Here is a 57,671-nt window from a genome sequence, read left to right as displayed (position 1 = left end):
CCCTCGGCGGCGCGGTCACCGGCCTCGGCATCGAGTCGAGCAGCTTCCGGGACGGCCTGCCGCACGAGTCGGTCGAGGAACTGGAGATCCTCACCGGCGACGGGCGGATTCTGGTGGCCCGGGCCGACAACGAGCACGCGGACCTGTTCCGGGCCTTCCCCAACTCCTACGGCACGCTCGGCTACGCCCTGCGCATCCGCATCAAGCTGGCCCGGGTGAAGCCGTACGTCAAGCTGACCCACATCCGCTTCAACGACGCCGACAAGTGCATGCTCGCCATGCAGGAGATCTGCGAGAGCCGGGAGCACGACGGCGAGCCGATCGACTTCGTCGACGGCACGTTCTTCAGTCCCGACGAGCTGTACGTCACCGTCGGGTCGTTCTCCGACCGGGCGCCCTACACCTCCGACTACACCGGCATGCGGATCTACTACCAGTCGATCCGCAGCCGCGCCCGCGACTGGCTCACCGTCCGCGACTACCTGTGGCGCTGGGACACCGACTGGTTCTGGTGCTCGCGCGCCTTCGGGGTGCAGCAGCCGCTGGTCCGCTCGCTCCTGCCGCGCCGGTGGATGCGCTCGGACGTCTACCGCAGGCTCGTCGGCCTCGACCAGAGGTACGGCCTGACGGCCAGGATCGACCGCTGGCGGAACAACCCCGTGCACGAGTCGGTGATCCAGGACGTCGAGGTCCCGGTCGAGCGGGGCGCGGAGTTCCTGGAGGTCTTCCACCGCGAGGTCGGCATGACCCCGGTGTGGATGTGCCCGCTCAAGGCGACCGGCGAGTGGTCGCTCTATCCCCTCGAACCCGGCCGCCTGTACGTGAACTTCGGCTTCTGGGGGATGGTGCCGCTGCCGCGGGGCCAGTACGACGGGTATCACAACCGGCTGATCGAGCGCGCCGTGCACGCGCTCGACGGCCACAAGTCGCTGTACTCCACCTCCTTCTACGGTCGTGAGGAGTTCTGGCGGCTCTACAACGGAGACGCCTACTGGCCGGTCAAGAGCGCCTACGACCCGGGCGGCCGGCTGCTGGACCTGTACGACAAGTGCGTCAGGGCCAGGTAGGTGGGCGTCGATACGTCGGGAGAGGTGTAATGGCTCTTGCGGAGATCTTCGAGAAGATCGTCGGTCCTGACGCGGGCGTCGAGTTCGTCGCCTACGACGGCAGCAAGGCGGGATCCCCGGGTGCGGACATCCGCATCGAGGTGAAGACGCCGGCGGCGGTGGCCTACCTCGCGCAGGCGCCGGGGGAGCTCGGTCTCGCCCGCGCGTACATCGCGGGGCACATGGACGTGCACGGTGACATGTACACCCTGCTCGACCGGATGTGGTCGCTGACGCTCAACGACCTGCCGCTCGGCGAGAAGATCGCGGCGGCCCGCTCGCTCGGGCTCAAGCCGCTGCTGATGCGCGTGCCGCCGCCGCCGCAGGAGGCGCGGCAGAGCACGCTGGCGAAGCTGGGCAGCCGGCACGCCAAGCAGCGCGACGCCGAGGTGATCCACCACCACTACGACGTCTCCAACCGGTTCTACGAGTGGGTGCTCGGCCCCTCCATGGCGTACACCTGCGCGGTCTTCCCCCGGCCGGACGCGACGCTGGAGGAGGCGCAGCACACCAAGTTCGACCTGGTCGCCAAGAAGCTGGACCTCAAGCCCGGCATGCGGCTGCTCGACGTCGGCTGCGGCTGGGGCGGCATGGTCATGCACGCGGCCAAGGAGTACGGCGTGAAGGGCCTCGGCGTCACGCTGTCGCGCCAGCAGGCCGAGTACGCGCAGAAGGCCATCGCCGAGGCCGGGCTGTCGGAGCTCGCCGAGGTCCGTTTCATGGACTACCGCGACGTCGCCGAGACCGGGTTCGACCGGGTCAGCTCGATCGGCCTGACCGAGCACATCGGCAAGGACAACCTGCCGTCGTACTTCTCCTTCCTCTACGGCAAGCTCAAGCCGGGCGGGCGCCTCCTCAACCACTGCATCACCCGCCCGACCAGCACGGAGAAGACCCTGAACAAGGGTGGCTTCATCAACCGCTACGTCTTCCCCGACGGCGAGCTCGAGTCGGTCGGCCACCTGATCCGTCAGATGGAGGACATCGGCTACGAGGTCCGGCACGAGGAGAACCTGCGCGAGCACTACGCGCTGACCCTGCGCGAGTGGTGCAAGAACCTCGACGAGCACTGGGACGAGGCCGTGGAGGAGGTCGGACAGGGCACCGCCCGGGTCTGGCGGCTCTACATGGCCGGGTGCGTGGTCGGGTTCGAGCGCAACAAGGTGCAGCTCCACCAGGTGCTCGGCGTCCGGCTCGACGAGGGAAAGTCGCACGTGCCGCTGCGCCCGTCCCTCGACTGGCCGTGACGGTTCCTACCGAAGCTCGCGCTTGAGGATCTTGCCGGTGGCGGTCATCGGCAGGGACTCGCGGAACTCCACGATCCGCGGGTACTTGTAGGCCGCCATCGTCTCCCGGCCCCACGCCACCAGTTCCTCCTCGGTGGTCGTGTCGCCGGGCGTGCGGATGACGTACGCCTTGACCTCCTCGCCGTGCGACTCGTGGGGGACCCCGACGACCGCGGCGAGCGAGACCGCCGGGTGGGTCATGAGGACCTCCTCGATCTCCCGGGGATAGACGTTGAACCCACCCCTGATGATCATGTCCTTGGCCCGGTCGACGATGAAGTAGTAACCGTCCTCGTCGCGCCGGGCCATGTCGCCGGTGCGGAACCAGCCGTCCCGCATGACCTCCGCGGTCGCCTCGGGCCGGTTGTGGTAGCCCTTCATCACGTTGTGGCCGCGGACGGCGATCTCGCCGATGCCGCCGGGGTCGCCGACCGTGTTCCACTCGGCGTCCACCAGCTTCATCTCGACGCCCCAGATCGGGGTGCCGATCGAGCCGGCCTTGGCGGGACGGCCCGGCTGGTTGAACGAGGTCACCGGCGAGGTCTCCGACAGGCCGTAGCCCTCCAGGATGTCCACCCCGAACGTCGCGCTGAAGTCCTTGAGCACCTCGACCGGCAGCGCGGACCCTCCGGAGGCGGCGGTGACCAGCGAGGACGGCACCGCGGCGGTCCCGGCGCGCACCGCGGTGAGCATCGCCCAGTACATCGTCGGCACTCCGGCGAACAGCGTGACCTTCTCCCGCTCCATCAGGGCGAGCGCCTCGGCCGGCTCGAAGCGCGGCATCAGCACGAGCGTGGCGCGGCGCCGGAACCCGGCGTTCATCAGTACGGTCTGGCCGAAGGAGTGGAACAGCGGCAGCGCCACGAGGTAGGTGCTCCGGTCCTGGCGCGGGAACATCTCGTCGCTGACGACGGCGTTCATCACCATGTTCTGGTGGGTCAGTTCGGCGCCCTTGGGCTGCCCGGTGGTGCCGCTCGTGTAGAGGATGACCGCCGTGTCCCCGGGGGAGGTCTGCACGGTCTCGAACTCGCCCGGCACCCCGTCGAGCGCCGCCCACAGCGTCTCACCGTACGCCGACTCGGTGGCGAACGGCGTGGCCGGCAGCACGATGAAGTGCTCGGCCCGCCCGGCCTCGGCGAACCCGGCCCGGCCGCGCTCGCCCAGCGGCAGTTCCGGCGTGCCCTCGAAGCAGAAGAACGCCTTGGCGCCGGAGTCGTCCAGGTGATAGGCGATCTCCCTGGCCTGCAGCAGCACGTTCAGCGGGACCACGGTCGCGCCCGCCTTGAGGATCCCGTAGTACACGAACGGGAAGTAGGGCAGGTTCGGGCAGGCGAGGGCGACCTTGTCGCCCCTGCCCACGCCGCGGGCGGCGAGCAGGTTGGCGACCTGACCGGCGATGGTGTTCACGAGCGAGTACGGCAGGCGGAGGTCTCCGAAGACGACCGCGGTGGCGTCGGGCTCGTCACGTGCGCTGTCCTCCAGCACGACGGCCAGGTTGAGCATCTGCCGCTCCCTCTTTCTGTCGGACGCATGGTCCATACCAACCGGTAGGTACCTCAGCGTAACGGCTGATCCGTCCGATTTTGAGTGCCCGGTCAGCAGCGTGGTCAGCAGCGTGTTCAGCAGTGGGCGTACTCGTCGCGCCGGTGGAGCATGGCCGCCAGCATCAGCGGGAACATCGCGACGTGCGCCAGGATCATCACGGTCATCCCGTCGATCAGGCCCAGCCACAGGAGAGGGAACAACGGCACGACCGGGACGAACATGGCGGCGCACATCTCCAGCGTCCCGGCCCAGGCGTGGCCGCGCGCACGCATCCATACGGCCATGCCCGCCGACATGTCGAACGCCATCAGGAGGTAGGCGAGCTCGGGGTCGCGGGTGTGGGAGAACCCGATCCCCAGGGCGGACCACAGCAGGCCGAGCGCGAACATCCCGGCGAACATCGCCACGACCATTTCGAGGTAGTGCAGGGCGAAGCGTCTCCATCGCCGGGGGCCGGACGGAGAGCCGGACGGGGAGCCGGTGTGCCCGGCGGGCGTCGTCTGTGTCATGGCTCGACTGTCCCGGCGGCCGGGGGCTCCGCGAAGTACGGGACCGGCGACAGGTCCGGAAACTTGGGATACCGGTCCCTGTGACGTACAGTCCCGGTGTGATCTCGCGGCGGGTGGTCGTGGTCGGGTACCACGCGGCGGAACTGCTGGACATCGCGTGCGTGACGTCGAGCCTCGTCATGGCGAACGTCCAGGGCGCCGCGCCTCCGTACGACGTGTGCCTGGTGACCCCCTCCGGGCTGCCCGTCACCTGTGGCAGCGGGCTGACGCTGCAGGCGCAGCAGGCCCTCGAACGCGTCACCGGGCCGCTGGACACGCTCGTGCTGTCCGGGGGCATCGGGCACGAACTGGCCGCCGCCAACCGGGTGATCGTCGGGCACGTCCGCCGTCTGGCCCGGGAGAGCCGCCGCGTCGCCTCGGTGTGCACGGGCGCGGCGGTGCTGGCCGCCGCCGGGCTGCTCGACGGCCGGCGCGTCACCACGCACTGGGGGTACGCCGCCACGCTCGCCTCGCGCCACCCCGAGATCACCGTGGACGCCGCCCCGATCTTCATCCGGGACGGCAACGTCACCACGGCCGCCGGCGTCACCAGCGCGCTGGACCTGACCCTCGCCTTCATCGAGGAGGACAACGGCTCCGCCCTGGCCCGGGAGGTGGCCCGCCACCTGGTGACCTATCTGCAGCGTCCCGGCAATCAGGCGCAGATGAGCATGTTCACCGAAGGCCCGCCCCCCGGCGACGACCTGGTCAGGCGCGTCGTCGACCACGTCACCGGCCACCTCGGCGCCGATCTGGGCACCGCCGCGCTGGCGGCCGGGGCGGGGGTGAGCGAGCGTCACCTGACCCGGCTGTTCCTCCGGCACCTCGGTCAGACGCCGGGCCGGTTCGTCCGCCGGGCGCGGGCCGAGGCCGCCGCCCATCTGCTGGCCACCACCTCGCTGCCGGTGGCCGCCGTCGCGGCCCGGTGCGGCTTCGGCACGGCCGAGACCCTCCGCCAGGCCTTCGTCGACCTCTACGGCATCCCGCCCTCGCGCTACCGGCAGGCGCATTCCACCGCACTGCCGCGGTCCTCCGCGCCTGATCCCGGTGCTGTGGCAGACTGACCACCGAATGTCGTTCTGGTCTTCGTCGAAGGGCGGGTCCATGACCACGCGGTCCACCGGGCGGGCGCCCATCACCTCCGTGCCGGACATCGACCTGTCGAGCTGGGACTTCTGGGCCCGGCCGGACGAGGAGCGGGAGCACGCCTTCCGGCTGCTGCGCGACTTGGACACGCCGGTCTTCTTCGCCGAGCCCGAGATCAACTTCGCCGGGACGCGCGGCCCCGGCTACCACGCGCTCGTGCGGCACGCCGACATCCTGGAGGCCAGCCGCACACCCGAGATCTTCTGCTCCGGCGACGGCGGGGCGACCAACATCCCCGACCTGCCCGCGGAGTTCACCGAGTACTTCGGCTCCATGATCAACATGGACGACCCACGGCACGCCCGCCTGCGGCGCATCGTCTCCCGGGCGTTCACCCCCCGCATGATCAGGCAGTTCGAGGCCGACGTCGAGGCGGCGGCCGCCCGCATCGTGGACGACCTGCTGGAGACCGGGCCGGGCTGCGACTTCGTGACCGAGGTGGCCGCCCGGCTGCCCCTGAAGATCATCTGCGACATGGCGGGCATTCCGGAGAAGGACTACGGCTTCGTCTTCGACCGGTCGAACGTCATCCTCGGCGCCACCGACCCCGAGTACGGCGGCGACCCGCAGGGCATCGCGCACGCGCTGCTCACCGCCGCGATGGAGCTGCAGCAACTGGTGCAGGATCTCGCCGTCCACCGGGCCGAGCGGCCCACCGGCGAACTGATCTCGTCGCTGGTCAACGCCAACATCGACGGGGAACGGCTGACCACGCAGGAGCTCGCCTCGTTCTTCATCCTGCTCGTCGTGGCGGGCAACGAGACGACCCGCAACGCCATCTCCTCCGGGATGCGCCTGCTCACCCTCAACCCCGATCAGCGGCGCCTCTGGACGGAGGACTTCGAGGGCCGCGCCCCGCGCGCCGTGGAGGAGATCGTCCGGCTGGCGGCACCGGTCAACTTCATGCGCCGGAAGGTCACCCGGGACCACGAGATGAACGGCACGCGCTACCGCGCGGGCGAGAAGGTGCTGCTGTTCTACTGGGCGGCCAACCGGGACGAGCGGGTGTTCGACGACCCGCTGCGGTTCGACATCCTGCGCGACCCCAACCCGCACGTCGGATTCGGCGGGCCCGGCCCCCACTTCTGCCTCGGCGCCCACCTGGCCCGCCGCGAGATCACCGTGATGTTCCGCGAACTGCTGCGCCGGGTCCCCCGCATCGAGGCGGGCGAGCCGGAGCGCCTGCTGTCCAGCTTCATCAACGGCATCAAGCACATGCCCTGCACGTTCTGACGGCGGGGCGAGGTCTCAGCGGATCGGCTTGATCGACCGGACGACCGTGTTGATGTCGGGCAGCAGGTCGTTCTTCAGCTCCGGCACCGCCATGTAGACGATCGTGGGAAGGTCGGCGCCGGTGTCGACGGCGGCGATCACGACCGTGGTGGAGCCGCCGTCGGCGGTCACCTTGTAGGCGGCCAGCAGACCGGTCAGGCCGCCCCGCGACAGGCGCTGCTGGGCGGTCTTGGTGACCTTGTTGTCCTTGGGGAACTGCGTCTGCCGCGCGCGGTACATCACCGCGCTGAGGACGGGGCCCAGCTTGTCGGGCGCGGTGTACTTCACCGCGAGCGACTGCGCCAGCGGCCCCGACATCACCACGGCGAACTCCCGCTTGCCCTTGGTGGTCATGCCGGCCGGCACGTACTGCCGGGTGGTGAAGCCGTACGTCGCCTTGGTCTGGGCGGGGTCGGCGTCCGCCTGCCAGGGGCCGCCGAGCCTCGGCAGCGTGATCCGGCCGGCGGTGTCGGTGAGCACGCCGTTCACCGGGGAGGCGGTGCCCTTGTAGACGGGCAGCTGCGGCACCTGTGCCTGTGGCCGGGCACTGGAGCGGGAAGCGGGGGTGGAGGCCGAGGGCTTGGGCGGGGTCGCCGCCTCGGCCGACCTGCCCGAGCTGAGCGGCCCGGCGCCGAACGCCCAGACGAGCACCGCCACGAGCGCGGCCACGACGGAGGCCACCAGCGCGTACAGCCAGACGGGGCGGCCGGGCCCGTCGTCCTCGTACTCGTCGATCGCCCGGTAGTTCTCCCCGAACACCGTGTTCCACAGCTCCTGCTGCCGGTGCGCCGGTGGCGTCTTGGGCCCGCTGATCTGCCCCGCCGTCACGAACGGCCGGTACGGGTCGTCCGGCTGGGGAGGCGGCGGCGGAGCCGTGGACGCGTGCGGAGAGGCGGGCCGGGAGGGCGGGGGGAGGGGCGGGGAGGTCTCGGCGTACGAACGGACCGAGGGGGTGAACGGGGCGGCCGGGGTGAACGGGGTGGCCGGACCGGCCGGCGCGGCGGGGCCCGCGGGGGACCGCGGCGGCGGGCCGGGCTCGCCGAAGGCGGGGGTGGGCATGTGCGGAGCCGTGCCGGGCACGGGGCCCGCCATGGTCGCCGCGTCCGCGTCCCGCGGCGCCCCCTCGACGAAGGAGCGCACCGTGGGTGTGAAGGAGGCCGGCGGAGGGATCTCGGGCCAGGCCGGGGGGACCTCCGGCCAGGCCGGCGCCCGCTGGGGCTCACTGCGGTCCGAGGGCACGCTACCTCCCGAGATCATGCCCGAATTGGGGGTGCCTGGCATGATCTCATGGGAGCCGGGGGCTGCCGCAGTGAAATCGGAGAATGCCCCACGGAACTGCTCACCGGTGGGGTCGGTGGGCGGGTCCTGCATCGGCAGGTCCGGAGGCGGGAAAGTGTTGGCCACGGAAGCACAGTAAAGGAGCGGACATAAGAGGTCACAACGGAACTATCACCATCGGGTATCGCACTCTGACACGCGAGGTCAGCCCCGGATGATCGAAACCGCGGCCATATGGGCGACTGCGCTACGCTTGACACGCGTGCCGCCACCCTGCACTGCGCCACAACACAGCGCCACCCCGCACCGGGGCATCCGTCTCACAGCTCGGCGCGTGAGAGCGCGCAGGCGAGGGCTGCCCCGATCGTACGACAGGGGTTGCCCGGGCGGGCGTCATCAACCCTGATTCTGCCGCCGGGCGAGGAGTGGAAGTGGACGAGCCGGTGTACGACCCGCAGGCGCTGCAGGCCAAGTGGCTGCCGCGGTGGGAGGAGTCGAACCCCTTCGCGGCGGTCGAGGACCCCGCGGACACCAGGCCGCGCAAGTACATGCTCGACATGTTCCCCTACCCCTCCGGCGACCTCCACATGGGACACGGCGAGGTCTTCGCGATCGGCGACGTCGTCGCGCGGTACTGGTTCCAGAAGGGCTACAACGTCCTGCACCCCATCGGGTGGGACTCCTTCGGCCTGCCCGCCGAGAACGCCGCGATCAAGCGCAACGCCCACCCGGCCGAGTGGACGTACGCGAACATCGAGACGCAGGCGAACTCGTTCAAGCGGTACGCGATCTCCTTCGACTGGTCGCGCCGCCTGCACACCAGCGACCCGGAGTACTACCACTGGAACCAGTGGCTGTTCACCCGCTTCTACGAGCGGGGCCTGGCCTACCGCAAGGGCGGCCTGGTCAACTGGTGCCCGCAGGACCAGACCGTGCTGGCGAACGAGCAGGTCGTGGGGGGCAAGTGCGAGCGCTGCGGAGCCGACGTCGTCCGCCGTGAACTGACGCAGTGGTACTTCAAGATCACTGAGTACGCCGACCGGCTGCTCGACGACATGGCGCGGATCGAGGACGGCTGGCCCGAGCGCATCCTCACGATGCAGCGCAACTGGATCGGCCGCTCCACCGGCGCCGACGTCCGGTTCGAGATCGAGGGCCGCGACGAGCCGGTCACCGTCTACACCACCCGCCCCGACACGCTGTACGGCGCGACGTTCTTCGTCGTCGCGGCGGACGCCCCGCTGGCCGAGGAGATCGTCGCCCCCGAGCAGGCCGAGGCGCTGGCCGCCTACCGCGCCGAGGTCGCCAAGCTCTCCGACATCGAGCGGCTGTCCACCGACAAGGAGAAGACCGGCGTCTTCCTGGGCACCTACGCGGTCAACCCGGTCAGCGGGGAGCGCATCCCCGTCTGGGCCGCCGACTACGTGCTGTCCGACTACGGCCACGGCGCGATCATGGCGGTGCCCGCCCACGACCAGCGCGACCTCGACTTCGCGCGGAAGTTCGGCCTGCCGGTGAAGGTCGTCGTGCACACCGGCCTGGCCGACCCGGGTGAGACCGGTGTCGCCACTCCCGGCGAGGGCACGCTGGTCAACTCCGGCCCGCTCGACGGGCTGACGAAGGCCGAGGCGATCCAGAAGATCATCGAGGTCTTGGAGGAGCGCGGCACCGGCAGGGCAACGGTCAACTACCGCCTGCGCGACTGGCTGCTGTCGCGGCAGCGGTTCTGGGGCACGCCGATCCCGATCATCCACTGCATGGACTGCGGCGAGGTCCCGGTGCCGGACGACCAGCTGCCGGTCACGCTGCCCGACCTGCGCGGCGCGGACCTCCAGCCGAAGGGCGTCTCGCCGCTGGCCGCCGCCACGGACTGGGTCAACGTCTCCTGCCCCAAGTGCGGGGGTCCCGCCCAGCGGGACACCGACACGATGGACACCTTCGTCGACTCGTCGTGGTACTTCCTGCGCTACTGCGACCCGGGTTACACCGACGGCCCGTTCGACGTGGAGAGGGTCCGCAAGTGGGGCCCGATCGACCAGTACGTCGGCGGCGTCGAGCACGCCGTGCTCCACCTGCTGTACGCGCGGTTCTTCACCAAGGTCCTGCACGACATGGGCCTGGTCGGCTTCACCGAGCCCTTCGAGCGCCTGCTCAACCAGGGCCAGGTGATCAACCAGGGCAAGGCGATGTCCAAGACGCTGGGCAACGGCGTGGACCTCGGCCAGCAGATCGACAACTACGGCGTGGACGCCGTCCGGCTGACGATGATCTTCGCCGGGCCGCCGGAGGACGACATCGACTGGGCCGACGTCTCGCCGGCCGCGTCGCAGAAGTTCCTGGCCCGCGCGTTCCGCGTGATGACGGAGGCCGGGGCGGCGTCCGCACCGGGGGCGGGCTTCTCCGGCGGCGACGTCGAACTGCGCAAGGTCACCCACCGGACCATCGACGAGGTCACCCGGCTCGTCGAGAGCCACCGGTTCAACGTCGCGGTGGCCCGCATGATGGAGCTGACCTCCGCCGCGCGCAAGGCGATCGACGCCGGTCCCGGCGCCGCCGACCCCGCCGTCCGCGAGGCCGCCGAGACCCTGGCGGTCATGCTGTCGCTGGTCGCGCCGTACGTCGCGGAGGAGGGCTGGGAGCGGCTCGGTCACGCGCCGTCGGTCGCGAAGGCGGGCTGGCCGCAGGCCGACCCGGCGCTGCTGGTGCAGGAGTCGGTCACGGCCGTGGTCCAGGTGGCGGGCAAGGTCCGCGACCGGCTGGAGGTGTCCCCGGACATCTCCGAGGCCGACCTGGAGGCGCTGGCCCTGGCGTCGGAGAAGGTCAGGCCGTACCTGGACGGCGCGCCGCGCAAGGTCATCGTGCGGGCGCCGAAGCTCGTCAACATCGTCCCGTGATCGGGCGTTGACGATCGGGCAGCTGTCCGGACAAAATTACGCCCGAGCCACAAAACCACTCATACAGATGAGGCGTGCGGTCAGGGCATGCCGCGACCACCACCGCTCCGGCGGTGGTCTGGGGTGCGCGCCTGACCGTACGGCTCACCGGTGGCGTGCGCCCCGCGTGGGAGGCACGTCTTGTACAGACGCATTCTCGGCGGGCTGGCGACCGCCGTCGCGATGGCGGCGACCGTGCTCGTCGCCACCGGTTCACCGGCGAACGCGGCCGGCACGGGCACCGGCTACCTGCACACCAGCGGAAACAAGATCGTCGACAGCACCGGCGCCACCGTCCGGCTGACCGGCATCAACTGGTTCGGCATGGAGACCGACAACAAGACCTTCCACGGGCTGTGGGCCAGCAACCCGTGGAGGAGCCAGCTCGACCTCATGGCGAACCTGGGCTACAACACGATCCGGGTGCCGTTCTCCGACGACGCGCTGAAGCCGGGCGCGCAGGCGACGAGCGTCAACACCGCATCCAACCCCGATCTCATCGGCCTGTCGCCGCTGCAGATCCTCGACAAGGTCGTGGACTACGCGGGCCAGAAGGGCATGCGGATCATCCTCGACCGGCACCGGCCGACCAGCGCGGGTCAGACGGCGCTGTGGTACACCTCGACCGTGCCGGAGTCCACCTGGATCGCCGACTGGAAGTCGCTGGCCCAGCACTACGCCGGCAACACCACGGTCATCGGGGCCGACCTGCACAACGAGCCGCACGCCGACGGCACCAACCCGAACGCGACCGGCTCCTGCTGGGGCTGCGGCGACCAGGCGCGCGACTGGCGGCTCGCGGCCGAGCGGGCGGGCAACGCGATCCTGTCCGTGCAGCCCAACTGGCTGATCTTCGTGGAGGGCGTGAGCTGCCCGAGCGGCGGCCTGTCCAACGTCTGGGACAACGACACCAGCAACGACGAGGACTGCGGCTGGTGGGGCGGCAACCTCACCAAGGCCGGGCAGTTCCCCGTCCGGCTGAACGTGGCGAACCGGCTCGTCTACTCGCCGCACGAGTACGCCACGTCGGTCTACCACCAGCCGTGGTTCGACGACCCGACGTACCCGGCGAACATGCCGGCCATCTGGGACAAGTACTTCGGCTACATCTACAAGCAGAACATCGCGCCGATCATGGTGGGCGAGTTCGGCACCACGCTGGCCAGCAACACCGACAAGATCTGGCTCCAGGAGCTCATGAAGTACCTGGGCACCGGGGTGAACGGCATGTCGTTCACCTACTGGTCGTGGAACCCCAACTCGGGTGACACGGGCGGCATCCTGAAGGACGACTGGGCCACGGTCGACCAGGCCAAGCAGAGCATCATCTCGCCGTACCTGATCCCGCCGGTGGGCGGCAGGCCGCAGTCGCCTTCGGCCTCGCCCTCGGCGTCCCCGTCCTCCTCGCCCTCGACCTCTCCCTCGGTGTCCCCGTCGGTGTCCCCGTCGGCCTCGCCGTCCGCGTCTCCCAGCGGGAACGGAGGCAAGTCCTGCACCGCCACCTACAAGGTCGTCAACCAGTACAGCGGCGGCTTCCAGGGTGAGGTCACGGTGAAGGCGGGCAGCTCCGCCATCTCCGGCTGGACCGTGAAGTGGGCCTTCCCGAACGGGCAGACCATCAGCCAGCTCTGGAACGGCTCGCTCAGCGCCAGCGGGTCCAACGTCACGGTGACGAACATGTCCTACAACGGGGCGCTCGGCGCCGGGGCGTCCACGGCGTTCGGGTTCAACGCGAGCTGGTCCGGCACCAACGGCGTGCCGTCGCAGGTCACCTGCGCGGCGAGCTGAACGGGCGGATCACTTCAGCGCGGCGGCGATCCTGGCCAGGATCTCCTCCAGGATCGGCGCCGACGTCGCGAAGTTGAGGCGGGCGAACGTGTCCCCGCCTCCGTAGTTGGGGCCCGGGTTGAGCTTGACCCGGGCCTCCCGCTCGACGAAGGAGGCGGCGTCGGGGATGCCGAAGTCGAGCCACGCGAGATAGGTGGCCTCGGGCATGCGGTACCCCACCCCGGACGGGAGCCGCTCGGCGATGAGCCGGCGGTTGCGGTCCAGGATCGCCAGCACCTCCTCCAGCCACGCGTGGCCGTGCCGCCACGCGGCCACCGTGGCCTCCACGCCGAGGACGCTCGGCGCGCCGTAGATGTGGGCGGGCTGGCGGCCGATCGCGTCCCTGACGTCCCTGGCGCCCAGATGGGCCACCGAGCAGTGCAGCCCGCCCATGTTGAACGCCTTGCTGGCGGAGGTCAGCGTGACCGTACGCTCCGGGAGGATCGTGGCGAACGGGATGTGCCGGGCCGGGGCGTACGTCAGGTCGGCGTGGATCTCGTCGGCGATCACCAGCGTGCCGTGCCGGTCGGCGTACGCGGCGACCGCCTCCAGCTCCTCCCGGGTGAACGACCGGCCCGACGGGTTCTGCGGGTTCACCAGCAGGAGCACCCGTACGGGCTCGCCGGGGACCTCGAACCGGCCCTCGGCCGTCAGCGGCATCGGCACCAGGCGGCGGCCCATCCCGGTGATGGTGACGAGGAAGGGGTCGTAGGCCGGGACGTGCAGCGCCACGGCGTCGCCGGGCTCGGTCATGAGGTGCAGCAGCACCTGGAGGGCCTGGTTGAGGTCGGTGTAGGACCGCACGTGCCCGGGATCGGCGCGCCAGCCGTACCTCGCCTCCATCCGCTCGGCGAACGCCTCCGCCAGCGGCCCGGCGGCCGGCTGGTCCAGCCACTCGGGATAGCCCAGATCGGTGGCCGCTCGTCGCGCGACGGCCTCCCGGACCGCGTCGGGCACCGGGAAGTCCATGTCGGCGACCCAGGCGGGGATGACGTCGGGCGCGGCCAGGGCCCACTTGATCCCGTCACGGGCGCGGGCGGCCTCCAGGGAGAGCGAGTCGAGTTTCACGGGACTCACCCTAATCGCCGGATATCGGTCATCCGGGAAGCAGTCATACCGGCGTCCCAAGGCGGGACGCCGGCACGGGCGTGACTACAGCTTGCGCAGGACGGCCGTGACCTTGCCGAGCACGGTGGCCTCGTCACCGGGGATCGGCTCGTAGTTCGGGTTGTGCGGCACCAGCCACACGTGCCCGTCCTTGCGCTTGAACGTCTTCACGGTGGCCTCGCCGTCGATCATCGCCGCGACGATGTCGCCGTTGTCGGCGACCGGCTGCTGCCGCACCACGACCCAGTCGCCGTCGGCGATGGCGGCCTCGATCATCGAGTCGCCGGAGACCTGGAGCAGGAACAGCGTGCCCTCGCCGACAAGCTGCTTGGGGAGCGCGAACACGTCCTCGATGCTCTGCTCGGCGAGGATGGGGCCACCGGCGGCGATGCGGCCGACCAGTGGCACGTACGCCGCGGTGGGCCGGTTGAAGCCGCTCTCCTCCTCGGCGGCGTCCGGGTCCACCCAAAGGACCGGCTCACCGGGGAGCCTGACCTCCAGCGCCCGGGGGCGGTGCGGGTCCCGGCGGAGGTAGCCCTTACGCTGGAGCGCCGTGAGCTGGTGCGACACGCTGGAGGTGCTGGTCAGCTGGACAGCCTCCCCGATCTCCCGCATGGACGGCGGATAGCCGCGCTGCTGGACCGAGTCGCGGATCACCTCGAGGATCTTCCGCTGCCTGGGGGTGAGGCCAAGCGAGTCACGCCGACGAACCGCGAGGTCGCCGACGCCATTCGCCTGCTCACTTCGGTCACTCACGATGCCACCTCTCAATCCGTGTTCCTCATGTCGCACAGAGCGACCGTACCGCGATTCAAGATCAGCGTCAAACAATTGTTCGATATCCAGCGAAATCGCCGATCTCGCCGTTCTCCTCATCGTACGGGAGTTCGATCGATCCCGTGTTCGATTTACCCGATCTTCTCGGCTGGTCGTACGCCCAGCTCAGAAGGAATGGGGAAATCGGGGCGCGAAAATGCCGCACGGCCTATTCCTTCGTGCCCGGGGCAGGGGAGGCGGGTGGGACGGATGAGGCGACACGCCCGCCGAGCAGGAACTTCCCCCGCCACGCCCGGTTCGACTTGCGTTCAAGGACGGGCACTTCTACCGTTGGACCCCAACATCTAGTAGTCACAGCGGTGTAAGTTCACTACACCTTGTGTTCGGGATGGGCGTTCAGGGAGGCGATGAAGTGCACTGTCCGTTCTGTCGCCACCCGGACACACGGGTCGTGGACAGCCGCGCAGCCGAGGACGGCGCGGCCATCCGCCGCCGCCGCACCTGCCCCGAATGCGGGCGCAGGTTCACCACGCAGGAGACCGTCCTGCTGATGGTGAGCAAACGCAGCGGGGTCACCGAGCCGTTCTCCCGGGAGAAGGTCGTCGCGGGCGTACGGCGCGCCTGTCAGGGACGTCCGGTCGGCGAGGACTCCCTCGCCCAGCTCGGGCAGCGTGTGGAGGAGACCATCCGGGCCACCGGCGCCGCGGAGATCGCCTCGCACGAGGTGGGGCTGGCCATCCTGGGCCCGCTCCGCGACCTGGACGAGGTGGCGTACCTGCGGTTCGCGTCGGTCTACCGGAGCTTCGAGACGCTGGCGGACTTCGAAGCGGAGATCGAGCGGCTGAGGGCGGCCCACGGCGGCGGGGAGTAGCCGCCGGCGCCGGCGGGCGGGGCGAGGAGCGAGCCGTGCGGCGCGACGATGAGGGTGTAACGAGCGTGGTCGGAAAAAGGGGCTCCATCGGGCCCCGGGAGGGGGAAGTCATGACGGAGACCGTGAGCGGCACAGCGGCGGGTGCGGGAGGCCGGGGAGCGAAGCGTCCGCGCAAGGGCCTGAAGATGAAGCGCATCTTCACCACCCCGGGCGTCCACCCGTACGACGAGGTCCGCTGGGAGCGGCGCGACGTCGTCATGACCAACTGGCGCGACGGCTCGGTCAACTTCGAGCAGCACGGCGTGGAGTTCCCCGCCTCCTGGTCGGTCAACGCGGCCAACATCGTGACCACCAAGTACTTCCGGGGCGCGGTGGGCACCCCGCAGCGCGAGTCGAGCCTGCGGCAGCTCGTCGACCGGGTGGTGGGCGTCTACACCAGGACCGGCGTCGAGAACGGCTACTTCGCCTCCGACGAGGACGCGGAGATCTTCGACCACGAGCTCAAGCACGCCCTGATCCACCAGGTCTTCAGCTTCAACTCCCCGGTCTGGTTCAACGTCGGCACCCGCTCCCCCCAGCAGGTGAGCGCGTGTTTCATCCTCGCCGTGGACGACACGATGGAGTCGATCCTCGACTGGTACAAGGAAGAGGGCGTGATCTTCAAGGGCGGCTCGGGCTCGGGGGTCAACCTCTCCCGGATCCGCTCGTCCAAGGAGCTCCTGTCCAGCGGCGGCACGGCCAGCGGCCCGGTCTCCTTCATGCGCGGCGCCGACGCGTCCGCCGGGACCATCAAGTCGGGCGGCGCCACCCGCAGGGCGGCGAAGATGGTCGTCCTCGACGTGGACCACCCCGACATCGAGGAGTTCATCGAGACCAAGGCGCGCGAGGAGGACAAGGTCCGCGCGCTGCGCGACGCCGGGTTCGACATGGACCTCGGCGGCAAGGACATCGTGTCCGTCCAGTACCAGAACGCCAACAACTCGGTCCGCGTCTCGGACGAGTTCATGCACGCCGTGGAGGCCGGGTCGAACTTCGGCCTGCGGGCCCGGCTGACGGGCGAGGTCATCGAGGAGGTGGAGTCCCGGTCGCTGTTCCGCAAGATGGCGCAGGCCGCCTGGGAGTGCGCCGACCCGGGCGTGCAGTACGACGACACGATCAACGACTGGCACACCTGCCCGGAGACCGGGCGCATCACGGCGAGCAACCCCTGCTCGGAGTACGTCCACCTGGACAACTCCTCGTGCAACCTCGCCTCGATCAACCTGCTGAAGTTCCTGCGCGACGACGACAGCTTCGACGTCGCGAACTTCGTCAAGATCACCGAGCTGATCATCACGGCGATGGACATCTCCATCACCTTCGCCGACTTCCCGACGCGGAAGATCGCCGAGACCACCCGGGCGTACCGGCAGCTCGGCATCGGCTACGCCAACCTGGGCGCGCTGCTGATGGCGACCGGCCACGCGTACGACTCCGACGGGGGCCGGGCGATCGCCGCGGGCATCACCTCGCTGATGACCGCCGTCTCCTACCGCCGCTCGGCCGAGCTCGCCGGGATCGTCGGCCCGTACGACGGCTACCAGCGCAACGCGGAGCCGCACAAGCGGGTCATGCGCAAGCATGCCGCGGCCAACGACAACCTGCGCACCCTCGACGACATGGACAAGAACCTGCACGCCGAGGCCACCCGGCAGTGGCAGGAATGCCTTCGCACCGGTGAGAAGAACGGATACCGGAACGCGCAGGCCTCGCTGCTGGCGCCCACGGGAACCATCGGGCTCATGATGGACTGCGACACCACCGGCATCGAGCCCGACCTGGCGCTGGTCAAGTTCAAGAAGCTCGTCGGCGGCGGCTCCATGCAGATCGTCAACCAGACGATCCCGCGTGCGCTGCGCCGGCTGGGCTACCTGGAGGAGCAGGTCGAGGCGATCGTCGAGTACATCGCCGAGCACGGTCACGTCGTGGACGCCCCCGGCCTGCGGCCGGAGCACTACGAGGTGTTCGACTGCGCGATGGGGGAGCGGGCCATCGCCCCGATGGGCCACGTCCGGATGATGGCGGCGGTCCAGCCGTTCCTGTCCGGCGCGATCTCCAAGACCGTGAACCTGCCCGAGTCGGCCACGGTCGACGACATCGAGCAGGTCTACCTGGAGGGCTGGCGGCTCGGCCTCAAGGCGCTGGCCGTCTACCGCGACAACTGCAAGGTCGGCCAGCCGCTGTCGATCGCGAAGAAGACCTCCGAGGACGCTTCCGAGGAAGCGGCTCCGGAGACGAAGGAGCCGGTCGTCCAGGTCGTGGAGGTCGCGCGGCCGACCCGGCGGCGGATGCCGAACCAGCGGCCCAGCACCACCACGCGCTTCACGGTGGGCGGTGCCAAGGGCTACATGACCGCCTCGTCCTACCCTGACGACGGCCTGGGCGAGGTCTTCCTCAAGATGTCCAAGCAGGGCAGCACGCTCGCGGGGGTCATGGACGCCTTCTCGGTGGCCATCTCGATCGGCCTCCAGTACGGCGTGCCGCTGGACACGTACGTGCAGAAGTTCGTCAACATGCGGTTCGAGCCCGCCGGCATGACCGACGACCCGGACGTCCGGATGGCGCAGTCCGTGATGGACTACATCTTCCGGCGGCTCGCGCTCGACTACCTGCCGTACGAGGACAGGGCGGCTCTGGGCATCTTCTCCGCCTCCGAGCGGGCCGCGCAGCAGCGCGGGGAGGACCCGGCCGCGATCCAGGACGTCGACACCGCCGCACTGGCCCAGTCGGCGCCCATCGAGAAGCGTGCCGACGCGCCGGCCGAGAACCACGCGCAGCCGGTGGCGGCGCCCGAGCCGCGCCGGGCCGGGGCCTCGCTGGAGAGCCACCAGGGCCGTACGGCGGACGCGCCGCTGTGCATGACCTGCGGCACGAAGATGCGCCCGGCCGGAAGCTGCTACGTCTGCGAGGGCTGCGGCAGCACCAGCGGCTGCAGCTGACCCACGGTTCGAACCCCGTGAGCGAAGGGGGCCGGCGGACTCGCCGGTCCCCTTCGCGCGTGCCGGAGAGGACCGGACGCCCTCCGGCCGGGAATGACACCGGTGGTTGCCGTGTTGCCGCAGCCATGGTCATCGGATTCATCGGCAGCGGGAAGATCGGCGGCACCCTGGCGAAGCTGGCGGTCGACGCCGGCCACTCAGTGGTGCTGAGCAACTCCCGCGGGCCCCAGACGCTCACCGAACTCGTGGCCCGGCTCGGCCCGGACGCGCGCGCCGCCACCCCGGCCGAGGCCGCGGAGGCGGGCGACATCGTCGTCGTCACCATCCCCTTCGGGCGGTACCGGGAGGTCCCGGCCGAGCCGCTGAAGGGCAAGACGGTGATCGACACGAACAACTACTACTTCGAGCGGGACGGCCGTTTCCCCGAGATCGACTCGGACGAGACAAGTGACAGCGAGGTGCTCGCCGCGCACCTGCCGGAGGCCCGCGTTGTGAAGGCCTTCAACTCCATCGCCCATGTTCACCTGGCCGAGCAGGGTCTGCCCGCCGGCGCGGAGAACCGGCGGGCGCTGCCCATCGCGGGTGACGACGCCGAGGCCAAGCGGCAGGTCGCCGAGCTCATCGACTCCTTCGGCTTCGACGTGGTCGACGCGGGCCCGCTCGCGGAGGGACGCCGCTTCCAGCGGGACAAGCCCGCCTACGGCCCCCGTCTCACCGTCGCCGAGCTGCGTGACGCCCTCGCACGAGGCTGACGGAGGATCTGGGGCCTTAGGTCAGGGGGCGACCGTCTGGCGGGTGCCGGTCTCCGCGGAGCCGCGGATCGCGTCGAGCAGGCCGTGCAGGCGCAGGCCGTGCGCGAAGTCCGGCACCCTCCCTCCGCCGGTGCGGAGGTCGGCGGCGAGAGCGGCGTAGAGCCCGGCGACGTTGCGCGCGTCCCCCGCCGCCTCGGGCACCGGGACGTACTCCTCGGGAACGGGCAGCTCCTTCCACGCGCCCCCCGCCGTCCCGTGCAGGCGCAGCTCGCCGATCTGCACGCCGTACGGGCTGCCGGGGCCGGTGGACACGAGCGCGAGGTCGCCCTCGGTGCCGGAGATCTCGATTCGCGTGCCCGGCTCGGTGACCTTGCCGCTGTGGAGGTGCAGGGAGACCACGGCGCCGCTCGTCATGGTCGCCGAGAGCAGGAGCTGGTCGGGGGTGTCGGCCTCGATCGTCTCGCCGCTCTCCTCGATCGTGTACTGCGGGCGCTGGACGGAGAGGGTGGCGGACAGGGAGGCGACGCCGCCCAGAAGGTGCTCCACGACGTCGAGCGTGTGCCCGCCCACGACCTCCAGCAGGCCGGCCGCGCCGGCGCGGGTGACGGTGTACGCCGACCAGGACGGCAGCCTGCCGTTCGCGCCCTTGCCGACCGCCGAGTGGACGTTCACCGAGGTGACCCGGCCCACCGCGCCGTCCCGGAGCCGGTCGCGGGCGTACGTCACGGCGGGGGCGAACCGGCCCTGCAGCCCGAGCGCGTGCCGTACGCCGGCCGCGCGTGCCTGGTCGAGCAGGTCGCGCGCCTCGGTGGTCGTCCGCGCCAGCGGCCACTCGCACAGCACGTGGGTGCCGGCCTCCAGGGCGGCGCCGACGAGCTCCGCGTGCCGGGGGACCCTGACCGTGACGACGACGAGGTCCACCTCGGGGTGCGCGGCCAGGGCCCGGGGGTCGGTGAACGCGTGCGCGGCGCCGAACCTGCGCGCGGCCTCCCGGGCGCTGTCCTCCCGGCTGGTCGCCACGGCCGTGATCTCGTAGGCCGGCAGCGTCCGCAGCGCCGGGACGTGCGCGCGCACCGCCCAGCCGCGCTCGGGGTTGGCGCCGACGATGCCCACACGGATACTGCTCATTTCCCGCCTCCACCCAATAAGCGGACTTCTGTCGTCCGGTTACGACCAAGCATAACCGGACGCGCTGAGTCCGGTTGGTAGGCTGCGGTCATGAGCAGTCGGGACGGAGCGGTCGGCGCCCTGCTGGCGGCGGAGCAGGGGCGGACGCCACGTGCCGACGCGCGGCGCAACATGGAGCGGCTCGTGGAGGCCGCCCGGGCGGCGGTGGCCGAGACAGGAGTCGAGGTCACGGCGCACGAGATCGCCCGCAGGGCCGGTGTGGGCATCGGCACCTTCTACCGGCGCGTGTCCTCCCGCGAGGCGCTGCTGGAGGCGGTCCTCGACGAGGTGTTCGCGGAGATGGCCGACCTGGCCGCGAGCGCCGGAGCCGACCCCGATCCCTGGCACGGATTCGAGACCTTCGCCGTTTCGTACGTGCGGCTGCGTGCGGAGAGCTGCGGCATCCGCGAGGCGGTAGGCGGCGCGTGCGGGCCGAACCTCGACCCGGTCCTCGGCCGGATCCAGGAAAGCGTGCGGCTTCTGGTGGAGCGCGCGCAGGAGGCGGGGGTGATGCGGAGCGACGTGGCCTGGCAGGACGTGCCGTTCCTGCTGGCGGCGGTGGCGACCGGCCCGCGCACACTCAGGCTCCGGGCCGGGGACGAGCAGTGGGGCCGTAACCTGCGCGTCGTGCTCGACGGGCTCCGTGCGCCGCGGTCGCAGGGGTTGCCGGGGACGCCGCCGGCCTGAGGAACCGGCCTGGTCCGGCCCGCCTGATCGAGCCTGCCGGGTCAGTCGGTCTCGAAGGCGATCCGGTCGGTGAGCCAGCGGTAGAACTTGATCGAGAACCTGACCCAGTGGGCGATCACCGTGCTCAGGTGCTCCCTGGTCACTCCGGCGCCGATGTAGAGCTGGGAGTCTCCGACCAGCCGGAGGGCGCCGTTGTCCTGGGTGAAGGTGTAGACCTTCGGCCACATGGTGTCGGCGTTCCACTCGTTGAGCGCGGTGAGCAGCATCGGCTTGTCGTCCACCGAGTACGGCCTGTCGTAGAAGGTGCGGACCGTGAACAGGTCTCCCTCCTTGCCGAACAGGAAGAAGATGGTGAGGTGGGCGGTGGAGATCGCCAGGTCGCCCTCTGCGTCTGTGGTGTGCTCGATGTCCAGCTCGTCCAGGATCTCTTCGACGAGTTCCCGGTCCGGCTGGACGACCGCTGGGGAAGGCGTCACGGGTTCCATCCTGCCGCATCGTGCGGACGGCACGGGGGCGGTCGTGACAGCGGAGCCGGCAGAGAAACGAGGTGACCACCGATCCGGCGGGCGGGTGGGCGGTCACCCCGGCGCGGGGGCGTCCTGCCGTAGGCGGCCGGTCTCCGTCCGCGCGTCGACCTTCCCCGTCACACCGCGTACGGTGACGTCGCCGTGATCGCTGCGGATCGTGACCTCGATGTCCCGGGGCACCACGAACGCGTAGTCGGTGTGGCTCTCCGCCGTGTCCCTGATCGGGCCGCAGATCGAACCCGTGTCGTCGCACACCAGTCCGACCGTCAGCGAGCCGTCGCCCCACGACTCCACCCGGGGGCCCGCCCCCCGCGCGCGACGGGTCACCCGTACATCGGTCACGTCGGCGCCCACGACCTCGACGTCTCCGTGGTCCGTACGCACGTCGAGGGTCCGGACGCCGTCGAAGGAGGAGGGCGAGCCGAGCATCGTGTCCGTCGTCGACACGACGAGCACCACCAGCAGCGCGACGAGCAGCGGTACCGCCGTCGCCGCCCACACGAGGGTGCGGCCCGTCCGCCGATCGCCCGTCAACATGTACAGGTCCATGGCGTATTCGTACGGCGTGCCGCCTGCGCGGAGGTTGCAGCCCGCTTACCGGGCAGGTCTCACCGCCACGCCTGGCGCGCGGCCCACCGCTCCACCGTCGTCGCCCCCCGGTGGAGCCGCCCCTCCGGGATCGGCGGCGGCGCGGCCGCCGCGGCCGGGGCGTAGAACCCGGCGATCCCCTCGGCCGCCTCGCGGCCTACAACCGGCGTGATGAGCCGGGCGTAGTCGGCGGGCTCGACCCGCAGGTAGCGCACCGGCCTTCCTGCGGCGGAGGCCACGGCGGCGGCGATCCGGTCACCGGTGATCTCCTCCGGGCCCGTCACGACGAGCCGCGCGGGCGGCTCGGCCACCGCCAGCGCCGCGCCGACGGCCTCCGCCAGGTCGTCGAGCGCCGACCACGGCACGGGTGCCTCCGCCGGGAGCGGATAGACGAGCTCGCCGTGCTCGCGGACGCGCCGGGCCGACCAGGGCTGCGCCAGGTTCTCCAGGTACGGCCCCGCGGGGCCGATCACGGACGCAGCCACCCGTACGGGCAGGTCCCGGGCGAGCAGGACCCGGGCGTCGACGAACGGGACGCCCACCGGGGCCGGCGGCAGCGGCATCCCCGGATTGAACACCACCCGCGGCACGGCGGCCTCGCAGAGAGCGGCGAGCACCGACGCCGCGTGCCGCAGGGCGATCTCGCCGAACACCTGCGGAAGCTGCACGACGACCGCGTCGGCGCCCTTGTACGCCGCGGCGAGGGAGGCGGCGTCGGCCAGATCGGCGGAGGCGGAGTTCAGCGGCCGGACCTGGTGCCCGAGCGCGCGTAGCCTCCGTACGACGGGAGAGCCCTGGGTTCCGGTCGCTCCGTGCACGGCAACGATCATCTTCGTCATGCGGCCGACGGTAAGGCCAATTTTTCATCTTTTGAAGTAGGCACTTTTCCTGTAGTAACTACAGTCATGGAAACAGACCAGGCACCGCGGCCGATCACGCCCGAAGAATGCGTCGTCACCCGGACGCTGACCTTCGTCGGCAGCAGGTGGACGCCGCTGGTCATCTGGCACCTGCTCGACGGCGTCAAGCGGTACGGCGAGCTTCGGCAGGCGCTGCCCGGGATCAGCCCCAAGACGCTGGCCGACCGTCTGCAGGCCCTGGAGGAGCGCGGACTGGTCACGCGCACGGTGCATCCGGAGAAGCCGCCACGCGTGGAGTACGCCTTGACGCCCCGCGGCTTCGCGCTCGGGAGGATCCTCGACGACGTCGCGCGGTGGGGCGAGGAGTGGGAGGACGCGGACTGACGACAGCGAGAAGCGGTCCGCGGCGACTTCCCGCGTGCTCGCTCACCCGAGCCCGCGGCAGGCGCGGTTGCCGCCTGCTGGGTGACGGTGACCGCTGGGACGCTGCGGCAGCGGGGTAGGGGCCCGCCGTGACCGTCAGCGGGGCAGGCGGGTGAGGATGTGCGGGGGGACGGGGTGGTGGGCGGCCCGGGGGTCGGTCACGGGAGGCTGCCACGACGTGGCGAGCGGCAGGATTCCGGCCCACACGTCGTGCGGGTCGTCGGCGTCGTCCGGGTGGCCCTCCCGCACCTTCACCGACGCCTCGTCCAGCGGGACCGCCAGGATCGTGGTCGCGGCGAGTTCCTTGCGGTCCGGCCGCCGGGCGTAGTCCCACTGGCCTGGGGCCACGTGCTCGGTCAGGCAGCGCAGGGCGGCGAGCTTCTCGTCGCCCTCCAGTACGCGCGGCACGCCGTAGATCATCGCGCTGCGGTAGTCGACCCCGTGCTCGAAGACCGAGCGGGCCAGCACGAGGCCGTCCACATGGGTGACCGTCACGCAGACCGTCGCGCCCCGGGTGAGGCTCCGGCTGGCCACCGAGCCGTGGACGTAGAGGTGGCCGGCGTCGAAGCCGTAGACGGTGGGCACGACCATCGGGACGTCGTCCACGACCACCCCCAGGTGGCAGACGAACCCGGCCCGGAGCACCTCGAACAGCGCCTCCCGGCCGGTGCGGCCCTGCTCGCGCAGACGGCGGTGCCGGGTCCGCTCCGTGCCGGACAAAGGGGCGGACGAAGAGGCGGACGGATCACTCATAAGGGGACATTCAACCAGTCGTCGGCGTGAAACGCGCGGCCCGCCCGGCGGGCACGCCGGGCGGGCCGCGCGCCGCGTGTCACGCAGGTTCGGGCCGCGAGGCGGGACCCGACGTCCGTGGAAAACGGATGACGTTCCCGCCCGTGTAGGCCTTGAGGTCGACGATCTTCCTCTCCTGCTTGGGCCTACGGCGCAGTGCGGACCTGATGTCCCTGACCTTGGCGAGCGACGGCACCACCGTGACCATGTTGCATCCCCCCGACCGTGATGGTTCCGTTACCTTTCCGAATAGATACAGGAGGACGGGTAAAGCGGGCGTAAAGCTTCAGCCGTCACAGGAGTCTCAGTAGGGCAGGCGTCGTCCGGAGGGGGTGCGCAGGTCGAGATCGGCGGCGGGACGGCGGATACGGCGAGGCCGGTGGATCCTGGTACGTCTCATGACCCTTGTCCTTCCGTGACATCTGCAGACTATTCGCCCCGCCCGCCGCCGTCCTCCCGTTTTCCCGCGACCGGCCGTTCTCCCGGTCCGGCCAGGTCAGACCCCCGAGCCGGGGACCGTACGGCTGATGACGCAGATCCGGTTCCAGGCGTTGATCTGCGCGACGGCCACGACCAGCGAGGCCAGTTCCTCCTGGGAGTAGTGCAGTGCGGCCTCCGCCCAGACCTCGTCCGGCACCGGGTCGGGCCGGTCGGCGAGCCGGGTCCCGGCCTCGGCCAGCGCGAGCGCGGCCCGCTCGGCGTCCGTGTAGTACGGCGCCTCCCGCCAGGCGGCCACCGACCACAGCCGCTCGTCGCTCTCCCCGGCCTTCTTCGCGTCCCGGACGTGCATGTCCAGGCAGAACGCGCAGCCGTTGATCTGGCTGGCCCGGATCTTCACGAGCTCCAGGGTGGCGTGCGGCAGGCCGCACCCGTGCAGGAACCGCTCCACCCCCCGCATCGCCTCGATCGCCCCCGGGGCCAGCTCACGCACACTGATTCTCGCGGTCATCGTCGGTTCCTCGTCTCGTCGGCCCGCGTCAGGCGGGCGAGTTTCTCCGGGTTCAGGACCATGTCGACGGCGGTGATCCGGCCGCCCGCGACGGTGAGTCCGATCACGGTCACCAGCCGGCCCTCTCGGTAGCGCAGCAGACCGGGCCGGCCGTTCACCGAGGCGGGCGCCAGTTCGAATCGGCCGAACCTACGCAGGCCCGTCAGCAGCCGGGCGACCTTCGCGGCGCCCAGGACCGGCCGCCGCGCCGCGCGCACCACTCCGCCGCCGTCGCTGCGCAGCACGACCTCCGGATCGAGCAGCGCGAGCAGGGCGCCGATGTCGTCGCCGAGGCAGGCGCGGGCGAAGGCGTCCACCACCCGCCGGTGCGCGGAGGGGTCCACGTCGAACCGGGGAGCGCGGGACGCGACGTGCGTCCGCGCCCGGGCGGCGAGCTGCCGGCAGGCGGCCGGGCTGCGCCCGACCGCCTCGCCCACCTCGGCGAACGTCAGGCCGAACACGTCGTGCAGCACGAAGGCGGTCCGCTCGGCCGGGCTCAGCGACTCCAGCACGACGAGCATGGCCATGCTGATCGACTCGTCCAGCGTCACCCGTTCGGCCGGCCCGGGCCCACCGGCCACGGGACCGGTGAGAACAGGCTCGGGCAGCCACGGCCCCACGTACTCCTCCCGGCGGTGCCGGGCCGAGCGCAGCACGTCGAGGGCGAGCCGGGAGACGGTGACCACCAGCCACCCGACCACGTCGCCGATCTCCGCGCCGCCCTCCTCCCGGTGGCGGCGCAGCCGCAGCCAGGCGTCCTGCACGACGTCCTCGGCCTCGTCGAGGCTTCCGAGCAGCCCGTACGCGACGCCGAGCAGCCGGGGCCGCAGCGCCTCGAACCCGGCGCCCCCGCCGATCCCGCCGTCGTCATGGTCGTCCACGTGCTGAGGACGAGACAGCCCCTCCATGTGTGACATCCCCCGCCGCCCGAGGTCAGGCGGAGTCGCGTACGACCAGCGTCGTGGGGAGGATGACCGGCTCGACGCGGTCGGCGCCGTCGACCAGTTCGAGCAGCAGGCGTACGGTCTCCTCGGCCACCTGGGCGAGCGGCTGCCGGATCGTGGTCAGCGGCGGGTGCGTGGAGACGGCGATCGACGAGTCGTCGAAGCCGCCCACCGCCACGTCGTCGGGCACCCGCCGGCCCGCGGCCCGCAGCGTCGCCAGGGCCCCGGCCGCCATCAGGTCGGAGGCCACGAACACCGCGTCGAGGTCGGGCGCGCGCTCCAGCAGCCGCGCCATCGCGCTCTCGCCGCTGAGCTGAGTCCAGTCGCCGTGCTCGATGAGCCGCCTGGACGCCTTGCGGCCGAGCACGTCGGCGAAGCCCTCCAGCCGCTGGACGCCGCCTGGGGTGTCCATCGGGCCGGTGATGGTGGCGATCCTCCTGCGCCCCTGCTCGACCAGGTAACGAGCCATCTGCCGGGCGCCCTCGCGGTCGTCGGCGGCGGCGTACGGGATCGCGTTCTCCCGCCCGACCACCGCGCCCTGCGCGACCGCCGGCACCCTGGTCTTCACCAGGGCGTCCGCCAGCGTGTCGCCGGCGTGGGTGGACACCAGGAACACCCCGTCGGCGTGGCCGCCGCGCACGTAGCGGAGCACCCGCTCGCGGTCCCCGTCGTCGCCGGCCAGCATGACGACCAGGGAGACGTCGCGCTCGGCCAGGCGTCGGATCGCGGTGCGGATCAGCACCCCGTAGTTGGGGTCCTCGAAGACCTTCTCGTGCGGTTCGGACAGCACCATGACCACCGACCCCGTCCGCTGCGTGACCAGGCTGCGGGCGTTGCGGTTGACGATGTAGCCGGTCTCGGTGATCGCCCGGCGGACGGCGGCGTGGGCGGCCGGGCTCACGTACCGGTCGTCGTTGAGCACGCGGGAGACCGTGCCGCGCGAGACGCCGGCCGCCGCGGCGACGTCGTGGATGGTCGGGCGCTTCGCCATGGTCGTATTGTCCCCCCGCCGATCAGCGCGTTCTCCCCCGCTCAGCTCAGCTTTTCACGGCTCCGCCGGACAGGTCGGCCCGCCAGTGGCGCTGCATGGTGAGGAACAGCGCGACGAGCGGAACGAGCGACAGCAGCGTCCCCGTGATGATCAGGTTGTAGAGCGAGGGCTGGTTCGCCCCGGCGGCGAGCAGGGTGTACAGGCCGACCGTCAGCGGGAACCGGTGGTCGTCGCCCAGCATGATGAACGGCAGCAGGAAGTTGTTCCAGATCGCGACGAACTGGAACAGGAAGATCGTCACCATGGCCGGGGTGAGCATCGGCAGCGCCACCCGGTGGAACAGCCGCCACTCGCCCGCGCCGTCCAGCCGGCCGGCCTCCAGCAGCGAGGCCGGGACCGCGGCCCGCGCGTAGATCCTGGCCAGGTAGACGCTGTACGGGCTGAGGACCTGGGGCAGCAGCACCGACCAGTAGGTGCCGGCCAGGCCCGCCTCGGAGAACAGCAGATACTGCGGGATCGCCAGCACGACGGGCGGCACCAGGATCCCGCCGACGAGCAGGTTGAAGATCAGGCCGCGGCCGGGGAAGGCGTACGTGGCGAGGGCGTAACCCGAGACGGTGGCCACCGCGGTCGCCAGGACCGCGCCGCCCCCGGCGTACAGGGCCGTGTTGAGCAGCCACAGCCAGAAGACGCCGTCGCGGTAGGCGAACAGATCGGCCAGGTTGGACAGCAGGCCGGTGCCGGGCGCGAAGGTCGGCGTGGAGAACAGCTCGGCCTTGGACTTGGTGGCCGCGACCACCACCCAGCTCACCGGGAACAGGGTGTAGACCGCGCCCAGCACGAGCACCCCCGTGGGGACGATCCCGGCCGGCCGGCGTGTCCCGGCCCGCGTGGCGGCGGCCATCAGCCCTCCCCGAACGCGTGGTTCTTCACGATCCGCAGGAAACCGAACGACACCACGACGGAGATCACCGCGATCACCATGGACGTCGCGGCGGCCGAGTGGAGGTCGCCGGTGACGAACGCGTCGCGGTACACCTTCATCAACGGGCTCCAGGTCGAGCTGATCGTGTTGGTCAGCGGCCGCAGCGTGGTCGGCTCGGTGAACACCTGGATGGTCGCGACGACGGAGAACACGGTGGTCAGGATGATCGCCGGGACGAGGATCGGGATCTTGATCCGCAGTGTGATCCCCAGTTCGCCCGCGCCGTCGATCCTGGCCGCCTCGTAGTACTCGCGCGGCACGGCCCGCAGGTTCGTGTACAGCACCAGCATGTTGAAGCCGGTGCCGCCCCACACCGCCACGTTGGCCATCGAGAACGTGACCACGCCGGCGCCCAGGAACGCGTGGTCGCCGAACGGGCTGAGGCCCGGCAGGTAGAGGAACCCCCACATCAGCGTCGCGGCCACCCCCGGCACGGCGTAAGGCAGGTAGATCGAGATCCGGGTGAGCCGGGCCAGCCGCACGTGCGCCGCGTCGAGCATCAGCGCGAACACCAGGGCGAGCCCCAGCATCAGCGCGAGCACGAGCGCGCCGTAGCCGAGGACGCGCAGCCATCCGGCCCACAGCTCGCCGTCACCGACGGCCGCGGCGTAGTTGCCGAGCCCGGCGAAGACCTCCGTACGGGCGCCTCGGCCGAGGCCGAGACCGGAGACCTTGGTGCGGCGCAGGCTCAGGTAGCCGGTGTAGCCGATGGGCAGGGCCATGAACAGCGTGAACAACACCATGGCCGGGGCGAGGAACAGGTAGGGCACGGCGCCCGCGCGACGCGTCGGGGCCCCCTTTCCCGGACGCCTCACTGGGCGAGGGTGAAGCCGGTCTTGCGCATGTCCGCGACGGTGGTGTCCTGCATCGTCCGGACGGCGGCGGTGAAGTCCGACCTGGCCGCGACGGCCTTGTCGAACGCGTCGCGGTAGGCGTTGTACGTCACGTTCACGTCCGGGCCGAAGGTGAAGCCGCGGGCGGTGGCGCCGATGGCGGCGGCCTGCTTCCAGAAGTCGGGCTGGTTGGAGAAGTAACCGGGGGCCTCGGTCATCAGCGCGGCGCCCTTCGCGGAGGCCGGGTAGACCGCGCCCTCCTCGATCAGCAGCCCGAGCGCCTGCGGGTCGGTGTTCAGCCAGGTGGCGAACGTCGCGGCCGCGGCCCTGCTGGGCGACTTGGCGGCGACGGCGGTGGAGGAGCCGCCCCAGAAGCCGCTGTGGTTCTCGCCGGCGTTCCACTGGGGGAGCGGCGCGACGGCCCACTTACCCTTGCCCTTCGGCGCGTTGCTGGACAGCACGCCCGGGCCCCACACCGCCGACGGCCAGGTGAGCAGCCTGCCGTCGTTGAGCGCCTTGTTCCACTCCGGGGTGAAGTAGGGCATGTCGTCGATGACGCCCTCCTTCACCAGTCCGCCCCAGTAGGAGGCGACCTTCCTGGTGGGCTCGTCGTCGACCGCGACCTTCCAGGCGTCGCCGTCGATCGACCACCACTGGGCGCCCGCCTGCTGGGAGAGCCCGGCGAACCAGCCCGGGTCCTTGCTGGAGAACGTGCCGAGGAAGACCTTCGGGTCCTTCCCGCGTACGACGCGGGCGGCCTCGGCGTACTCGTCCCAGGTCTTCGGCACCTCGATGCCGTACTTGTCGAACAGGTCCCGCCGGTAGTACAGCATCATCGGCCCGCTGTCCTGGGGGACCGCGTAGACGGCGTCGGTGCCGAGCGTCACCAGCCCCCAGACGCCCTCGCCGAACTCGCCCTTCGCCTGCGCGGTCTCCGCTTTGATGTCGGCCACGGCGTCGGCGGCGACGAAGGAGGGCAGCATCTGGTACTCGGCCTGGACCAGGTCGGGTGGGTTGCCCGCCCTGGCGGCGGTGAGGAACTTGGCCGCCGCGTCGTCCCCGCCCGCCTGCTTGCTCACCGTGACCTGGATGTCGGGATGAGCCTGGTTCCACACGCTGACGATCTTGTCCATGTTCGGGACCCAGGTCCAGTACGTGAGCTTGACCGGGCCGCCGGAGGCGCCGCCTCCGGCGGTGGCGGAGGGCTCGCCGGAGCCGCCGGAGCAGGCCGCGCAGAGCGTGGCGACGAGGATCGCGGCCGTGGCCAGCCGGTACACGCGCATGTGTTCCTCCAGGCGGGTGGAGAATGTCTGGGAGCGTTCACAGACTGAAGAGTCGCTCCTGCGCTGTCAATGGCCGTTACGCGGTTGTTAACGGTCCCCCCTTATCTGGGTGAATCGTTCCGTGCCTTCTCGGGGTCGCGTTTGTGGGTTACTGTGCACGTTCACAGAGGAAGAACTGAGGGGGAGTCGTGCCCGGTTATCCCGTCCTGCCCGAGGGCCTCGCCTACGGTGGCGACTACAACCCCGAGCAGTGGCCGGAGGAGGTGTGGCGGGAGGACGTCCGGCTGATGCGGGAGGCCGGGGTGAACCTGGTCACCGTGGGCGTCTTCAACTGGGGGCTGATCGAGCCGCGGGAGGGCGAGTTCGACTTCGCCCGGCTCGACCGGATCCTCGACCTGCTCTACTCGGAGGGGGTGTACGCCGGCCTCGCCACCCCCACCTCCTCGCCGCCCACGTGGTTCCGGCACCGATACCCCGGCAGCCGCCTCGTCGACGAGGAGGGCCGCGTGCTCGGCGGGGGCTCCCGGCACAGCTTCTGCCCCAGCTCGCCCGACTACGCCGCCGCCTCGGAGCGGGTCGTCGCCGCCCTGGCCGCCCGATACTCCGGGCACCCCGCCGTGGCCATGTGGCACGTGCACAACGAGTACGGCTGGGCCAACGCGCACTGCTACTGCCCGGTCTCGGCCGAGGCGTTCCGCGCCTGGCTGCGGGAGAGGTACGGCGAGGTGGGCGCGCTCAACGCCGCCTGGGGCACCGTCTTCTGGGGGCTGACCTACGGCTCCTTCGACGAGGTCGAGCCGCCCGTCGCCGCGCCGCCCGGCCTCCTCACCGGGCTCCGGCTCGACTTCATGCGCTTCTCCGTCGACGCCCACATCGCCTGCTTCCGCCGGGAGCGCGAGACGATCCGCCGCTTCGGCGACCTGCCGGTCACGACCAACTTCATGATCCCCAACTGCAAGCCGATGGACTACTGGCGCTGGGCGGAGGAGGTCGACGTCGTGGCCAACGACCACTACCTCGTCGCGGCGCGCGCCGACTCGCACATCGAACTGGCCCTGGCCGCCGATCTCACCCGGTCGGTCGCCGGAGGCCGTCCCTGGATGCTCATGGAGCACTCGACCGGCGCGGTGAACTGGCAGCCGCGCAACGTCGCCAAGCGGCCGGGGGAGATGCGCCGCAACACGCTCGCCCATGTGGCGCGGGGCTCGGACTCGGCGATGTTCTTCCAGTGGCGCGCCTCCCGCCACGGCGCGGAGAAGTTCCACTCGGCGATGGTGCCGCACGCCGGTGCGGACTCCGAGGTCTGGCGTGACGTGGTCGCGCTCGGCGCGGACCTCCGCCGTCTCGGCGGGGTGCGGGGGGGGCGGGTGACGGCCGAGGTCGCGCTCGTGTGGGACTGGGAGTCCTACTGGGCCGTCGAGTTCGAGTGGCGGCCCTCGGCCGACCTGCGCTTCCGGGACCGGGTGGAGGCCTTCTACGAGGCGTTGTGGCGTGAGCACGTCACCGCCGACTTCGTCCACCCGTCGGCCGACCTGTCGCCGTACCGGCTGGTCGTCCTGCCCAGCTCCTACCTGCTCGGCGAGGGACCGGCCAAGAACCTGCACCGCTACGTGGAGGCGGGCGGTCACCTGCTGGTCTCCTGCTTCTCCGGGATCGTCGACGAGAACGACACCATCCACGCGGGGCCGTACCCGGGGGCGCTGCGCGAGGTGCTCGGCCTGACGGTCGAGGAGTTCCACCCGCTCCGCGAGCACGAGACGGTGCCGCTGCGGCGAGCACAGGAGCCGGAAGGCCAGGGCCCGGTGGGCCGGATCTGGTCCGAGCGCGTACGGCTCGCGGGGGCGCGGGCCGTGCACGAGTTCGCCGGCGGCCCCGACGCCGGGCATCCCGCCGTCACCCGGCACGACCTGGGCGGGGGAACGGCGTGGTACGTCGCCACCGCCCTCGACCCGGCGCCCGGCGACGGCGCGCACGAGGCCGACCTGCGCGGGCTGGTCGCCCGGGTTCTCGACCACGCGGGCGTGTCCCGGCCGCGCGGCCTGCCCGACACCCTGGAGGTCGTCCGGCGGGGCGACCACCTCTTCCTCCTCAACCACGCGGACGCCGAGGTGACGGTCGGCGGGGTGACCGGAACGGGCGTGCTGGACGGCGCCGCCTACTCGGGGTCGGCGACGGTGCCCGCCGGAGGCGTCGTCGTGGTCCGCACCTGACCGCCCCCGGCAGTGCTCGCCTGAAAGTGTGTGAAAGCACCTGAAATCAGCTGAAAGCTCCCTCGGTACTGCCGGGGGCGGGGGATCCTTTCGGGGGAATCCGTCACATCCTCTCCTGACCGGAGGACACATGAGAAAGATCCTGGCGGCGCTCGTCGCCTGCGCCGCCGCGGCTCTGGCCGCCGGGCCCCCGGCGCTCGCCGCGGCCCCGCTGACCATGCTCGGCGCGGACGTCTCCTCCGTACAACGCGCCCTGGACCTGGGCGCGAGGTACTACGACGCGGCCGGCAACCAGAGGGACCCGCTGGACATCCTCAAGGGCGTCGGCGTCAACTACGTCCGCCTGCGGATCTGGAACAACCCCGCCAGCGGCTACAACAACAAGGCCAAGGTGCTGCAGTACGCCAGGACGGTGAAGGCCAAGGGCCTGAAGCTGCTGATCGACTTCCACTACTCGGACACCTGGGCGGACCCGGGCAAGCAGTACAAGCCCGCCGCGTGGGCCGGTCACGGCATCGGCCAGTTGCAGAGCGACGTCTACAACTACACCTACGACGTGTGCTCCAGCCTCAAGGCGCAGGGCACGACTCCCGACAGCGTGCAGATCGGCAACGAGATCAACGTCGGCATGCTGTGGAACGACGGCAAGGTCGTCAACAACGACTTCACCAACCTGAGCCTGCTGCTCAAGGCGGGCTACAACGCGACGAAGGCGTGCAACGGCGGGACCCAGGTGATCATCCACACCGCGGACGCCGACAGCGACGCCAACGCCCGCTGGTTCTACGACGGCATCAGGGCCAAGGGCGTCGCGTGGGACATCACCGGCTTGTCGTACTACTGCATGTGGCACGGCACGCTGTCCAACCTCTCCTGGGTGATCTCGGACATGCGGTCCCGCTACGGGAAGCCGGTCGTCATCGCGGAGACGGCGTACCCGTTCACCCCCGACAACGCCGACTCCACGGGCAACTCGGTCACGTCGGGGTGTTCCGGGTACGGCCTCACCTGGCAGGGGCAGGGCGCGGAGTTCACGGCGGTGCAGAACACGGCCCGCGACGCGGGCGCCGTGGGCGTCTTCTACTGGGAGCCGACCTGGTACGCCGTGCCCGGCAACGGCTGGGACCCGGCCAACATCAACGGCAGCGGCGACGGCTGGGACAACATGGCCGTGTTCAACTGGACCGGCCACATCAACCCGAACGTCAGGTGGACCCCCTAGAGCCTGTCCGACCCCGCTGCCGGACGCGCGAGGGCGGCCACCCCGGCCGCCCTCACCCATCCGGGGACGACACGGACCCCGATGACCGGCGCGGGCCGCACGCCTTGCGGTACACCTGTGAGGTGAGCCGGACGGGGCTGGGGGCCGTTATGGAGAGCATGAGAACTTCGCGTGTCACGCTGCTGTCGCTGGCGGTTCTTTGCACGGCGCTCCTGACGGGCCCGGCCGAGGCGACGACGGCGCCGAGGAAGTCGCTGGTCGAACTGCGCGAGCAGGGCGGATTCGCGGGGCTGGACGACCGCGTGCGCGTCTACACCGATGGCTGCGCCCTGCTGAGCCGCCGTACGGGGCCGGTCGTGCGCAGGTGCCTGACGGCGTCCGAGTGGCGCGGACTGCGCGGGGCGTTGAAGAACCTGCGGCTCGGCCGGTCCGAGGCCCCGCCGCAGGGGGCCGACTTCCTCGCGTACGGCCTGACGTACCAGGGGCGCCGGGTCACCCGCTACACCCTGCCGCCGTCCTGGCGGCCGGTGGTGGACCGGCTGCAGCGGGTCCTGGCGAAGTACCAGGCGCCCCGGTAGCCGAGAAGGTCAGGGCTCGGGGACGGCCTCCCACTCGCGGCAGGGGCTGAGCGCGTAGTGGTGGTAGATCATGCCGACGGCCGGCCGCGACCAGCCGGGCATGGCGTCGTCGTCGGGGGGAGAGGCCGGCTCGCCGATGTCGGCGGCGGTGACGGACTGCCCGCCGGGACCGCAGACGCAGCCGGGGCTGCCCTCGTGGTCGATCACGTCGTCCAGCGGCATCACGTGTACGAACCTGTCCATCCACATCACCTGCCCTTGACCGAGGATTGCGGACACATTACCTGAAACTGTCATATACGGGAATAACCTGCGCAAACTCCGCTACGGACGGCCCATTGATTTTTGTTGGGATGGACGGCAAACTAACTCCACAATCGCCGGATGAGCTTGATGGAGTGCCGCAATGCCGTACCGCCCCCCGTTGGTCGCGCGCGAGTTCTTCGTGGCCGATCCTCCCGAGCTACCGGTGCGTGAGCCGGGTGAGACGGGCCTGTCCGCGCTGACCGGCGCGGAGGTGGTGGCCTCCGACGGGCGGGGAGTGACGCTGAAGGGCTCCACCTCGGCGGAGGAGACGCTCGTCGTGCAGATCTCGGCCGCGGGTGAGGGGGTGATCCGGGTGCGGCTGGCGGAGGATCCCGACGCCCGCACCCGGTCCGCCCGCGCGATCGCCATGGTCACCCCCGGCGAGTACGCCGGGGCCGTCGTGGAGGCGAACCACAGCCGCGTCGTCGTCGACGCCGGGTCGCTGCGCGCCGAGGTGCGGCTGAACCCGTGGAACCTGCGCTTCACCGACCGGGCCGGCCGGACGCTGGTGGAGCAGGACCCGGGCCACCCCGACATCAGCGGCCGCCTCCGCACGCTGCCCTTCGGCCGCTCCACCGTCGACGGCGCCCCCGTCGCCTACCACGACACGTTCCTCGCCCCGGCCGACGAGGCGTTCGGCGGCTTCGGCGAGTCGTTCACGCCGCTCGACAAGCGCGGCCAGCGCCCGCTCATGTGGAACTTCGACGCGTTCGGCGCCGAGTCGCAGCGCGCGTACAAGAACGTGCCCTTCTACCTGTCCAGCAGGGGATACGGCATCTGCGTCGACAGCGGCACGCCGGTCGAGTTCGACATGTGCCAGTCCACCCACAGCGCCGTGCAGATCGTCGTGCCCGACGACCTCATCGACTACTACGTGATCGCGGGACCCACCCCGGCCGAGGTGCTGGACCGGTTCGACGGGCTGACCGGCCGGCCGGAACTGCCGCCGAAGTGGGCGTTCGGCACCTGGATCTCCTCGGGCTTCTTCAGGGACAGCCAGGAGCGGGTGCTGGAGCGCGCCAGGAAGATCAGGGAGCGCGGCATCCCCTGCGACGTGCTGCACCTCGACTGCTACTGGCAGGCGGACGGGCACTGGTCCGACCTCCAGTGGGACCCGGAGACGTTCCCCGATCCGGCGGGCATGCTCGCCGCTCTCAAGGAGCAGGGCTTCAAGGTCTGCCTCTGGATGAACTCCTACATCTCGCACCTCAGCCCGGCCTTCGCCGAGGCCGCCGCGAAGGGCTACTTCCTCAGGCGGCCCGACGGCGAGACGTACGTCGCCGACACCTGGCACGGCTCCTATCCCGCCTGCGGCATCGTCGACTTCACCAACCCCGAGGCCGCGGAGTGGTTCAGGGGCCTGCTGCGCGACCGGCTGCGCGAGGGCGTCGCGGCGTTCAAGACCGACTTCGCCGAGGGCGTGCCGGCCGACGCCGTGGCCTTCAACGGCATGACCGGCACCGACCTGCACAACGTCTACACGCTGCTGTTCAACGACCTCGTCGCCGAGGTGACCCGCGAGGTCAACGGGCACGGCCTGGTCTGGGCGCGCTCGTCCTACCTCGGCGGCCAGCGCCACTCGGCCCAGTGGAGCGGCGACGTCGACACGACCTACCCCGCGATGGGCAGCACGATCAGGGGCGGCCTGTCGCACGGCCTGTCCGGCGTCCCGTTCTGGAGCCACGACGCGGGCGGTTTCACCGGCACGCCCACCCCGGACCTCTACATCCGCTGGTCGCAGTTCGCCGCGCTGTCCCCGCTCGTACGGTTCCACGGCACGACCACCCGGGAGCCCTGGGAGTTCCCGCCGCACGCCGAGCAGGCGGCGATCGAGGCCCTGCGGCTGCGGTACCGGCTCATGCCGTACATCTACTCGGCGGCCGTCACCGCGGCCGAGACGGGCGCGCCGATGCTGCGCGCGCTCTGCGTCGACCACCCGGACGATCCGGTGGCCTGGCAGGCGGATCTGGAGTACCTTCTCGGCACCGACCTGCTCGTCGCCCCGATGACCTCGGCCGACGGCACCAGGAAGGTCTACCTGCCCTCGGGGGTGTGGGTGGACTACTGGACCGGCGAGACGCTGGACGGCGGGCGCTACGTCACGGTGTCGCCGCCGCTCGACCGGATCCCCCTGTTCGGACGGCACGGGTCGCTGGTCCCGGTCACCGAACCGGGTGACACCGTGGCCGACGACCCGCGGGTCTCCCTGCTCGTCTTCGGCCTGCCGGAGCGCGAGAGCCGTACGACGATCAGGGACCTGGACGGGGACACGAGGGTCAGGGCGGTGTGGGACGGCGACCGGCTGACCGTCACCGCCGAGGGCCCCAAGCGGATCGGCGGCGTCGAGTTCGCCGGCCCCGGCGCCCCGGTCGTCATCAACTGAAGCGATACCCCCTGGAGAACAACCATGGTCAGATTAGGCAGGAGCGCGGCGGTGGCGGCACTGGCCGCGGCCGTCCTGGCGCTCGGCGCGTGCGGCGGAAACGACGGCAAGTCCGATGGCGGCGGCGCCGCCGGCGGTGGCTCCGCGGAGGCCAAGACCCTCACCCTCTGGCACTACGAGACGGGCAACAGCGCCATGGGCACCGCCTGGGCCGAGGCGATGAAGGAGTTCGAGGCGAGCCACCCCGGCGTCAAGGTGAAGTTCGAGGAGAAGGGCTTCGAGCAGATCCAGAAGACCGCCGGCATGGTCCTCAACTCCGACGAGGCCCCGGACATCATGGAGTACAACAAGGGCAACGCGACGGCCGGTCTGCTGTCGAAGCAGGGCCTGCTGACCGACCTGACGGAGGAGGCGACCAAGCGCGGCTGGGACAAGCTGCTCAGCCCGTCGCTGCAGACCACCGCGAAGTACGACGAGCGGGGCATCATGGGCTCGGGCAAGTGGTTCGGCGTGCCGAACTACGGCGAGTACGTGATGGTCTACTACAACAAGGACATGTTCGATAAGGCGGGCGTGAAGGTGCCCACCACCTTCGACGAGTTCACCGCGGCGCTCGACACGTTCACGAAGAAGGGCACCACGCCGATCGCGATGGCGGGCGCGGAGTACCCCGCCCAGCAGCTGTTCTACCTGCTCGCCCTGAACAAGGCCAACCGCGCCTGGATCGACTCCTTCGAGCTCTACAAGGGCAAGGTCGACTTCCACGGCCCCGAGTTCACGTACGCCGCGCAGACCTTCTCCGACTGGGTGAAGAAGGGCTACATCGCCAAGAACTCGGCCGGCATGAAGGCCGAGGACATGGGCGTGGCGTTCATCGGCGGCAAGTTCCCGATCATGGTGTCGGGCAGCTGGTGGTTCGGCCGGATGCAGGAGGAGATCAAGGACTTCAAGTGGGGCTCCTTCCTGTGGCCGGGTCAGTTCGCCCCGGGCTCCAGCGGCAACATCTGGGTCGTGCCGGAGAAGTCCAAGAACAAGGACCTCGCCTATGACTTCATCGACATCACGATGAAGAAGGAGGTCCAGAACCTGCTGGGCAACTCCGGCGGCATCCCGGTCGCGGCCGACCCCGCCGCGATCACCGACGCCCAGAACAAGGAGCTCATCGAGAACTTCAACAAGCTCTCGACGCAGGACGGCCTGGCCTTCTACCCCGACTGGCCCGCCCCCGGCTACTACGACGTGCTCGTCTCGGGCGTGCAGGAACTGATCAACGGCGACAAGAAGCCGGAGGAGGTCCTGGACGAGATCGCCCAGCCCTACAACGACAACCTCGCCGACATCGGCAACTAGCAGGGAACCCGCCTCTCCCAGATCCCGGCGGCGGGATCACCTCACCGGTCTCCGCCGCCGGACCCACCCCGAAAGGTCCGCACATGGCACCACCCGACGCGGGCGCCGCCCGCCCGCGCGGGAGGGGCGGCTACTGGCTCTATCTCCTGCCGAGCCTGGTGCTGTTCCTCGCGATCATCGTCGTGCCGTTCCTGATGAACGTCGCGACGAGCTTCACCCGCTGGTCCGGCGTCGGCACCCCCACCTGGATCGGGCTCGACAACTACACGAAGCTCTTCGCGGACGAGCGGTTCTGGGCGTCCTTCCAGCACAACGTCGCGCTGATCGTCGCGATGGCGGTGGTGCCGACGGTCGTCGGCCTGGTGCTGGCCGCCGCGTTGTTCGACTACATCGCCCGGCGGTTCGGCGCCCGTACGGCCTCGGCCCTGCGCGCGGCGTTCTACCTGCCGCAGGTGCTGCCCGTCGCGGTGGCCGGCGTGGTCTGGGGCTGGATGCTGCACCCGTCGTACGGCGCGGTGAACCAGATCTTCGGGCTGAAGGTCAACTGGCTGGGCGATCCCGACCTCGCGCTGGCCACGGTGATGGCGATCATGGTGTGGTTCCAGCTCGGGTACCCGGTCGTCATCTTCATGGCCGGGCTCCAGCGGGTGGACCCCTCGCTGTACGAGGCGGCCGAGATCGACGGCGCCTCCTGGTGGCGCAGGTTCTGGCACATCACGATCCCGCAGATCCGGCCGGAGATCTTCGTGGTCCTGCTGACCTGCACGATCGCGGCGCTCAAGGTGTTCGGCCCGATCTTCGTGCTCACCCGGGGCGGCCCGGGCTCGGCGACGATGGTGCCGTCCTACTTCTCCTACCTGAACTTCTTCCAGAAGGTGAACGTCGGATACGGCTCGGCGATCGCCACCGTGCTCGCCCTGATCATCGTCGTGGTGACCTTCCTCTTCCTGCGTGTCCAGGACCGTGACCAGGAGCGTGACTCGTGACCTCCGATCGCCAGTTCGGCCAGCCGGGGCGCTGGGCGGTCCTCGCGGCGCTGGTCCTGCTCGCGGCCGTGATGCTCGTCCCCTTCGCGATCGTCACGCTCAACGCGTTCAAGTCCCCGGCCGAGTACTCCTCCGGCGGCCCGCTCAGCCTGCCGCACGGGCTGTACCTCGACGGGATCGTCGCCTTCTGGCAGCGCGTCGACTTCGGCCTGAAGCTCTGGAACAGCCTCCTGATCAGCGGCGTCGTCGCGGTCGCCGCGGTGCTGCTGTCGGTGCTCAACGCGTACGCGCTGGGAATCGGCCGGGTCCGCGGCCGGCTGTGGCTGCTCGTGCTCTTCCTGGTCGCCAACACGCTGCCGCAGGAGGCGCTCGTCTACCCGCTGTACTACCTGGCGAAGCAGGCCGGGCTGTACGACTCGAGGCTCGCGGTCATACTGATCTTCACGGTGATCCAGGGGGCGTTCGGCACCTACCTGCTCTCGTCGGTGCTCGGGCGGTTCCCCCGGGGGATCCTGGAGGCGGCCGAACTCGACGGGGCGAGCAGGTGGCGGATCCTGTGGGGCATCGTCGTGCCCATCAGCCGCCCGACCCTCATGGTGCTGCTCATCTTCTTCTTCATCTGGACGTGGAACGAGTTCTTCCTGCCGATGGTGTTCCTCATCTCCAACGACAACCAGACCGTGCCGGTCGCCCTCGGCGTCCTGCAGGGCGAGAAGATGATGGACGCCACCATGTCCAGCGCGTCCGCGCTGCTCGGCATCGTGCCGGCCGTGGCCTTCTTCCTGATCTTCCAGCGCACGCTGACCCGCGGCATCACGGTCGGCGCGATCAAGTAACACCCTTCAATCAACGCGTCACTACCTGACCTGGAGGCGCAATGTCCCATCGCCGTTCGGCGATGCTGTCCGCGTCGGCCGCCCTGGCTCTGGCTCTGAGCCTGGGCGCCGGCCCCGTGCGGGCGGCCGACGATTATCCGTTCCGAGACCCCTCGCTACCGCTCGCGCAGCGAGTCGACGACCTTCTCGGCCGGCTCACGCCGGACGAGAAGGTGTCGATGCTGCACCAGTACGCCCCGGCGATCGACCGCCTCGGCGTCGGCCTGTTCAAGAGCGGCACCGAGGCGCTGCACGGCGTGGCCTGGTCGACCGACATCGACAACAACGGCGCCGTGGTGACCGCCACGGGCACCGTCTTCCCCCAGGCGCTCGGCCTCGCCAGCACCTGGGACCCCGCCCTGATCAAGCGGGTCGGCTCGGCCGTCGGCGACGAGGCCCGCGGCTTCCACGCGCAGAACCCGCGCGTGTGGGGGCTCAACCTGTGGGCGCCCGTCGTCAACCTGCTGCGCGACCCGCGCTGGGGCCGCAACGAGGAGGGCTACTCCGAGGACCCCCTGCTCACCGGCGCCATCTCCACGGCGTACGGATCGGGCATGGAGGGCGACGACCCCGACCACCTCAAGTCGGCGCCCACGCTCAAGCACTACCTGGCCAACAACAACGAGGTCAGCCGGGACGTCACCTCGTCGGAACTGCCGCCGCGGGTCAAGCACGAGTACGACGAGGCGGCGTTCAAACCGGCCATCTCCGCGGACGCGGCGACCGGCGTGATGGCGTCCTACAACCTCGTCAACGGCCGGCCCAACACGGTCAGCCCGGACCTGAACGACGTGGTCCGCTCCTGGACCGGGCGGACCCTGTTCAACGTCTCCGACGCCTGGGCGCCGAACAACCTCGTGCAGAGCGAGAAGTACTACGCCACCCAGGCCGAGGCCGACGCCGCGCTGATCAAGGCGGGCCTCGACAGCATGACCGTCGACGACACCAACGGCGGCCCGACGGTCGCGGCGGTCAAGGAGGCGCTGTCGAAGGGGCTGCTCACCCAGGCGGACGTGGACAACGCCGTCCGGCACCAGCTCAGCATCCGGTTCCGGCTCGGTGAGTTCGACCCCGACGGCGGGCCGTACGGGAAGATCACCAAGGACGTCGTCAACAGCCCGGCGAACCAGAAGCTGAACCGCGAGACCGCGGCCAAGGCCATGGTGCTGCTGAAGAACTCCGGCGGCGCGCTGCCGCTGAAGCCCGGCAAGAAGGTCGCCGTCGTCGGCCCGCTGGCCGACGTCCTCTACACCGACTGGTACTCCGGCGCCCTGCCGTACAAGGTGACCCCGCTCGCCGGGATCAAGGAGCGCGCGAAGGCGGTGGCCTCCTCCGAGGGTGTCGACCGGATCGCCCTGAAGGACGTCGCCACCGGGAAGTACATCAGCGCGCCCGCCGCCGGGGGAGACCTGAAGGAGAGCGCCTCCACGGCCGGCGCGACCGAGCAGTTCGACGCGTTCGACTGGGGCCAGGGCGTGCTGACGCTGCGCAGCGCGGCCAACGGCAAGTACGTCAGCCGGGCCAACTGGGCGACGCTCGCCAACACCGCCGACCAGCCGTCCGGCTGGTTCGTGCAGGAGCAGTTCAAGCTGGAGCAGCAGTCCGACGGCACCTACCTGCTGCGGTACGCCGGCTACGAGACGAGCGAGAGCTGGTTCGGCCCGAACGCGTACGTCAAGGCCGAGGCCGACGGCACGCTCAGCCTGACCACCGCCGACCAGGCCACGCACTACGCCAAGGAGGTCGTCTCCCGCGGCGTGGACGACGCGGTCGCCAAGGCGAAGGCCGCCGACGTGGCGGTCGTCGTGGTCGGCAGCATGCCGTTCATCAACGGCCGCGAGGCGCACGACCGCACCGACATGAACCTCGCCGAGGGCCAGGAGGCCCTGGTCAAGGCGGTGAAGAAGGCCAACCCCAACACGGTCGTGGTGCTGCAGAACAGCTACCCGACGACGATCAACTGGGAGCAGGACAACGTCCCGGCCATCCTGTGGACCACCCACGCGGGCGCCGAGACCGGCCACGCTCTCGCCGACGTGCTGTACGGCGACGTCAACCCGGCGGGACGGCTGACGCAGACGTGGTACCGGTCGGCCGACGAGCTGCCGGGCATCCTCGACTACGACATCGTCAAGAAGGACCGCACCTACCTGTACTACCAGGGCCGGCCCCTCTACCCGTTCGGGTACGGCCTGTCGTACACGTCGTTCGCCTACCAGGGCCTCAAGGCGGTGCCGAAGGGCGACGCGTACGAGGTCTCGGTGAAGGTGACCAACACCGGCTCCCGGGCCGGCGACGAGGTCGTGCAGCTCTACACCCACCAGCACCGGTCGCGGGTGAAGCAGCCGGTCAAGCAGCTGCGCGCGTTCGAGCGGGTGTCGCTGGCGCCCGGGCAGACGAAGACGGTCACGATGACCGTGAATAAGGCCGACCTCGCCCTGTGGGACGTCACGCGGAACAAGTGGACGGTCGAGAACGCGACCCACGACGTCCTCGTGGGATCGTCGTCGGCGGCCATCCGCCAGCGCTCGACGATCAACGTCAGGGGCGAGGACATCCCGCACCGTGACCTGTCGAAGACCACCCGGGCGATCGACTTCGACGACTACTCGGGTGTCCACCTGGTGGACGAGACCAAGGTCCGCGGTGACGCCGTCGCGGGCGCGGACGGCGGCTGGATCGCGTTCAAGGACGTCCAGCTCCGCAAGCCGGCGAAGGTGACCGTGGGTGTGGCCTCCGCGACCGGCGGGAAGATCGAGGTGCGCCTCGGCTCCCCGGACGGCGCCAGAGTGGCGACGATCCCGGTCGCCGCGACCGGCGGCGTCTACCAGTGGGCCGCCGCCACCGCTCCGGTCTCCGGCGCGAACGGGGTGAAGGACGTGTACCTGGTCTTCACCGGGGACGTCCGGGTCAAGGACCTCACCCTGAGCTGAGTCCCACGCGGCAGGACCGGACCGTGAATCGAGGACGCCTCGCGGGTGAGCACCGCCCACCCGCGGGGCGTCCCGTCGTGCGGTGGCCGGCCGCCGTCACCACGGCCGTCGTCGCCGCCGTCACCGCCGCCGTCACCACCGGCCGGAGCGGGACACCCACGCGTTCTGGTTGAACCAGCAGCGGCCGCCCCGCCGCCTGCAGACGTTGCCCTGGGAGTTGCCGTTGCCGTTCACGCCGATCGTGGCCTGCTGCAGGCCGTTCGCGTTCTTGAGGCTGCCGACCACCATGTAGTTTCCGTGGACTCTGCCGTTGCCCACGGTGATGCGGGATCCGTTGGCGTTGTTGTCGGGTCCCACGAAGCCTCCGCCTCCGTGTCCGCCGCGGGACATCGGCACGGACATCGGCACGGACATCGGCACGGACATCGCCACGGCGTACGCGGCGGACGTGAGACCGGACAGGGAGCCGATCGCGAGGCCCGCGCTGAGGACCGCCGCGACCGCGACGCACCGGCGCCAGGCCGACCGGGTGAGCGCGTCGCGCGCAGCATGCACCTTCATCTCCGCCGGCTCCGCTCCCTCTGGTGGATGTGCGAACGTGTCGCCTCCTGCGACCGCATTCGCGACATACCCCGATACGCGGGGTCGCTCCCGGTCCACGTCGAGCCCCGACGCAGTGGATACCGTTCCTTTCCCGGCAGGGAGCGGCTTACGGGCATTCGTCCCATTCGTGCGACGCCGGTCAGGCCGGTGTCAGCACGTCCAGCGCCTTGTGGTCCTCGCCCACCCCCGGGAGGAGCACGGCGTCCCCGGAGGAGTTCCTCGTACGCAGGGGCAGGATCTCCTGGTAGGCGGGCGACCGGTACCAGGCCCTCGCCGTGTCGAGGTCGGGGAACTCGATGACGATGAGGGTCTGCGGCCAGCTGCCCTCGAGAAGCTCGGCCTCGCCGCCGTGGATGACGAAACGGCCGCCGAACGGCTCCAGCGTGGCGTCGATGCGCCGCAGGTACTCGACGATGTCCGCGCCGACGGTGACGTCGCGGAGCTGGGCGATGGCGTAGGCGGGCATGGTTCCTCCTGTGGTCCGGCGGCGGTGCCGGGGACGCTCGTCCCCTCCTGGTCCCGAGCATGTCCCAGGCGGGTCGCGGAGGCGATGACCCGTGAGGTAATGCCCGGGCGGCGGGGTCGTCCGCGTCTCGCCCGTCGGACGGGACCGGCGATAAGGAGGGCGATCGATCACGCTTTCGCTATTCTCCCCGTTATGGCCGAATCGCTGGGGGAGCCACTGGCCTCGCGATACCACCTGCTGCGCCCGCTGGGCTCCGGCGGCATGGGCCGGGTATGGCTGGCCAGGGACCCGGTGCTGGACCGCGAGGTGGCGGTCAAGGAACTGCGCCTCCCGGACGGCCTCGGCGACCGCGAGCGGGCCGAGCTCGTCGCCAGGGTCATGCGTGAGGCCGAGGTCACCGCGCGGGTGCGGCACCCCGGGATCGTCGCGCTGCACGACGTGCTCGTCCAGGACGGCAGGCCGTGGATCGTCATGGAACTGCTCCGCGGCCGGGATCTCGCCGCGCAGGTCGCCTCGTACGGGCCCCTGCCGTACCGGCAGGTGGCCGATCTCGGCGCGCGGCTCCTGGACGCGCTGTCGGCCGCGCACGCGCAGGGCGTGCAGCACCGGGACGTCAAGCCGGGCAACGTCTTCCTGTCCGCCGACGGCCGGGTGGTCCTCACGGACTTCGGCATCGCCCGGCCCGCCGGCCAGGCGTCGATCACCGAGGCGGGGCTGCTCGTCGGCTCGCCGGGGTTCATCGCGCCGGAACGGCTCGCGGGGGACCGCGGAGGCCCGGCCGCCGACCTGTGGTCGCTCGCGGCCACGCTCTACACGGCGGTCGAGGGCGTCCCGCCACACCAGGGCACCCAGGCCGAGGTGATCGCGGCGACGCTCACCCGGGACCCCCGGCCGCCGGTGCTCGCGGGGCCGCTCGGCCCGGTGCTGACCCGGATGCTGGCGCGCGACCCCGCGCACCGCCCGGACACGGGCGCGGCGCTCGCCACGCTGCGCCGGATCGCCGACGGCGGCACGCCCGGCCCGGAGGCCGGCGCCGGCGCCCCCGCCGGGCCCGTACGCCGCCGCCGGTGGTGGATCGCGGCCGTGGCCCTCGCCGTGGCGGCCGCCGCGGTGCCCCTGACGGCGTACGCGCTGCGGGACGGCGAGCCCGGCACGCCCCCGCCGCGGGTCTCGCCGGTCTTCACCCGTGCCGTGGACCTGTGCCGGGCGCTGTCCGGCGCGCAGGTGCGCCGGTTCCTGGGCGCCCCGGCGGACCCGCACCCGGAGAAGGCGGGCTGCCAGTGGGCCGTCACGGGTGCGGGCGTCGAACTGGGCGCCGAGACCGACTCCGACACCCCGGAACCCTGGGCGCTGGACCTGGCCTCCGCGCGGACGCTCATGCAGGGGCTCCGCCGCCAGTACGCCTCGGGGCCGCGCGACGGCGACCTCATCTGGTACGAGGTCGGGCTCAACCAGAAGACCCAGGTCATCGAGTCGGCCGCGCGGGACGTGCCGGGGCTGGCCGACGAGGCCTTCGCCGTGGACGTCACCACGCCGGAGGGCACGGCGAAGGCCGCCTGGGTGTACTTCCGGCTCGGCGACCTCGTGGCCGTGCTGCGGTACGCCCACCTGGACGTGACGTCCCCGGCCGGACTGCGGGACGAGGCGGTCGCGACGGCCCGGTCGGCCGCGGGCGGCCTGAGCGGGCTGGCGTAGCCGTGGAGGTGCTCGCCGGGCGGTACCGCCTCACCGAACGGCTCGGTGAGGGCGGCGGCGGCACGGTCTGGCGCGCCCACGACGAGCTGCTGCGCCGCGAGGTGGCGATCAAGCAGCTCCGCGTCCCGCCGGACCTGGACGACCGGCGGCTCGCCGAGTTCCTCGGGCGGGCCGTCGACGAGGCCCGGGCGGCGGGGCGGCTCAGCCACCCCTCGATCGTGACGATCCACGACGTCGTCGGGCACGCCGGCCGGCCGTGGATCGTCATGGACCTGGTGCCCGGCCGCTCCCTCGACAAGATCATTCGAGAGTACGGGCCGCTGCCCTCCGAGCGGGTCGCGGAGATCGGGCTGGCCGTGCTCGACGCGCTGGAGGCGGCCCACTCGCGGGGCGTCCTGCACCGGGACGTGAAGCCGGCCAACGTGCTGATCGGACCGGACGGCCGGGCCCTGCTCACCGACTTCGGCATCGCCGCGCCGATGGGCGAGGGCGGCGCCTCCTGGCGCAGCTCGGCCGGGTCGCCCGCCTACATGGCGCCGGAGCGGTTCCGGGACGAGCCCGACGGGCCCGCCTCGGACCTGTGGTCACTCGGGGCCACGCTCTACACGGCGGCCGAGGGCGAGACTCCCTTCCACCGTCCCACGGCCGCCGCGCTCGTCGCCGCCGTCCTGCTCCACGAGCCCCCGCCGATGGCGCGGGCGTCCCGGGTGCTGGCCTGGATCGTGCACGCCCTGCTCGACAAGGACCCGGCGCGGCGCCCGCCGCCCGAGGTCGTACGGCAGGCCCTGCGCGCCGCCGCCGCGCCGCCCGCCCCCGCCGTACGGTCCGCCCGGTCGTGGCGTCTGGCCGTCGTGGCGGCCCTGGTGATCGTGACCGGCCTGGCGGCGGGACTCGGCGCCTGGCTCCTGACGTCGGGACGGGACGAGGGCGGCGGGCGCTTCGCCGCCGTCCCCGACGCCTGCCGCAGCCTCACCGACGCGCAGATCCGCGACCTCCTCGGCGCGGCGCCCCGCCCGGAGCCCGCGCGGGGCCAGGGGAGCGAGGGCGGGGGAGGCGGGCGGCAGGGCGGAGACGGCGGGGACGGCGCGAGCGGTTGCACGTGGACCGAGCGCGTCAGCGGGCACGCGGGGACGATCACCGTCGGCTTCCGGCTTCCCGGCGACGGCGCGGGCGAGGCGGCCGCCGCCCGCGACCTCGCCTCGGAGCGCGCGGCCCGGGGCGCCGCGGCGCGCGACCGCCCGGGGATCGCCGACGAGGCGTTCGCCTGCGACACGGCCGACCCCGGAGCCGGGACCACAGGCGCCACGGTCTGGTTCCGCCTCAGCAACCTCGTCGTCGAGGTGGCCTACCGGCGCACCGGCGACCCGGCGGTCACCCAGGCCGACCGGGGCACCGCCGAGCGCGCCGCCGAACTCGTCGGCATCGGGCTCGGCTGAAGTCGCCCCCATTCGACCCTCCCGTCCGCACCCCCTGTAGGAGACGAGATGACCAGCGGTGACGACAGGCCCGTCGGCCCCGGCGGAATCCCGCCCGAGGACCGGCCCTCGCGAGGCGGGCCGCCGTACCCGCCGCCCTACGGCGCCGCCCAGTCCGGCCCTCCACAGGGTCCGCCGCCGGGCGGGCAGCCGGGCTCTTACCCCGGTGGGCAGCCCGGCCAGCACCAAGGTCCACCGCAGGGGCCGTCGCAGGGTCCGCCGGGTGGTTATCCGGGTTCGCCGCAGGGTCCGCCGCCGGGTGGGCAGCCCGGCCAGCACCAAGGCCCTCCGCAAGGGCCGCCGCAGGGTCCGCCGCAGGGTCCGCCGGGTGGTTATCCGGGTTCGCCTCAGGGCCCGCCGCCGGGCGGGCAGCCCGGGCCCTATCCCGGTCCGCGGCCGGACGCCTCACCCCCAGGGCCGCCCCCGCCGCCGCAGTACCCCCAGCCGTACCCCGGGCAGTACCCGCAGCAGTCCGGCCCGCCCTCGCAGCAGTACGGGCAGGCGCCGTACCAGTCCGGGCAGCAGCAGTACGGGCAGTACGGCCAGTACGGGCAGGGGTGGCAGGCGGTGACGCCGCCTCCGCCGGAGTTGTGGCAGATGCCGACGCAGCCGTCGGCCCCGCCGCGGCGGGGATGGGTGCTGCCCGTGGTGGCGGTCGGAGCCGTGCTGCTGGTGGCCGGAGGCACCTTCACCTTCATGACCGTGCGGCAGGGCTCGACCCCCTCCCGGCCGGTGGCGACCCCGGCCCGGCCGGTCGCCTCGTCCGCCACGGCCCCGCCACAGGCGGCGGCCGCGGACGTGTGCGCGATGCTCGACCCCGCCGAGGCAGAGCGCCTCGTGCCACGTGCCGAGATCAACTCGTCGAGCAACGACAACCGCGGCGGCACCCTCGTCAGCTACGTCCGGTGGACCTGCGAATGGGTGAACCGGAACATCTCCTACAAGGACGTCACCCGCAGGCGCGAGATCACGGTGAACGTGTCCAGGTTCGACGCGCTCGGGACGACCACCGCCGAAGAGGCGGCGCGCGTCCAGTACAACGGGGAGCTCAGCCAGTACAAGTACGGCGCGACCCACTCCGACAAGGAGCACTACTACTCGAAGCCCAGGGAGTTCCGGGAGATAGGGAACGGAGCCGTCGCCCGCTACCAGTGGACGCGGGAGGGCAAGGAGTACTGGTACTCGTTCGGCGAGGGGGCCGGCCGCGTCGGCGACGTGTACTTCCAGGTGAAGTTCGAGGCGAGCCAGAAGAAGAAGGAGGCGGACTTCCTCTCGGCCGAGTCCACCCAGTCGATCACCGAGGAGAACGCCCTGCGCGAGGTGAAGGGACTGCTCGCCCAGGTCGCGAAGTCGGTGACGGCCTGGCGGGCGGGGCAGCCGCTGCCCTACCACGCGCGTCCCAAGCCGAGTCCCTCGCCGTCGCCCTCGCCGACCCGCATCCCCTTGCCGAAGGCCTGCGTGAACCTCAAGTCGCTGGCCGCGGGCCTGGTGCCGGCGACCGAGGGCGCGGCGGCGCGGAGCAAGGAGGGCAACTCGATCGTCACGCAGTGTCAGTGGTGGAACGACGCGCTTCCGCTCGGCGGCGGCAAGGTCCGGTGGCGCAACCTGCGCATCGCCGTGCACACCTTCTGGGACGCCGAGTCCGCCCGCTACTACCTCGTCGACGAACGCTCGAAGACCAAGTTCACGGAGAGCAGCCGGATCGGCGGCATCCGGTGGGGCAAGGTGGAGAAGCTGAGCGGCTTCGGGCAGGACGCCTTCGGCCAGGCGATCCGGCAGCGTACGGACACGGCCCAGTCCAACCGATACGAGATCTACGCGCTCGACGGCAAGACCGTCGTGTGGGTTTTGTTCGGCGGCAGCGACCGTCCGGAGAAGACGCCGATCAACGCGGCCGGTTCCGAGCTCATGGACCCGAAGGAGGCAGCCGCCGGGGCCAGGTCGGTGGCGAAGGCCCTGCTCGACGCCCTGTGACGTGATGCCCTGGCGACGTCATGCCCTGTGACGTGGTGGCCAGGTGACCTGGGATGGCGGTGTTCGTCCGGGAATGCGCGGGTATCTCCCCCCTCGACCGCGAGTCGACGGGGGGACGACCATGGCTACGTGTGAGGTATGCGGCAACGACTACGACATGGCCTTCGAGGTGCACACCCAGGGGGTGGTGCACGTCTTCGACAGTTTCGAGTGCGCCATCAGCCGGATGGCTCCCGTGTGCGAGCACTGCGGGTGCCGGATCGTGGGCCACGGCGCGGAGTACGACGGCCGCTGGTTCTGCTGCGCGCACTGCGCCCGGCAGGAGGGCGCGACCAGGATCGTCGACAGGGAGGTCACCGGGGCCGGCATGCGCTGACCGGTGGTCACGGTTCGAAGGCGACGAGGCGGATGACGAGGAATCCCTCGCCTTCGGGCTTGGGAGGCAGTGTCGCACCGGGCACGGCCTCGAACACCTCCGGGTGCTCGTCCCGGGTCACCACCCCGAACAGGTCGTCCGGCGAGGCGACGCCGAGCCTCAGCGCGCGCCTCGCGACGGCGTGGACACCACCGCCCGCCTCCAGTTCGGCGGCGACCGCCTCCGCCGCCGACCGGCTGGACACGCGCAGGCGCGCCACCCGCGCCCGCTCCGGAGGGGCCGACCTGGCACGGAGATAGTCTTCGATCTCCCACACGAGTAGTTCGCCGAGATAGTGCGACTTATCCCTCTTCACGAGGACCAGGGTCGCCTGTCGCGTTTGCTTCTCGTTTGCACTCCGGTTGCCCCACCGGCCGCCGGCACCAGTCCGACACCGGGCCGACACCGGGGCGGCATCGGACCCCCCGCCGGGCCCGCGCCAGACCATATAGTCCGCTCCGTCCCGCACACGTGCGGTGGCGGTACGGCCCCTGGATTCACGTGCCGCCTCACGGTAGGCTTTAGTTAGTTCCATAGCCAAACAAATAGCGCAAACAAATGCGGAGGAGCGGGTGCCACCAGGGTACCGGGGAGGCGCTGGGACCGGTGGCCGGCGCCGAGCCGCGCGTCACGGAGCCGGAGTGGCCGTCCGTACCGTCCATGTCATGTCGGATTGCGCGCAATTGCGGCATGATGAGCCCAAGCGGGAACGAGGCGGACAGTGATCACTTCGCACAACGGGCCACAGCCGGCCGACTTCACGGACGTACGGGCGACCAACCTCGCCGTCGTGCTGCGGTTCGTCCGTGAGAACGCCCCCTGCTCCCGCGCCGACATCGCCGCCTCGACGGGACTCAACAAGGCCACCGTGTCCAGCCTCGTCGCCGACCTCATCGACCGGCGCCTGCTGCGCGAGACCGGCCTGACCGAGCACCGGGTCGGCCGCCCCGCCACCATGCTCGTCCTGGACGGCTCGCCGTACGCCGCGATCGGGATCGAGATCAACGTCGACTACATCACGGCGGTCGCCGTGGACCTCAAGGGCGAGGAACTGCTCAACTGGCGGCGCTCCTTCCCCGGGGGGACCTCGGGACCGGGGCAGGCCGTCGTCGCGATGGCGGCGCTGGCCCGCCGGGTCGTCAGCCGGATGACCAAGGAGGCCCGTCAGGTGCTCGGCCTGACGGTGGCCGTCCCCGGCCTCGTGGACGTCGACGGCATCGTGCGGGTCGCCCCCAACCTGGGCTGGCGTGACGCCGACCTGGCCGGCGACCTCACCAAGGCGCTGCGCGACCCCGGCTTCCCCGTGCTGGTCGACAACGACGCCAATCTCGCCGCGCTGGCCGAGCACCGGTTCGGGCCCCACCGCAACGCCGCCAACCTCGTGTACGTCACCGGCGAAATGGGCGTGGGCGCGGGCATCGTGCTGGACGGCCGCCTCAGGCGGGGCGGGCAGGGGTACAGCGGCGAGATCGGGCACCTCGAACTCGACCCCGCCGGGCCCGTCTGCCGCTGCGGCCGCCGCGGCTGTCTGGAGGCCGTCGCCGGAGTCGGCGCGATCCTCGCCCACACGGCTCCCGACGCCTCGCCGTCCGATCTCGAACTCGAGATCGACGAGGTCGTACGGCGGGCGCGGAACGACGACCGGGAGGTCCTCGCGCTGCTGGAGAACCTCGGACGCCACCTCGGCCGGGGAATGGCGGCCGTGGCCAACCTGCTCAACCCGGAGGTCGTGATCCTCGGCGGCTACTACGTGCCGCTCGCCCCCTGGCTTGTCGGGTGCGCCGAGGAGGAGATGTACGGAAGGGTGCTCGCCCCCGGCGGGGGCGGCTGCCGCCTGGAGGTCTCCACCCTCGGATACGGCGCCGCCGCGCTCGGGGCGGCCGCGCGGGTGCTGGACTCGGTCGACTCCGGCCGCCTGCCCGCCCAGCGCTGACCCGCGCTCGGCCGACGCCCCCTGCCGACGCCCCTGCCCCTTCCGCCTGCTCTGCCGTCTGCCCTGCCGGAGCGGCGTCGGCCGGAGCGGAAGCCGCTCCGATGTCGCGGGGCGGCGAACCAAGCGGGTGCGTGAGGCGTCGAATGAGGTCACACCGAGGAATTGGAAAATGATGAACACTCGCCTGCTCTCCGCCGCCGTGCTCGCCGCCGCGCTGGTCGTTCCCGCGGCCGCCGCCGCTCCGGCCGGGGCCGCCGCCGCGCCGAAGCCCCTCACCGGGGTCGCCGTCTACATGTCCCCGAGCGGCTCGATCAGCCGGTACGAGCCGGGCAGGGGCTTCGCGAAGACGGGCGCCAGGCCGCCGATCGGCCAGTTCTCCGCCTCCCCCGACGGCCGGAAGGTCGCCTACATCGGCGAGGGCGGGAAGGTCCAGGTACAGATCGGCCGCACGGTGAAGACGGTGGCCAAGGGCGCCCGGTATCTGGGGCCGTGCCTCACCCCCGCCTGGTCGCCCGACTCGGCACAGGTCGCGTTCGTGACCGAGGGGCGGGGCGAGGACGGACGGGTCGTCGTCGTCAACGCGGACGGCACCCACCGCCGCACCGCCGGCAGCACGCGCGGTGTCTGTCACCTGACGTGGTCCGCCAACGGCCGCTACCTCGCCGGGTACGCCGGGACGACCGAAGGCGTCTATCGGTTCGACCTCAAAACCGGCAGATCGATCAAGGCCAGGGGCATCGGCCTCGCCAACCACGTGCAGAGCCTGTCGCCCGACGGGATGAAGGTCGTCGTGGCGCCGCTGTCGCGGAACGCGCCCGCGGGCGACGGCTCCTGGCCGGAGTACTTCTCCCCGTCGGTCGTCGACATCGTCACCGGGAAGAAGGTCCCCATCCCGGTGAAGGGCTCGCTGATCGGCGCCTTCTACCTGCGGGACGGCCGCCTGGCCGTCCGGGTCGCCGGACGCACCGCCAACACCCTTGTCGTGCTGGACGCCGGCGGCAGGCAGGTGCAGCGCCTGGCCGAACCGACGGCCGCCAAGCGGCAGGCGCTGCTGCAGATCGTCCGCTGACCGGCCTCCCCAGGCGGCCGCGGAGCCGCTGACGCGAAACCCTCACCCGGAAATCCTCACGCGGGGCAGGTCGGCCCGGCGGCGTCGTCCACCAGCGCGTACGCCGCGGCGAGCAGGCCGGGCGACGCGAGCGCCGCGTCACCGAATCCACGGGCGCTGAACAGACGGGCGACCCTTCTTCCTGTGATCCGTCTCGCCGCGCACGCACGCCGCAGGGCCCCGCGTACGGGACTGAAATCGCGGTGAAACAGGCGAGACGCGGGTCTTGACCTGAGGCGAGGGAAAGGGCAATCTTCCGGATAAGCCCGTATTTACACACCGGAAACGTCCGGTAGCCCTTTCGAAGCGCTTCGACAGGCGGCGCTTCCCAACCGAACAGCGGATCCTCGCGACGCCCTCGTGGGCACCTCTTTCGGCAGGTCATCGAAGCGCTTCGACGCGAAGGGGAAGTCTCCAGATGAACGAACCGGCTCAGGACCCGGCATTCAGGAACCCCGCGCTTCCTCCCGCCGACCGGGTGGCGGACCTGCTCGCCAGGCTCACGCTAGACGAGAAGATCGGCCTGCTGCACCAGTACCAGGCGCCCGTCGAGCGTCTCGGCCTGCGGCCCTTCCGCACCGGCACGGAGGCCCTGCACGGCCTGGCCTGGCACGGGCCGGCCACCGTGTTCCCCCAGGCCCTCGGGCTGGCCTGCACCTGGAACCCCGACCTGGTCCGCCAGGTGGGGGAGGCGGCGGGCGACGAGGTCATGGCCTTCCACCACAAGGACCCGCAGAGCGTGGGCCGCAACGTCTGGGCGCCGGTCGTCAACCCGCTGCGCGACCCCCGCTGGGGCCGCAACGAGGAGGGCTACTCGGAGGATCCCTGGCTCACCGGCGTGATGGGCACGGCGTACGCGCAGGGCCTGCGCGGGAGCCACGAGGTGCTCAAGACGGCGCCGACGCTGAAGCACTTCCTGGGCTACAACAACGAGACCGACCGGTGCGTCACCTCCAGCGGCCTGCCGCCCCGGGTGTTGCACGAGTACGAACTGAAGGCGTTCCGCCCCGCGCTCGAAGCGGGGGCCGCGGTGGCGGTCATGCCGTCGTACAACCTCGTCAACGGCCGCCCGGCCCACCTGTCGCCGCTGATCGGCAGCCACCTGCGGGAGTGGGCGCCCGACGACATCCTGGTGGTCAGCGACGCCTACGCCCCGGGTAACCTCACCGCGCCGCAGGGCTACCACAAGGACCTCCCCGAGGCGTACGCGCACGCGATCAGGGCCGGGCTCGACAGCTTCACGCAGGACGACGCCGACGGAGCCGCGACCCTGGCCCACATCAGGACGGCACTCGACCGCGGCCTGCTGACCGAGGCCGACCTCGACGCCGCCGTACGGCACACCCTGTCGATCCGAGTGCGGCTGGGGGAGTTCGACCCCGCCACGCCGTACGACGAGATCACCCACGAGGTGGTCAACAGCCCCGAGCACCGGCGGCTCGCGCGGGAGGCGGCCCGCCAGTCGATCACGCTGCTCAAGAACGACGGGCTGCTGCCGCTGTCGGCGCCGCGCACCGTCGCGGTCGTCGGCCCGCTGGCCGGCGCCCTGTTCGAGGACTGGTACAGCGGCACCCTGCCGTACCAGGTGACGGCGCTGACGGGGCTCACGGAGCGGTGCGAGACGGTCTACCACGAGGGCGTGGACCGGGTGGCGCTGCGCGCCGAGGGCGGTTACGTCGGAGCGTCGCCGGACCCCGCCGGCGGGCCGCTGTACGTCGGGAGCGAGCGGTCCTGCTTCGACGTGTTCGACTGGGGCGGCGGCGCCTTCGCCTTCCGGGCGTGCGCAAACGGACGGCACGTGCAGGCCGGCGAGGACGGCGTGCTCGTCAACGACCAGCCCGGCCCGAGCGGCTGGGAGGTGCGCCAGACGTTCCGCATCGAGGAGCGGCCGAGGGGCGTCGTGCTGCGCAACATCTCCTCCGGCCGGTACGTCACCGTGGCCGGCGGCGTCGTGCGCACGACCGACGACCCCGACGCCGCGTCCGTGCTGTCCGTCGAACTGGTCGAGAGCGGCCAGGCCCGCGCCGCGGAGGCGGCGGCCCGCGCCGACGTCGCGGTCGTCGTGCTCGGCGACCACCCCCTGGTGAACGGCCGGGAGACCGAGGACCGGACGACGCTGGCGCTGCCCGAGCGGCAGGAGGCGCTGCTGAAGGCCGTCCACGCGGCAAACCCGGCCACCGTGCTGGTGATCTCCAGCGGCTACCCGTTCGCGGTCACCTGGGCGCAGGAGCACGTGCCCGCGATCGTCTGGTCGTCGCACGGCGGTCAGGAGTACGGCCACGCGCTCGCCGACGTGCTGCTCGGCGACGAGGATCCGGGCGGCCGTCTCACCCAGACCTGGTACCGCTCGGCCGCCGAACTGCCCGACCTGCTCGACTACGACGTCATCGCCTCCGACGCCACCTACCTCTACTACCGGGGCCGGCCGTTGTACCCCTTCGGGCACGGGCTGAGCTACACCCGCTTCGCCTACTCCCGCCTGGAGCTGTCCGCGGCGGAGGCCGCCCCGGGCGACACGGTGACGGTCCGGGTGACCGTGACCAACGAGGGCGGGCGCACCGGGGAGGAGGTCGTGCAGGTCTACACCCACCAGCGGCGCTCCCGGGTGAAGCAGCCGCTGCGCCAGCTTCGCGGCTTCGCCAAGGTGCGGCTCGCGCCGGGTGAGAGCCGTACGGTCGAGGTGGAGGTGCCGGTCGCCGGCCTCGCCTTCTGGGACGTCACGCGCGGCCGGTTCGTGGTGGAGGACGCCGCGCACACGGTGCAGGTGGGCGCGTCGTCGGGGGACATCCGGCTCTGCGCGCCGTTGCGGGTGCGGGGCGAGCGGATCCCGCCGCGGGTTCTCACCGGCCGGCCACTGGACGCGGCCGGCCACGACGAGTACGACGGGGTGGTGCTGTGTGACGCGGCGCCGGACGCCGGGGACGCCGTCCGCTCCGCCTCGCCCGGGGCCTGGATCGCCTTCCGCGACTGCGACTTCGGCGGGGACCCGGGCGGCCACCCAGGCGGGGGCCCGGTTCCCGGTGACGCGGGCCCGCGGACGTGCGCGCTCAGGGTGTCGAGCGACGAGGGCGGGGTGGTCACGCTGCGGCTCGACGACCCCCTGACCGGCGAGGTGGCCGGCGCGGTCACCGTCCCGCCCACGGCCACCAGGCACGACTTCGTCGAGGTGAACACCCCCCTGGCGGCAGCGGCCGGAGTGCGCGATCTTTATGTGGTGTACGAAAGCGAGGGGGTCACGGTGAGCACGCTGACTTTCCTCGGAGGGCTCCGCCCGTGAGGACCGTGACGATCGCCGACGTCGCCAAGCACGCGGGAGTCGCCGTCAGCACGGTCTCGTACGTGCTGAGCGGCAAGCGGGCGATCTCGGCGACGACCCGGCAGCGGGTATTGGACAGCGTCCGGGTGCTCGGCTACCACCCCAACGCGGGCGCCCGCGCCCTGGCGAGCAAGCGCGCGAAGGTCATCGCGCTGGTGCTGCCGTTGCGGGCCGGCATGAACCTGCCGGTCCTCATGCAGTTCGCGACCTCGGTCGTCACCACGGCCCGTCAGTACGACCACGACGTGCTGCTGATGACGGCCGACGAGGGGCCGGACGGGCTGCACCGGGTGGCGGCGAGCGCGCTGGTGGACGGGCTGCTGCTGATGGACGTGGAGATCCACGACCCCCGCGTGCCGCTGCTGCGCCGGCTCGCGGAGCCGGCCGTGCTGATCGGTTTCCCAGCCGACCCGGAAGGGCTGACCTGCGTCGACCTGGACTTCGCCCGGGCCGGCGCGCTGTGCGCCGACCACCTGGCCGATCTCGGGCACCGCGAGATCGCCCTGCTCGGCGCGCCGTCCGTGGTCTACGAGCGCGGCACCGGCTTCGCCGAGCGGACGATGGCCGGGTTCGCCGAGGCGGCGGCGCGGCACGGACTGAAGGCCGGGGCCTGGCCGTGCGAGGAGTCGTTCGACGAGGTACACGCCGCGGTGAAGCGGCTGCTCGACGAACGGCCGGAGCTTTCCGGGCTCGTCGTGCACAATGAGGCGGCCGCCGGCCATGTGCTGGGGGCTCTGCGGATCCTCGGCAGGCGGGTGCCCGAGGACGTCTCGGTGGTGGCGATCTGCCCGGACGACATCGCCGAGCGGGCCAGCCCCGCGCTGACCTCCGTGCTCGTTCCCGCCGAGGACGTCGGACGTCAGGCGGTCCGGCTGCTCATGGCCAAGCTGGAGGGCCAGGCCGTCCCGGAGTCGACGCTCCTCGAACCACGGTTGACGATTCGCGAAAGTTCACGATGATCACATTCCCCGACGGCTTCCTCTGGGGGGCCGCGACCGCGTCGTACCAGATCGAAGGAGCGGTCCACGCCGACGGCCGGGTCCCCTCCATCTGGGACACCTTCTCCCACACGCCCGGCATGGTCAGCGACGGCCACACCGGCGACGTGGCCTGCGACCACTACAACCGGTACCTCGAGGACGTCGAGATCATGGCCTGGCTGGGGCTCAAGGCGTACCGGTTCTCGGTGGCCTGGCCGCGCCTGGCCGACCTGGGCTTCTACGACCGGCTCGTGGACGCCCTGCTCGCCAGGGGCATCACGCCGGTGGCCACCCTCTATCACTGGGACCTGCCGCAGTCGTTGCAGGACATGGGCGGCTGGACCAACCGGGAGACCGCCTTCCGGTTCG

Annotated in this window: 50 protein-coding genes (2 of these 50 cut by a window edge); 28 read left to right on the top strand and 22 right to left on the bottom strand. The window is 71.3% G+C overall.

Annotated features, from left to right (window positions below; all coding sequences use genetic code 11):
* On the top strand, window positions 1-1,067 hold the 3' portion of the coding sequence (locus FED44_RS28095; RefSeq protein ID WP_111697932.1) for an FAD-binding oxidoreductase. The gene continues 304 nt to the left of window position 1, outside the view; only the last 1,067 of its 1,371 coding nucleotides appear in the window; its start codon lies beyond the left edge, outside the window; its stop codon occupies window positions 1,065-1,067.
* 29 nt (window positions 1,068-1,096) lie between these two features.
* The gene (locus FED44_RS28090) at window positions 1,097-2,353 is read left to right on the top strand and encodes a class I SAM-dependent methyltransferase (protein ID WP_138462605.1); all 1,257 of its coding nucleotides are present in this window, start codon (window positions 1,097-1,099) and stop codon (window positions 2,351-2,353) included.
* Between the two features lie 6 nt (window positions 2,354-2,359).
* Here the strand turns inward: FED44_RS28090 and FED44_RS28085 are convergent, their stop codons facing one another.
* Both FED44_RS28085 and FED44_RS28080 read right to left on the bottom strand, forming a co-directional pair.
* Window positions 2,360-3,895 carry a long-chain-fatty-acid--CoA ligase gene (locus FED44_RS28085; RefSeq protein ID WP_138462604.1) on the bottom strand — a complete coding sequence of 512 codons (1,536 nt, stop codon included), beginning with the start codon at window positions 3,893-3,895 and terminating at the stop codon, window positions 2,360-2,362.
* Between the two features lie 116 nt (window positions 3,896-4,011).
* Window positions 4,012-4,446, bottom strand: coding sequence for a hypothetical protein (locus FED44_RS28080; RefSeq protein ID WP_208759217.1), 435 nt, complete (start codon window positions 4,444-4,446; stop codon window positions 4,012-4,014).
* 98 nt (window positions 4,447-4,544) lie between these two features.
* Between FED44_RS28080 and FED44_RS28075 the strand changes: the two genes are divergently transcribed.
* Both FED44_RS28075 and FED44_RS28070 read left to right on the top strand, forming a co-directional pair.
* Entirely contained in the window at window positions 4,545-5,549 is a 1,005-nt protein-coding gene (locus FED44_RS28075) for a GlxA family transcriptional regulator (protein ID WP_244302321.1), read from the top strand.
* A 40-nt stretch (window positions 5,550-5,589) separates the two neighbouring features.
* A complete protein-coding gene (locus FED44_RS28070; protein WP_138462603.1) occupies window positions 5,590-6,864 on the top strand; it encodes a cytochrome P450 in 1,275 nt (424 codons plus the stop codon).
* Between the two features lie 15 nt (window positions 6,865-6,879).
* Here the strand turns inward: FED44_RS28070 and FED44_RS36090 are convergent, their stop codons facing one another.
* Window positions 6,880-8,307 carry a hypothetical protein gene (locus FED44_RS36090; protein WP_165900465.1) on the bottom strand — a complete coding sequence of 476 codons (1,428 nt, stop codon included), beginning with the start codon at window positions 8,305-8,307 and terminating at the stop codon, window positions 6,880-6,882.
* A 305-nt stretch (window positions 8,308-8,612) separates the two neighbouring features.
* On the opposite strand from FED44_RS36090, the gene leuS reads away from it, so the two are divergent.
* Both leuS and FED44_RS37745 read left to right on the top strand, forming a co-directional pair.
* Complete coding sequence (gene leuS, locus FED44_RS28060) at window positions 8,613-11,075, top strand: leucine--tRNA ligase (protein ID WP_138462602.1); 2,463 nt, start codon at window positions 8,613-8,615, stop codon at window positions 11,073-11,075.
* A gap of 180 nt (window positions 11,076-11,255) precedes the next feature.
* Complete coding sequence (locus tag FED44_RS37745; protein ID WP_138462601.1) at window positions 11,256-12,902, top strand: cellulase family glycosylhydrolase; 1,647 nt, start codon at window positions 11,256-11,258, stop codon at window positions 12,900-12,902.
* 9 nt (window positions 12,903-12,911) lie between these two features.
* Here the strand turns inward: FED44_RS37745 and FED44_RS28050 are convergent, their stop codons facing one another.
* Both FED44_RS28050 and lexA read right to left on the bottom strand, forming a co-directional pair.
* Window positions 12,912-14,009 (bottom strand): MalY/PatB family protein, encoded by a 1,098-nt coding sequence (locus FED44_RS28050; protein WP_208759216.1) that lies wholly within the window; start codon window positions 14,007-14,009, stop codon window positions 12,912-12,914.
* An 84-nt stretch (window positions 14,010-14,093) separates the two neighbouring features.
* Window positions 14,094-14,807, bottom strand: a complete 714-nt coding sequence (gene lexA, locus FED44_RS28045; protein ID WP_373868689.1) for a transcriptional repressor LexA — start codon at window positions 14,805-14,807, stop codon at window positions 14,094-14,096.
* Window positions 14,808-15,237: 430 nt separating this feature from the next.
* Between lexA and nrdR the strand changes: the two genes are divergently transcribed.
* From nrdR to FED44_RS28030, 3 genes are all read left to right on the top strand, one after another.
* Window positions 15,238-15,696: a transcriptional regulator NrdR gene (gene nrdR / locus FED44_RS28040; protein WP_111697938.1), complete on the top strand. Its 459-nt coding sequence runs from the start codon at window positions 15,238-15,240 to the stop codon at window positions 15,694-15,696.
* 110 nt (window positions 15,697-15,806) lie between these two features.
* Entirely contained in the window at window positions 15,807-18,674 is a 2,868-nt protein-coding gene (locus FED44_RS28035; RefSeq protein ID WP_138462600.1) for a vitamin B12-dependent ribonucleotide reductase, read from the top strand.
* 125 nt (window positions 18,675-18,799) lie between these two features.
* A complete protein-coding gene (locus FED44_RS28030) occupies window positions 18,800-19,426 on the top strand; it encodes an NADPH-dependent F420 reductase (RefSeq protein ID WP_111697940.1) in 627 nt (208 codons plus the stop codon).
* Between the two features lie 21 nt (window positions 19,427-19,447).
* Here FED44_RS28030 and FED44_RS28025 read toward each other — a convergent pair whose 3' ends face one another.
* The gene (locus FED44_RS28025) at window positions 19,448-20,554 is read right to left on the bottom strand and encodes a Gfo/Idh/MocA family protein (protein WP_138462599.1); all 1,107 of its coding nucleotides are present in this window, start codon (window positions 20,552-20,554) and stop codon (window positions 19,448-19,450) included.
* Window positions 20,555-20,644: 90 nt separating this feature from the next.
* Here FED44_RS28025 and FED44_RS28020 point away from each other — a divergent pair, with 90 nt between their 5' ends.
* Complete coding sequence (locus FED44_RS28020) at window positions 20,645-21,280, top strand: TetR/AcrR family transcriptional regulator (RefSeq protein ID WP_138462598.1); 636 nt, start codon at window positions 20,645-20,647, stop codon at window positions 21,278-21,280.
* A 41-nt stretch (window positions 21,281-21,321) separates the two neighbouring features.
* Here the strand turns inward: FED44_RS28020 and FED44_RS28015 are convergent, their stop codons facing one another.
* From FED44_RS28015 to FED44_RS28005, 3 genes are all read right to left on the bottom strand, one after another.
* Entirely contained in the window at window positions 21,322-21,756 is a 435-nt protein-coding gene (locus FED44_RS28015; protein ID WP_167521617.1) for a type III secretion system chaperone family protein, read from the bottom strand.
* 102 nt (window positions 21,757-21,858) lie between these two features.
* Entirely contained in the window at window positions 21,859-22,356 is a 498-nt protein-coding gene (locus FED44_RS28010; RefSeq protein WP_111697944.1) for a hypothetical protein, read from the bottom strand.
* Between the two features lie 59 nt (window positions 22,357-22,415).
* Window positions 22,416-23,234, bottom strand: a complete 819-nt coding sequence (locus FED44_RS28005; protein WP_138462596.1) for an NmrA family NAD(P)-binding protein — start codon at window positions 23,232-23,234, stop codon at window positions 22,416-22,418.
* Window positions 23,235-23,300: 66 nt separating this feature from the next.
* Between FED44_RS28005 and FED44_RS28000 the strand changes: the two genes are divergently transcribed.
* Window positions 23,301-23,639 carry a winged helix-turn-helix transcriptional regulator gene (locus FED44_RS28000; RefSeq protein ID WP_138462595.1) on the top strand — a complete coding sequence of 113 codons (339 nt, stop codon included), beginning with the start codon at window positions 23,301-23,303 and terminating at the stop codon, window positions 23,637-23,639.
* A 135-nt stretch (window positions 23,640-23,774) separates the two neighbouring features.
* Here FED44_RS28000 and FED44_RS27995 read toward each other — a convergent pair whose 3' ends face one another.
* The 8 genes from FED44_RS27995 to FED44_RS27965 all read right to left on the bottom strand — a co-directional run bounded on the left by FED44_RS27995 (window position 23,775) and on the right by FED44_RS27965 (window position 30,494).
* Window positions 23,775-24,398: a pyridoxamine 5'-phosphate oxidase family protein gene (locus FED44_RS27995; protein WP_244302319.1), complete on the bottom strand. Its 624-nt coding sequence runs from the start codon at window positions 24,396-24,398 to the stop codon at window positions 23,775-23,777.
* 112 nt (window positions 24,399-24,510) lie between these two features.
* Window positions 24,511-24,678 carry a hypothetical protein gene (locus FED44_RS36085; RefSeq protein ID WP_165900953.1) on the bottom strand — a complete coding sequence of 56 codons (168 nt, stop codon included), beginning with the start codon at window positions 24,676-24,678 and terminating at the stop codon, window positions 24,511-24,513.
* A 288-nt stretch (window positions 24,679-24,966) separates the two neighbouring features.
* Complete coding sequence (locus FED44_RS27990) at window positions 24,967-25,419, bottom strand: carboxymuconolactone decarboxylase family protein (protein WP_117410572.1); 453 nt, start codon at window positions 25,417-25,419, stop codon at window positions 24,967-24,969.
* Window positions 25,416-26,339 carry an RNA polymerase sigma factor SigJ gene (sigJ, locus tag FED44_RS27985; protein WP_244302318.1) on the bottom strand — a complete coding sequence of 308 codons (924 nt, stop codon included), beginning with the start codon at window positions 26,337-26,339 and terminating at the stop codon, window positions 25,416-25,418. The genes FED44_RS27990 and sigJ overlap by 4 nt, the downstream gene beginning before the upstream one ends.
* A 52-nt stretch (window positions 26,340-26,391) precedes the next feature.
* Entirely contained in the window at window positions 26,392-27,393 is a 1,002-nt protein-coding gene (locus FED44_RS27980) for a LacI family DNA-binding transcriptional regulator (RefSeq protein ID WP_117410573.1), read from the bottom strand.
* Between the two features lie 46 nt (window positions 27,394-27,439).
* Window positions 27,440-28,297: a carbohydrate ABC transporter permease gene (locus FED44_RS27975; RefSeq protein WP_138462592.1), complete on the bottom strand. Its 858-nt coding sequence runs from the start codon at window positions 28,295-28,297 to the stop codon at window positions 27,440-27,442.
* Window positions 28,297-29,193 carry a carbohydrate ABC transporter permease gene (locus FED44_RS27970; protein ID WP_244302316.1) on the bottom strand — a complete coding sequence of 299 codons (897 nt, stop codon included), beginning with the start codon at window positions 29,191-29,193 and terminating at the stop codon, window positions 28,297-28,299. The genes FED44_RS27975 and FED44_RS27970 overlap by 1 nt, the downstream gene beginning before the upstream one ends.
* Window positions 29,190-30,494, bottom strand: a complete 1,305-nt coding sequence (locus tag FED44_RS27965) for an ABC transporter substrate-binding protein (protein ID WP_138462591.1) — start codon at window positions 30,492-30,494, stop codon at window positions 29,190-29,192. The genes FED44_RS27970 and FED44_RS27965 overlap by 4 nt, the downstream gene beginning before the upstream one ends.
* 188 nt (window positions 30,495-30,682) lie before the next feature.
* Here FED44_RS27965 and FED44_RS27960 point away from each other — a divergent pair, with 188 nt between their 5' ends.
* The 3 genes from FED44_RS27960 (at window position 30,683) to FED44_RS27950 (ending at window position 34,504) form a co-directional block, all read left to right on the top strand.
* Complete coding sequence (locus tag FED44_RS27960) at window positions 30,683-32,704, top strand: beta-galactosidase (RefSeq protein WP_244302315.1); 2,022 nt, start codon at window positions 30,683-30,685, stop codon at window positions 32,702-32,704.
* A gap of 130 nt (window positions 32,705-32,834) precedes the next feature.
* On the top strand, window positions 32,835-33,926 hold the full coding sequence (locus FED44_RS27955) for a glycoside hydrolase family 53 protein (RefSeq protein WP_138462590.1): 1,092 nt from the start codon (window positions 32,835-32,837) through the stop codon (window positions 33,924-33,926).
* A gap of 158 nt (window positions 33,927-34,084) precedes the next feature.
* Window positions 34,085-34,504 (top strand): hypothetical protein, encoded by a 420-nt coding sequence (locus FED44_RS27950; RefSeq protein ID WP_138462589.1) that lies wholly within the window; start codon window positions 34,085-34,087, stop codon window positions 34,502-34,504.
* A gap of 9 nt (window positions 34,505-34,513) precedes the next feature.
* On the opposite strand, the gene FED44_RS27945 is transcribed toward FED44_RS27950, so the two are convergent.
* A complete protein-coding gene (locus tag FED44_RS27945; protein ID WP_138462588.1) occupies window positions 34,514-34,747 on the bottom strand; it encodes a hypothetical protein in 234 nt (77 codons plus the stop codon).
* Window positions 34,748-34,910: 163 nt separating this feature from the next.
* Between FED44_RS27945 and FED44_RS27940 the strand changes: the two genes are divergently transcribed.
* From FED44_RS27940 to FED44_RS27920, 5 genes are all read left to right on the top strand, one after another.
* Window positions 34,911-37,193 carry a TIM-barrel domain-containing protein gene (locus tag FED44_RS27940; protein ID WP_138462587.1) on the top strand — a complete coding sequence of 761 codons (2,283 nt, stop codon included), beginning with the start codon at window positions 34,911-34,913 and terminating at the stop codon, window positions 37,191-37,193.
* Between the two features lie 51 nt (window positions 37,194-37,244).
* On the top strand, window positions 37,245-38,543 hold the full coding sequence (locus tag FED44_RS27935) for an ABC transporter substrate-binding protein (protein ID WP_244302314.1): 1,299 nt from the start codon (window positions 37,245-37,247) through the stop codon (window positions 38,541-38,543).
* Window positions 38,544-38,626: 83 nt separating this feature from the next.
* The gene (locus FED44_RS27930; protein WP_138462585.1) at window positions 38,627-39,529 is read left to right on the top strand and encodes a carbohydrate ABC transporter permease; all 903 of its coding nucleotides are present in this window, start codon (window positions 38,627-38,629) and stop codon (window positions 39,527-39,529) included.
* A complete protein-coding gene (locus FED44_RS27925) occupies window positions 39,526-40,365 on the top strand; it encodes a carbohydrate ABC transporter permease (protein WP_244302313.1) in 840 nt (279 codons plus the stop codon). Before FED44_RS27930 ends, FED44_RS27925 begins: the two co-directional genes overlap by 4 nt.
* 41 nt (window positions 40,366-40,406) lie before the next feature.
* Entirely contained in the window at window positions 40,407-43,337 is a 2,931-nt protein-coding gene (locus FED44_RS27920; protein ID WP_138462584.1) for a glycoside hydrolase family 3 protein, read from the top strand.
* 132 nt (window positions 43,338-43,469) lie between these two features.
* On the opposite strand, the gene FED44_RS27915 is transcribed toward FED44_RS27920, so the two are convergent.
* Together FED44_RS27915 and FED44_RS27910 are read right to left on the bottom strand one after the other, a co-directional pair.
* Window positions 43,470-43,898, bottom strand: a complete 429-nt coding sequence (locus tag FED44_RS27915; protein ID WP_138462583.1) for a hypothetical protein — start codon at window positions 43,896-43,898, stop codon at window positions 43,470-43,472.
* 181 nt (window positions 43,899-44,079) lie between these two features.
* Window positions 44,080-44,406 carry a DUF1330 domain-containing protein gene (locus tag FED44_RS27910; protein WP_117410584.1) on the bottom strand — a complete coding sequence of 109 codons (327 nt, stop codon included), beginning with the start codon at window positions 44,404-44,406 and terminating at the stop codon, window positions 44,080-44,082.
* Window positions 44,407-44,598: 192 nt separating this feature from the next.
* On the opposite strand from FED44_RS27910, the gene FED44_RS27905 reads away from it, so the two are divergent.
* Window positions 44,599-46,101 (top strand): serine/threonine-protein kinase, encoded by a 1,503-nt coding sequence (locus tag FED44_RS27905; protein WP_167521615.1) that lies wholly within the window; start codon window positions 44,599-44,601, stop codon window positions 46,099-46,101.
* Window positions 46,102-46,103: 2 nt separating this feature from the next.
* Window positions 46,104-47,537, top strand: a complete 1,434-nt coding sequence (locus tag FED44_RS36685; RefSeq protein ID WP_187406076.1) for a serine/threonine-protein kinase — start codon at window positions 46,104-46,106, stop codon at window positions 47,535-47,537.
* Window positions 47,538-47,956: 419 nt separating this feature from the next.
* Here FED44_RS36685 and FED44_RS36680 read toward each other — a convergent pair whose 3' ends face one another.
* Window positions 47,957-48,268 (bottom strand): hypothetical protein, encoded by a 312-nt coding sequence (locus tag FED44_RS36680; protein WP_187406075.1) that lies wholly within the window; start codon window positions 48,266-48,268, stop codon window positions 47,957-47,959.
* A gap of 4 nt (window positions 48,269-48,272) precedes the next feature.
* On the opposite strand from FED44_RS36680, the gene FED44_RS27890 reads away from it, so the two are divergent.
* A complete protein-coding gene (locus tag FED44_RS27890; protein WP_138462580.1) occupies window positions 48,273-49,550 on the top strand; it encodes a hypothetical protein in 1,278 nt (425 codons plus the stop codon).
* Between the two features lie 121 nt (window positions 49,551-49,671).
* The gene (locus FED44_RS27885) at window positions 49,672-49,926 is read left to right on the top strand and encodes a hypothetical protein (protein ID WP_117408758.1); all 255 of its coding nucleotides are present in this window, start codon (window positions 49,672-49,674) and stop codon (window positions 49,924-49,926) included.
* 7 nt (window positions 49,927-49,933) lie between these two features.
* On the opposite strand, the gene FED44_RS27880 is transcribed toward FED44_RS27885, so the two are convergent.
* A complete protein-coding gene (locus FED44_RS27880) occupies window positions 49,934-50,281 on the bottom strand; it encodes a hypothetical protein (protein WP_133306092.1) in 348 nt (115 codons plus the stop codon).
* A 405-nt stretch (window positions 50,282-50,686) separates the two neighbouring features.
* Here FED44_RS27880 and FED44_RS27875 point away from each other — a divergent pair, with 405 nt between their 5' ends.
* The 5 genes from FED44_RS27875 to FED44_RS27855 all read left to right on the top strand — a co-directional run.
* A complete protein-coding gene (locus FED44_RS27875; RefSeq protein WP_117408756.1) occupies window positions 50,687-51,898 on the top strand; it encodes an ROK family transcriptional regulator in 1,212 nt (403 codons plus the stop codon).
* Between the two features lie 169 nt (window positions 51,899-52,067).
* Window positions 52,068-52,967, top strand: coding sequence for a TolB-like translocation protein (locus FED44_RS27870; protein WP_138462579.1), 900 nt, complete (start codon window positions 52,068-52,070; stop codon window positions 52,965-52,967).
* A gap of 457 nt (window positions 52,968-53,424) precedes the next feature.
* Window positions 53,425-56,283, top strand: a complete 2,859-nt coding sequence (locus FED44_RS27865) for a glycoside hydrolase family 3 protein (protein WP_138462578.1) — start codon at window positions 53,425-53,427, stop codon at window positions 56,281-56,283.
* Window positions 56,280-57,281, top strand: a complete 1,002-nt coding sequence (locus FED44_RS27860) for a LacI family DNA-binding transcriptional regulator (RefSeq protein ID WP_117410064.1) — start codon at window positions 56,280-56,282, stop codon at window positions 57,279-57,281. Before FED44_RS27865 ends, FED44_RS27860 begins: the two co-directional genes overlap by 4 nt.
* Window positions 57,278-57,671, top strand: the 5' end (the start) of a protein-coding gene (locus FED44_RS27855) for a GH1 family beta-glucosidase (protein WP_138462577.1). Its footprint extends 890 nt past the window's final position; 394 of the gene's 1,284 nt are visible here — the first part of the coding sequence; it begins with the start codon at window positions 57,278-57,280; its stop codon lies off the right edge, out of view. Before FED44_RS27860 ends, FED44_RS27855 begins: the two co-directional genes overlap by 4 nt.

The sequence above is a fragment of the Microbispora triticiradicis genome, assembly GCF_005864065.1.
GTDB classification, from domain to species: domain Bacteria; phylum Actinomycetota; class Actinomycetes; order Streptosporangiales; family Streptosporangiaceae; genus Microbispora; species Microbispora triticiradicis.
Note: the sequence above shows the minus strand (reverse complement) of the source record. Positions and strands in the feature narration are given on the sequence as shown.

What these genes read in the sequence shown, in the direction of transcription:
- FED44_RS28090 (WP_138462605.1), top strand. Translation starts at nt 1,097, where the DNA reads ATGGCTCTTGCGGAGATCTTCGAGAAGATCGTCGGTCCTGACGCGGGC.
- FED44_RS28085 (WP_138462604.1), bottom strand. Translation starts at nt 3,895, where the DNA reads ATGCTCAACCTGGCCGTCGTGCTGGAGGACAGCGCACGTGACGAGCCC.
- FED44_RS28080 (WP_208759217.1), bottom strand. Translation starts at nt 4,446, where the DNA reads ATGACACAGACGACGCCCGCCGGGCACACCGGCTCCCCGTCCGGCTCT.
- FED44_RS28070 (WP_138462603.1), top strand. Translation starts at nt 5,590, where the DNA reads ATGACCACGCGGTCCACCGGGCGGGCGCCCATCACCTCCGTGCCGGAC.
- FED44_RS28035 (WP_138462600.1), top strand. Translation starts at nt 15,807, where the DNA reads ATGACGGAGACCGTGAGCGGCACAGCGGCGGGTGCGGGAGGCCGGGGA.
- FED44_RS28030 (WP_111697940.1), top strand. Translation starts at nt 18,800, where the DNA reads ATGGTCATCGGATTCATCGGCAGCGGGAAGATCGGCGGCACCCTGGCG.
- FED44_RS28025 (WP_138462599.1), bottom strand. Translation starts at nt 20,554, where the DNA reads ATGAGCAGTATCCGTGTGGGCATCGTCGGCGCCAACCCCGAGCGCGGC.
- FED44_RS28020 (WP_138462598.1), top strand. Translation starts at nt 20,645, where the DNA reads ATGAGCAGTCGGGACGGAGCGGTCGGCGCCCTGCTGGCGGCGGAGCAG.
- FED44_RS28010 (WP_111697944.1), bottom strand. Translation starts at nt 22,356, where the DNA reads ATGGACCTGTACATGTTGACGGGCGATCGGCGGACGGGCCGCACCCTC.
- FED44_RS28005 (WP_138462596.1), bottom strand. Translation starts at nt 23,234, where the DNA reads ATGACGAAGATGATCGTTGCCGTGCACGGAGCGACCGGAACCCAGGGC.
- FED44_RS28000 (WP_138462595.1), top strand. Translation starts at nt 23,301, where the DNA reads ATGGAAACAGACCAGGCACCGCGGCCGATCACGCCCGAAGAATGCGTC.
- FED44_RS36085 (WP_165900953.1), bottom strand. Translation starts at nt 24,678, where the DNA reads ATGGTCACGGTGGTGCCGTCGCTCGCCAAGGTCAGGGACATCAGGTCC.
- FED44_RS27990 (WP_117410572.1), bottom strand. Translation starts at nt 25,419, where the DNA reads ATGACCGCGAGAATCAGTGTGCGTGAGCTGGCCCCGGGGGCGATCGAG.
- FED44_RS27980 (WP_117410573.1), bottom strand. Translation starts at nt 27,393, where the DNA reads ATGGCGAAGCGCCCGACCATCCACGACGTCGCCGCGGCGGCCGGCGTC.
- FED44_RS27975 (WP_138462592.1), bottom strand. Translation starts at nt 28,297, where the DNA reads ATGGCCGCCGCCACGCGGGCCGGGACACGCCGGCCGGCCGGGATCGTC.
- FED44_RS27965 (WP_138462591.1), bottom strand. Translation starts at nt 30,494, where the DNA reads ATGCGCGTGTACCGGCTGGCCACGGCCGCGATCCTCGTCGCCACGCTC.
- FED44_RS27955 (WP_138462590.1), top strand. Translation starts at nt 32,835, where the DNA reads ATGAGAAAGATCCTGGCGGCGCTCGTCGCCTGCGCCGCCGCGGCTCTG.
- FED44_RS27950 (WP_138462589.1), top strand. Translation starts at nt 34,085, where the DNA reads ATGAGAACTTCGCGTGTCACGCTGCTGTCGCTGGCGGTTCTTTGCACG.
- FED44_RS27945 (WP_138462588.1), bottom strand. Translation starts at nt 34,747, where the DNA reads ATGGACAGGTTCGTACACGTGATGCCGCTGGACGACGTGATCGACCAC.
- FED44_RS27940 (WP_138462587.1), top strand. Translation starts at nt 34,911, where the DNA reads ATGCCGTACCGCCCCCCGTTGGTCGCGCGCGAGTTCTTCGTGGCCGAT.
- FED44_RS27930 (WP_138462585.1), top strand. Translation starts at nt 38,627, where the DNA reads ATGGCACCACCCGACGCGGGCGCCGCCCGCCCGCGCGGGAGGGGCGGC.
- FED44_RS27920 (WP_138462584.1), top strand. Translation starts at nt 40,407, where the DNA reads ATGTCCCATCGCCGTTCGGCGATGCTGTCCGCGTCGGCCGCCCTGGCT.
- FED44_RS27915 (WP_138462583.1), bottom strand. Translation starts at nt 43,898, where the DNA reads ATGAAGGTGCATGCTGCGCGCGACGCGCTCACCCGGTCGGCCTGGCGC.
- FED44_RS27910 (WP_117410584.1), bottom strand. Translation starts at nt 44,406, where the DNA reads ATGCCCGCCTACGCCATCGCCCAGCTCCGCGACGTCACCGTCGGCGCG.
- FED44_RS27905 (WP_167521615.1), top strand. Translation starts at nt 44,599, where the DNA reads ATGGCCGAATCGCTGGGGGAGCCACTGGCCTCGCGATACCACCTGCTG.
- FED44_RS27890 (WP_138462580.1), top strand. Translation starts at nt 48,273, where the DNA reads ATGACCGTGCGGCAGGGCTCGACCCCCTCCCGGCCGGTGGCGACCCCG.
- FED44_RS27885 (WP_117408758.1), top strand. Translation starts at nt 49,672, where the DNA reads ATGGCTACGTGTGAGGTATGCGGCAACGACTACGACATGGCCTTCGAG.
- FED44_RS27870 (WP_138462579.1), top strand. Translation starts at nt 52,068, where the DNA reads ATGATGAACACTCGCCTGCTCTCCGCCGCCGTGCTCGCCGCCGCGCTG.
- FED44_RS27865 (WP_138462578.1), top strand. Translation starts at nt 53,425, where the DNA reads ATGAACGAACCGGCTCAGGACCCGGCATTCAGGAACCCCGCGCTTCCT.